This window comes from Peribacillus simplex (genome assembly GCF_900156045.1).
GTDB lineage: Bacteria > Bacillota > Bacilli > Bacillales > DSM-1321 > Peribacillus > Peribacillus simplex_D.
In genome coordinates, this window is sequence record NZ_FTMX01000005.1 from 461372 (window position 1) to 519042 (window position 57671).

Sequence of the window (57671 nt, forward strand, 5' to 3'; positions counted from 1 at the left end):
AACCTCCACTTTACCACCGCCTAAAGAGCTGGCCAAAACCTTTACAGTACGTGTGACCCCTGACAATTCCACGAGGACGGTATTCGGATGATAGCTTCCAAGCACCCTTTTCGTGAATTCATATTGTAGGCCATTTTCTTCAGCAATATTTTTGGCATTTGGAATGCCATCATCCATGGTAGATAACCCCAGAACACCGGCTAATAGAGCCAGATCTGTTCCATGGCCTTGATAGGTTTCGGCGAAAGAGCCCATCAGCGAGAACGTTACATACAATGGATTTTCGTTTAATAGCTGGCGGGCAATATTCCCGATTCGGACAGCTCCGGCTGTATGAGAACTCGAAGGACCAACCATTACGGGACCGATGATTTCATACGCACTTTGGTATTTAGCCGGCCCACTGCCACTCGTTTTTCCGCTTAGAATCTGCTTCTTTAATTTTTGCCCGGTCGGAGTTCCGGCGAGACCGCCTATCCCGGTTTCTCTCAACGATTCGGGCATTTGCTGTCCGACTTCATGCATCACATGAATCACTTCATCAGGCGGGATGACGCTAGATATCCCAGCTAAAGCCATATCTGCAGCAGCTTGGGCGGTAATTGCATGTAAACCGTTGCGGATGATGCACGGGATTTCCACCAGTCCAGCAACCGGGTCACATACCAACCCCAGTGAATTTTTCAAAGCAATTCCGACGGCATTTCCAACCTGCTTTGGTGTTCCACCGGCAAGCTCTACTAGGGTGCCTGCTGCCATTGCGGTTGCAGAACCGATTTCAGCTTGGCACCCCCCGGCAGCCCCTGATATCGAAGCTTTATTTGCAACAACCAAGCCAAGTGCAGAGGCAGTGAATATTGACTGTACAATCTGCTTTCGGGTAAATTTCCCGCTGTCAAGGGCGTGAACAAGGACAGCTGGCAAGATTCCCGCTGACCCAGCTGTTGGCGTCGCCACAATCCGCCCCATTGCAGCATTTACTTCCGATACCGCGAGCGCATTTGCTGCAGCATTCAATGTTCTCGGATTGACAAAGGAATTCCCGTTTTGGGCATACTGATAAAGACGGTTTCCATCCCCTCCCGTCAAACCAGTACGCGACATGACTGGACTCTTTGTACCTCTGCGGACTGCCTCCTCCATTACAGTAAATTGTTCCGACATTTTTTCGATAATCGTCTCCCTGGAACAACCTTTCTGATGCACCTCTGTTATGATCATCAATTCCGAAATGGTTGTTTTCTCCTGCTCTGCTAGTTCAATTAACTCTTTCAAATTGGTAAAAGACATGTTATCACTCCTTAAAGAAGAAGGTTCCCACGCCGTAAGCATAAGAACCGTCCCTTTTTTCCCTTTGTTTACTTCTGCTCAAAATATTCTGCAACTACAGCTGCCATTGCTTTTGCTGCGATGATCAAGCTATCCTCATTAATAACAAACTTAGGATGATGGTGAGGATAAACTGGACCATCCTCCGGCTTTGCTCCAACATAAAACATACTGCCAGGAATCTTTTGCAAATAGTAAGCAAAATCTTCTGACCCAGACATTGGAGGTGTTTCCACTAACGCTTTGACTTCAGGAATTTCGGCCTTTTCAATCCCATTTACAACCAGTTCTGTCATGGCATTATCATTCACTAAAACTGGGTAATCATGTGAGTATATTAAATCATAGGTAATGTCAAACTCTTGAGCAAGCCCTGCTAAAATTCGCTTGAATTCAATTTCCACTTTAGCACGAACTTCACTGGACATGGTTCTGACATCTCCCTCAAGTTCCACGCTGTCCTTTATAACATTAAATGATCCCTTTCCATCAAACGAGCCAATCGTTACTGTCGCCATATCAAAAGGATTGATTCGGCGACTTACGATCGTCTGTGCTGCTACAACAAAATGGCTTGCTGCGACAATACTGTCATTGCTTGTATGCGGCATCGAACCATGTCCGCCTTTTCCTTGGATTTTCACTTTGAAATACGAGCGTCCAGCCTGCATTTCACCAGCACGATAAGAGACTTCCCCGGTCACCGATAGGGACATGAGGTGAATGCCGAAAATACTATCCACACCTTCTAAACATCCATCTTCAATCATTGCAATTGCTCCACCTGGAGGCGTTTCTTCCGCAGGCTGATGCAAGATAACAACATTTCCCCTTAATTGGTCTTTTATTTCGATCAATGCTTCGGCTAAGATCATTAAATAGGCAGTATGTCCATCATGGCCGCATGCATGCATAACACCTGGATTACTCGATTTAAATGGGACATCTGCCTCTTCCATAATTGGCAGTCCATCAAAATCAGCACGCAGGGCAACCGTTTTACCTGCGAGTCCGCCTTCGATTGTCACAACCACTCCGTATCCGCCAACATTTGTCCGTATCATTACATTTTTATCTTTATAAAAATCAGCAATGTATTGAGCCGTTTTTTCTTCTTTAAAAGATAATTCAGGATGTTGATGGAGATATCTGCGAATTTCTATCATTTTTTCTTTTTTCTCTTCAAGTTTTTGCATGAGTTGATCTAACATCATATTCCCTCCGATTATTTTTCTGCTTTAACGGTAAGTATGACTAGACCGCAAATTACAACGGCTATTGCCAAGGTGATGAATACGATAGAAAACGATCCACCGGCCATAGAAATTAAAGCACCGAATGCCATTGGAGCAATAAAGCCCCCAAGCGTTCCACCCGTATTGACGATCCCAATGGATGACCCAATTACTTTCTCAGGTAAAATCTTGTGCGGCCAAGAAAAAATTCCCACAAAGATCGTAGTTAATAAAAATGTAAGCACATATAAGAAAGCAATGGAAAGGGCCAATGAATTTGAAAATACTAAACCAAGAAACAACAGGGATGAAACTACTGAACAGCACATTAGCAGTAACTTTTCCTTACCAGCAAAATATTTTGTCAATAATACACCAGCAAATATGGAGGCCAGTGTTCCCCCAATAGCGTTCACCGCCAGGATTATCCCAACCGTACTAATGGAAAGTGTAAATTTTGTCTTTAAGAAGGTTGGCAGCCATGACATATTTCCATAAAAAGCTACATTCGCAAGCAGCATAGCAACGAATAAAATAATTACATTTCGATTGGAAATCACTGATTTAAAACTAACTTGTTTCTTTTCCGTTTTCGTTTTGGCAGTTGGGAGGCTATTAGGTACCAAAAAGGCAACCAAAAGTAACGAGATCGCGAACATTGTCCCCAGTGCATAGTAGGCATAATGCCAATTCAAGTCAATCAGCCGTGCCCCAATCACAAATGCTAAAATTCCGCCAATTCCACTCGTTGACAAAATGAGCGATTGAACAAAGGTTCGTCTTTTTTTCGGGAAATTTTCGGCGATTCCTTTTGAACAGCTTGGAGGATAGCCTGCATGGCCAATACCAGACAAAAAACGAATCAAAATAAACATCAATAAGCTTCCAGCAAGGCCAAATGCGAATGAAAATATTGTAATAAGCGAAAGCGAAAGCATTAGTACCTTTTTATATCCAATCTTATCTGCGAGCCATCCCCCAGGTATCTGCATTAAAGAATAACCCAGGAAAAATAAACTCATGATCAAACCGGTTTGACTTGTTGTTAGATGGAATTGTTCTGCAATTGGGATAATTGCAGTCGAAATCATGTTTTTGTCCATGTAAATCATGGAATAACCAGCCATTAAAGCTGTAGTCAACAAAACTCCACGGGTATTTCTTTCCTTTGATACCGAAAGTGGTGCTTCGCTTTGCTTCTTAATCGTTCCTTGAGAAACAGACATAAAAGGCTACCTCCGAAATAATATTTATGTAATCGCTTTCTTGTCTTCATTATAAATATTTTAAGTATTGAAAACATTCCAATCATTGTCGAAAACATCCCCCTTCATTTGCCCTTTTTCATTACTTGGCTTAACCGGACAACAAAAAAAGACCATTAAGTTTTAACCTAATGGCCTAATTTCAAAGAGATGAATGGCATTTAACGTCAAAGTGGATTGTAAAAAGAGCTCCGAGTCAATGTTTTCCTCATAGATTTGCAAATCTGGATAAGCTCGCTGCTTGAGATACGTAATGACCTCTTGGTCATAGATATACTGCTGATTGAGATTGAGCCAATTAAAGTAAAAAGCACCGTTATTTCTATCGAGAATGTGTTTGCGAATTTGATAAGTGCCAGAAGGCAGTCCTGAAATCATGATTTTCTTTTCCTTGGTTAAGGAGCGCAAAAAGAAACCTTCGACAGAATAGGTGGGATTGACATAGGAATTGTTATAAATGGCCAATTGATACCCTTGTTTCCCCTTCGTCAGTACAAAGTCCTCACCTTCGGCTAAAATCTCAAGTCCTATTTTCGCGATTAATTGCATGTTAAAAAACGCCGGCCGTTTTATTTGATAATAATAAAGCAGGGCAATTCCATTCATTGCAATATTTTCATTATTCATATTACTTTTTTCCCATGAATGGGTGTCAATCCAAAATCCCAAACCGGAAATCTCTTTTATAACATCAAGCATGTCTTTAAAAATGAGAGCTGATCGAAAAAAAGTTCCGCTTAAATTTACTGTATTACCGTATAGTGTATTCCAGTTTGTCAGGTAAATTGGTGTGCCAGCCAAGCCAGCTGACAAAAGCTTTGCTTTTAATTCGATACATGATTTCTTTATATAATCTTTTACTCCCCTAAAAGAACTGTTATCCATATCGGTAAAGTCAACTTTTTCATTTGGATTGCAGCTAAAGCAAACCAGGTCAATTTGATCCATTTGCTTTAAAAATTCAGTAACGGGGACTGATAATCCTTTTTCTAAGGAAAAAGGCACTTGTACTCCGACTTTTGCGGTGGAAGCCCTCTTTTTCACAGTTTGAAAGTATTGTTGATAAAAAGTCCGGGCTGTTTGATCCCACTCCGAGAAAACCAATTCAAATTGCCATTTCCCGACAAAGGTATCGCCAAAATAACTGACAGCGTGCTGTAAAAATTCATCTAACATCTTTATATAATCCGGGGGGCTTTCTACTTCCTTTTCAAACTCCACACTAATGAATGGAACTAAACCAAGCCTTTGAAACTCGTTAAATAAAGCATCAATCTTATAATACGGCCCACCTATTTGCAAAAGCGGGTCGATTGTCGTAAATGTTTTGGAAAATAGGTTCGTGAAATAAGCATATTCAAAATGGAGCTGCTCCTGAATAAGCTTTAATTCTGCTTGGACCTCTTCATTCAAGGCATATTCCAGCTGTCCAATCACCAGTAATCGCTGGGCTTTTTCCCTCACAAGAACAGGCTCTTGCGGCAGGTTGATATGTACCGCCGAAACTCCCGATTCTTTCACCTTCACACTTTGGTCCTTTTGCGAAATATACTTGCTCAATTCAATTAAAAAATGCGGCGAATTCACCAAGGTATATTGTTCACTAATATTATTTACTTCCTGGAAAGGTTCTTTTTTGTGAAGACCTCGATATTCAGCAGGTGTTTGATTGTACATTTCCTTAAAAGCCTTGTTAAAAGCTTTCACATTTGGAAAACCATTATTTAGCGAGACTTTCATAATGTTATGATCGGTATATAACAGCTCATGAACAGCCGATTTCAAACGGATTTGTTTTACATATTGCGAAAAACTCACACCAACAGCCTGTTTGAAATAACGGGACAAATAGTATAGGGATAAATATTGCCGTTTGGCAATCTCCTCAAATGACATCTGTTTGCGATAATTTTTTTCAATAAAAGTAAGGATATCCCTAATTCTTTCATCCTTGATGTCATTAAATCGATTCTGCCCGAGATGTGTAGTTTTGAAATTCCGGATAAGGAGTGTAACTAACTTGTAAATCTGGCTGTTGATTTCGAGTTCACTTCCATCCTGCTCTTGGTAATGTGCGATCAAAATTTCAGCCAAGAGTTGACGGATTTGGTCAAAAAGAAGATATAACCCGCTATCCCCTTTGGATGAATGGCAGTCGAAATCACACACATGAATATCCGGATAATGCTGCTCGATGGAGTGAAGAGGAATTTGCAGCAATAGAACTACATTGTCTTCATGCCCCTTTACGGTATGGACATCATTAGCATTAATAAGCAGAAGATCATTTTCCGCCAAGTGATAGGAATCTTGATTGACCATAACCTCAATTTCTCCCCGGATAACGAAAAGAATTTCAATTCCTAAATGGATATGCTTTGAGTGATGGCGAATATTTTGCAAACTGATTTGGTAAGAATCTTCCATTACTGGTTCAGACATGAACATTCACCTTTTTTTACTGGGATTTTACCACTGCCCATCAAGCTTTAGCAAATCATGATCAAACGCAATTTTTCATGAAATATGATGGTAAGCAAGGTTTTTCATTCTATTGGTAAGAAAAGCCACAACTACCCGCTTATTGAAGTGAAGCAGTCAGTACAATAAGCGGGTAGCTATAAAACAGTCACATATAAAAGTATATGAAATAGGTTTTTCATAACCAGTGTTTTGGATATTGTCTTGTTTGAAATAAATTATTATAAATCATCGATACAAAAACTAATAATAAGGTACCTATTACAATCGGAATCAGGAATCCCCAACCAGCTTGAGAATTGATCGAAACAAGGGCACTTGCTGCTGCGGGAGGGTGAACGGTTTTTGTAAAAGTCATGATAATTAATACAATAGCCAGTACCAGCCCGATAATGAATAGGCTTTTACCAAAAATGCTCCAAATGATAAGGGCTGATGTTGTAGAGATTATATGTCCTCCAATAACATTACGGGGTTGTGACAAGAGACTTTTATGCGCACCAAAAACAATAACACAGCTCGCCCCAAGAGGCGCTAATGCCATAGGATACCCTAAATAGACAGCTATAAAACTAATAATGATAATGGCAATGAGTCCACCCATAGCTGAAACAAAGGAATCCATATAATCAATTCTGTCTTTTTCTCGAGCTTCGCCCTTCATTTTCTTTAAATATGCTGTTAAACCAGCGTTTTGTTGATTACTCCAACTTTTTTCAAGACTTTTCTCAAGACTTTTTTCTAATTCCATCATTTATGTATTCCTCACGTTTTCTAAGTAAGCCGACAAGTCGACAGGGTTTTTATATATTGTTATCTTACAGGAAAACAATGAATTTTTAAATATATATCTGAATTTTCATTATTGTGTTTTCCAGAAAACTGTTAACAATCTCCCCTAGTCTGTGAAGTTATCATTATAGTTTGTTATTTTATAGCGGGTTGGCCGTTATTAAAGAGTATAGATTAGCATCAAATGAAACATCATTCTGGTACATATAATTTTCTCAAGATCCCTTCCTTTTTGAAGCCTAAATTTGTCTACAACTTATTTGCTTTATTTTCAATAGGTTCTTTTCGTAAAGATTGTTGTTTTTAAAACGAAACGATTTAAGGTTGATTGGAGCGCAAGTGCGAGACTCCTGCGGGAGCAGCGGGACAGGTGAGACCCCACAGGCGTTTACGCCGAGGAGGCTCACCGCCCGCCCCGCGGAAAGCGAGCATCTGGAGGGGAAATCAAACACACCGCTTTACTTGGTAAATAGCAACAATGTATGCGAAAACAGCCTTTCAATAAAAACAATTGCTCCAATACGAGTTAGGTCTAGTTCTTTAAAACCATAAGAAATCACCTTACGGGCAGCTTCTGTTTATCTTGTTTAATTTATTAGGATTTGCTGTTATGTTCCATAATTATTACGACACTACCCTTCTTGTGTCCATTCTCTCCATATGTATGGGCCTAAACTATTTCTTACAACGCATACTATCTGTCAATGACCACTTTTAACTTCCCCACTTCAACAAGTTCATTGAGGATGTTTAGAGCTTCGGGAGTTTCAGGTGAATTTTGACTCAATATCAGCTTCTTGCTGGTTGTCAATTTAGTCCATAGCATTCGAACACAGGTACAGGTACGGTGACATTTAGATAGGTTCCGTCCTTCTTCAGCGAAATCATACAAGCTGAAAACGGACTCTTTTTTACCGCTTCCAAATAACATCATAAGACTCAACTTCCCCAGATAACTTCATGCCCAATATGGATTCTTCGGCATCATGCCATAATAATCGCATCACCCGCATGATTTCGGCCGACAAGAATTTTTAATGAAGTTTTCCCCCACTTTATATTCCCCCTTCAATTCCTATTATTAGAAGAAAAAAACCCATTCGTATCGAATGGATTTTAATCAATGTTTTGCTTCCCTGATGCTTAACAATAGAATTTAATGCCACCTTCGTACTTGCTATCATCAATATACAACACCGTCCAAGCTGTCTAAACTTTAACCTAAGAATATTAGCCTCTCTGTCTATAAAGCACTTTTATGATGATCCGCATATAATTAGTCTGAATAACTATTCGCTAATCAAATTACATAAAGTTCATTATGCTTTTCTTTGTCTGCGCCTACACGATTAGGGAAAATGCACGTTCATACTTTAGATTCGATAAAAGCAGCAGCCCCCGCAACAGCTAAGACCAATAAGATTGGAAAAGCAGCAGGAAAATGATAATAAGTAAGTACAGTAATGAGGGAACACCAAAACCCTACACACCAATAACAACTTAAAAGCGAACCTATGAAATAACGAAGTCCAGATCCTTTTATTTCAATGATTTCCTCCAGTTGTCCAGAGGCATTTTCTTGGATGGTGGCAGTCAAGAAAGGTTTTCTGATGAATGAAGTGATTTCGTCAAATACAATTAAATGAGTTAAACGGAAGGTCGCCAATATTAATATAATAAAATCAAGCCACTCAATAGCAAACACCTATTCACCTCCTAATCTTTCTATTAATATTTTATGATTTGAATTTAGATTATATAAATATACATTTATAAATCCCGAAATTTTATTAGCCCATTTTCTAAGAAAAATGTACCCATAAAAAGATATCCCCATAGTATGTTAATGTGTTCAAAACCTGATACTGAAGGGAAAGATGTTTGATGAAAAAAAGGAACGTCAAATCTATTCAGGGCCGACAAGTGGTACCGAACCCCATCGGACCTGAATGTATTCGTGTTACAAAAGTATATGACTGGGTTGTTCTAACAAATCGTGATCGCAATAAAGTTCAAATACCTGAGGAATGCTTTGCAGCAATTGAAGATGCACGCCATGAAGGTAACACAATAACAGCTACTTGTTCGGAAGTAGTTGGTTCACGAAGCTGTGATTTTATCGGATCCACTCCAGCAAATATTCCTAGTGTTCCAGGGGCCCAAATTGTTTCCCTTGCCTTCCATGTCCATATCCGGGTTCAATTCTTTTGCAATGGAGAACCACTCCCAGGGTGTAATTTCGTAGTACCTGTTAGTTTCATGGATGAAGTAATCCTATGTTTCCCAGAGGGAACAGAAATCAACTGTAATATTTTCGATGTTCAATGTACAGTTGTTTTAAATCAAATGCTTGGAGATATGGTTGTACTTGATGTGACCATGTGTAAAGATGTTCAAGTCGAGGCTGAGGTTAAGCTAGAGGTCGAGGCTAAGTTCTGTGGACCGCGTCCTGTCATTCCAATTGAAGAAGATGGGTTCGTGTGCCCAACACCACGATTCCCTCAACAATGCCCAACCTTCTTCCCGACATTGAACTGTGACTGCCAAGGTGCAGCAGAATTCAATGGCGAAGCATCCATCCTTGTATTTGAGGACGGTCTAGGTGGTCCTACAACAGGAAACTTAGATTTGACTGCCCTAGTTTGTGACCAATGTACCCTTTCTGGTAGCAGGATTCAAGTTACCTTCATCGATACATTAGGACCTACTCCTACTCCTACTCCAACTGGCACCCCGGATGCTGATATTGACCAAAGCTTCACGTTCACAGCCAATGACTTTAACCAGCCAACATGTGCTACAAACGCTGCTGGAGTAGTAACTGGGCTTACTGTAACTGGAACGGGTATTATAACACCAGCAGGAGGTGTACCAGAAAACGCGACATTCACACTTATTCTAAATGATTCTGATCCTCTTGGAGATACTGCTTCACTGTCTATATTGAGTCCATCTTTATCCGTCACTATTTCTCTGACAGAAGTAGCTAATCCTGGATTAGAGGTTGAAGTAGGAGATTGCGATCGTTTTCCTGTATAAAAAAAAAACCCGAGGGATGTTACTCTCTCGGTTTTTTTTTTGGAAAATCTGATGCCATTATTTACTTCATCAATTAATAAATGTATCCAGGATTTTAGGCGACCCATTTCTTAATTATTAGGTTACATAAGGATTCATGTTTTCATATTTATAGAGCATACCTATAAAAGGAGAGAATAAAATGGCATCTGATAAGCTAAGACGCAAAGTAAGAAGAAAATTAGGAATTTCCAACCTGCAACCCGCTCACATACAACAACCAAGCACTCCCTCTACCCTTCAGGTTCGGCCAGTACGAGCAAAAGGTTGCTGTGGAAAAAACAAATGATCTAAGTATAACAACCGGTACTTTTTCCATCACTAATCAAGTTAGGCAAAAATTGATTTCTCATTGCAATCGAGAACTTCCTTATGAAGCCTGTGGACTGCTTTCAGGGGAAAATGGAGTAGCAGAAACAATTTGGCCAATGGAAAATGTCAATAGGAGCTCCTATTCCTACTCGATGGATTTAGATCAAATTCGTCATGTATTTGAACTTATCGATAGGAGGAATGAAGATTTGATTGGCATCTACCATTCCCACCCAACGGATAGTGCTTATCCGTCAGAAGGAGATATTTCCTTAAATAACTACCCAGAGGTAGCCCACCTTATAATTTCGTTTGCAAATTCGACCCCTGATATAAAATGTTTCCAACTAACAGGAAAAAACGTCTTTCCGATACAATTAAAATTCGTTAACTGAAATTAGTGTAAATAGATACTCGCACCTCATCCTTATGAATTAAAGGTTGAATCTGCGAGTATTATTTTATATTTATTTCCCTACAACGATTACATTTATTTCTTGTTTTCCTATTTAGGAAAACTGATCATTCCACTTTTTTACTAGGTCAGAGTGTTTGTATTCTTTTCCGTCAAGAATCATATCAAGGGCATGCCCGAAATCAATGGCAACCTTCTGGGTCAATTTTGCAATTCTTGGAGCTAAAATGGTTGCCGGAATCCCGGCAGAAATTAACGCCATTTCCCATTCCTGATTAGACTGTAGTTCATTTTGTACTCCACTTAATTCTGCATATCCATTTAACTCTATACTGCCAGTAATTTGTACGCCTTTTTCTTTAAAAACGATTTCTGCTTCTTTTGAACGGCGTCCAACAAGAAATACCTTCTTATTACTCAGCCATGGCCATAATGTACCCTCGTCCAAGAGTATCTGCATGATCCAAGCACAACAAGCTTTCGAAGGCATGAACTTCAGTTGTTTAAGTACATTTCGAGTTTGTTTTGCCCAAGGATCCAATCTCCAAGGAGCTATCAAACCAGCTATGTCTGTATCCCGTAATGACCTGACCAATTCCCTCCTAATTATTTCTGGGGAATCGGATGCGCCCGCATAAGATTCATACCGTTTAAACTCCTGAACTAATAATCCATTGGCTGGCCAGCTTAAATAGCTTATTTCACCTATTCCAAAACGGGCAAGAGAAAAGCCATTATTCTGTTTTATCGCTTGGTCCAATAATTTTATCACTTTCATATTATCTAAAAAGTATTTCTCAAAGTGATAATCCCCTTCAACCAACCCACTTCCACCCCCCATATGTTGCCATTTACCCTTCTACTTTATTGTTTCTTCGTTAATAATAAGGAAATTTGATTACTTGAACTGATTTCCAGATCTTGTTCTTTAAAAAACACAAAAGCTTCTACACGAATATTGCTGTTTTCTACAGGTTGAAGGACGCTTATTTGTAAGTTAGTTAAAGATTCTATTTGTCTAGGGTTAATATTTTTTGATTCAATTGGACATATCCAGGTTTCTCCCTTCTCCATTTCCTCAAACCATTCATCATTCATATATTTCCACCCTTTTGTTTCTTCATTTTTCATTACCCCCATCGTTTCGGCAACATTCGGCGGCAATATTTGCCCGGATATTTTTATACTTTCTGAAGGGGTGGAACGCAGACAGATAACTGGATTCCGCAAAACTTCCGTACCTATATTTTTAATATGAAGATTTCCAATAAGCTTGATTTTGTTACGCTCTTCAAGTTCTTCAATAAAAATATGATAATCTAAAAACACTTCTGCTTCTTTTCTTTTATTAATAGTTGGTTTCTTTAATAAAAACTTTTTCTTTTCTGGTAACCTTTTTTCTTTTTGTATGGCAGGCTCTAAATTTAGCCCAGTATTTCCAGAATGAACAAACATGTTTGAGAAAATTTCCATTGGAACTAATGACAAAACAGATAAAGGCGAACTTTCTTGAAATCTAGATAATATTCCTATTGTTATGGACATCGCATATTTTTCACCAAGTTTTTCCCAAAAATCTTCATCAGCAATAACTGGATACATAATCTGTATGTTAATAAAAGGGTTATTTGCGCCTCTAACTATCTCATTAGATTTAAATTTTGTTCCAGTTCTTCTACATTCATAATGAAAAATATCCAATAACTTTTTATTAGTTGATTTTGAATTATGAATCAATTCAAGAATGGGCTCTTTTATTACTGGAATTTCAAAGAGTGAAAAATACACATGAAAATCTGCCTTTTCTGTTTCCTTCTTTTCATCTATAAGAATCACCTTTGCCCCACATGCAGAAAGGAATGTTTGAATATACTCCAGCACCTTCCTTTCTTGAAGGTGCTTTCTAAAGGTGTTATGTGTAACATCATAATCGGAAGAAAGTACAATTCTTTTACCATGCAAAGCAGAACATAATTGTACTTTCTGATTTTCAGTATCTGGATGCACATCAAATCCCATTTCCCTAAAAAGAAAAGTAAATGCCGGGAGAGACTCATAAGGTATGGTTCCTGCCTCCTTATCGCCAACTTCTACTCTAAAATCCATTAATGGATCCCCCTTTATGTTAATCCAGGTACAGATTTGATTTTCAAAAGGATAAAATAATACCGTGCGGCTTGTTTCATCATAACCCTTATATCACTCAATATTAATGATATGTAAGAGTAATGAAGAAATGATAAAGAATAAACTTAGCGGTCTTCAATTTTTTGTGAAATTGTGAGAGCACTAAAGATAATAAATATAATCACCAATTTGAAATACGGTACATATAACTATTATGGAATCATTTAGGGAATCGGTTTTTGATTAAAACCCGTCAAATGAAGATTTATTAATTGAAATTCAAGATTTTCGGTCAAGGTGATAAATTTATGAGGAGGAATTTACTTTTGTCTACATGCCCATGCATGATTTGGATATCGCTGCATTCCTTATCACGAAGAAACACCAACAATCTCACGAACGAGTACTCCATCTTAAGTTTCCACACCCATAAAAATCTTGATAAACATCTCCGCATAGGAACTTCTTGGTCATTTACAGTAGCTGAATCTCATCTTCCTGTCTAATTGAGATTGCAGCCTGTTCACACGTGATCAAAAATAAGGAGTGGTTATTTTTGTATACAGATGATGAAAGAGCCAATGAAATACAAAAAAGTAAATTGAATAAAATAACTCCAGTACAACTTCAGCAAATGATCATTCACCTTAGATCTGAACTTTCCCTATACAAATCAAAAGTTAATGAATACGAAGTGGATTATAGTAAAAAGAAAATAAGAAAGTTAATAAAACACAATGAAGAAATGATAAATGAACAAAGAACATTTAAAGAACTAATCAATCGGAAGGAAAATGAACGAAAGAATGCAGAAACCAAGGTTCAGAAATTAGAAGACGAAATAAAGAAATGTAAGACCGAACTACAGTACATTAAAGGAACCAAAACAAACGACGAAAAGAACAAAAATGATATAAAAACTCTTGGAGATAAAAATAAAATATTACAAAGGGAAATTGCTTCTCTGCAAAAGAAACTTCAAGATTATGAGTCTGCCCAAAAACAAAATGTAAAAGATGAGGATTTCAAAAAGTTCGGCGATGAAGGTTTTAAAAAAATGGCGGATGGGCTTTCAGAGGTGAAATCACTTCTTGCTCCAGTAAATAAAAAAATAACTAATTTGGATGTACAAAGCATTAATTTAGAGATTGAGAAATTAGTTGAAACAGTTTTGTTTTATTTTCAAGAGCAAAATACATTCAAAAAAGAAATTCAAGATTTAAAAGAAACCATTAATTCTCTCAACGAAAAAGAAATGAAATATAAAAATGAAATGAATCATCTTACTAAAACCATAGATCTTTTATACGATCAAGAAAAGCAATATAAAGTGAAGATTAATAATTTAGAAAAAGCACTTTCAGATAAAGAAGAGCATCATAAACAAGATATTAAAAAATTCAAACATGAAATTGAAAATTACATTTCAAGGATCGGCCACCAATCGGAACAGGAAAGCCAAGATAAGGCGGACATTGAAAATTTAAAACAGATGATTATGGATCTAAAGGAAAAAGAAAACTTCCATCAACAAGAAATCAATCAGTTAAATCAAACGATTAGCGATGTATCTGAACATGAGAGTAAATATAAAGTAGAGGTTGAAAATTTAGAGAAAGCCATGATCGAACTTACTGAAAAGGAAGAGCATCATAAACAAGTTATCGAAAACTTTAAACTTGAAATTGAAAACTATACTCAAATGATCGACCACCTATCCGAACAGGATAGTCAATATTTGGTGGACATTGCAAATTTAGAACAGATGATTACCGATCTAAGGGAAAAAGAAAAATACCAGCAACAAGAAATCGATCAGTTAAATCAAACGATTACCGTTGTATCTGATGAACAAGAAAATAAATATAAAGTAGAAATTGAAAATTTTGAAAAAGCTGTGATTGAACTTTCCGAAAAGGAAGAGCATCATAAACAAGTTATCGAAAACTTTAAACTTGAAATTGAAAATTATGTTATGACAATCGACCACCTATCCGAACAGGAAAGTCAATATAAGGCGGAAAATGAAAATTTAAAACAGATGATTATGGATCTAAAGGAAAAAGAAAACTTCCATCAACAAGAAATCGATCAGTTAAATCAAACGATTAGCCTTGTATCTGAACAAGAAAATAAATATATACTGGAGATTGAAAATTTAGAAAAATCCATGATCGAACTTTCCGAAAAGGAAAATCATCATAAACAAAAAATTGAAAATTATACTCAAATAATCGGCCACCTATCCGAACAGGAAAGTCAATATAAGGTGGGCATTAGTAACTTAGAAAAAGCCATTAACCAACTTACCGAAAAAGAAGATCACTACAAGCTAGAAATTGATCAGTTAAATCAAACGATTACCGTTGTATCTGAAGAAAAAGAAAATAAATATATGTTGGAGATTGAAAGTTTAAAAAAAGCCATGATCGAACTTTCCGAAAAGGAAGAGCAGCAGAAACAAGTTATCGAAAACCTTAAACATGAAATTGAACATTATGTTCAAACGATCGACCACCTTTCGGAACAGAAAAGTCAATATAAGGCGGACATTGCAAATTTAGAACAGACGATTAACAATTTAAAGGAAAATGAAAATCAACATCAACAAGAAATCGATCAGTTAAATCAAAAGATTAGCATTGTATCTGAACAAGAAAATAAATATAAAGTGGAGATTGAAAGTTTAGAAAAAACCATAATCGAGCTTTCCGAAAAGGAAGAGCAGCAGAAACAAGTCATCGAAAACTTTAGAAATGAAATTGAAAATTACACTCAAATGATCGACCACCTATCCGAACAGGAAAGTCAATATAAGGTGGACATTGCAAATTTAGAACAGATGAATATAAATCTAAAGGAAAAAGAGAACTACCATCATCAAGAAATCGATCAGTTAAATCAATCGATTAGCGTTGTATCTGAACAAGAAAATAAATATAAACTGGAGATTGTAAGTTTAGAAAAAGCCATGATTGAACTTTCCGAAAAGGAAAACCATCATAAACAAGTTATCAAAAACTTTAAACAGGAAATTGAACATTATACTCAAACGATCGAACACCTATCGAAACAGGAAAGTCAATATAAAGTGAACATTGAGAATTTGGAACAGATGATTACCGATCTAAATGAAAAAGAGAACTACCATCAGCAGGAAATCAATCAGTTAAATCAAACAATTAGCGTTGTATCCGAACAAGAAAATAAATATAAAGCAGAGATTAAAAATTTAGAAAAAGCTATGATCGAACTTTCCGAAAAGGAAGAGCAGCATAAACAAGTTATCGAAAACTTTGAACATGAAATTAAAAATTATACTCAAACGATCGAACACTTATCGGAACAGGAAAGTCAATATAAGGTTGACATTGCAAGTTTAGAACAGATGATTACAGATTTAAAGGAAAAAGAAAAATACCATCAGCAAGAAATCGATCAGTTAAATCAATCGATTAGCGTTGTATCTGAACAAGAAAATAAATATAAAGTGGAGATTGTAAGTTTAGAAAAAGCTATGATTGAACTTTCCGAAAAGGAAAATCATCATAAACAAATTATCGAAAGCTTTAAACAGGAAATTGAACATTATACTCAAACGTTCGACCACCTATCGAAACAGGAAAGTCAATATAAAGTGAACATTGAGAATTTGGAACAAATGATTTCCGATTTAAAGGAAAAAGAGAACTACCATCAACAAGAAATCAATCAGTTAAATCACACGATTAGCGTTGTATCTGAACAAGAAAATAAATATAAAGTGGAGATTGTAAGTTTAGAAAAAGCCATGATCGAACTTTCCGAAAAGGAAGAACAGCAGAAACAAGTTATCGAAAACTTTAAACATGAAATTGAAAATTTTAATGAAATGATCGGCACCCTATCGGAACGGGAAAGTCAATATAAGGTGGACATTGCAAATTTAGAACAGATGATTATAGATTTAAAAGAAAAAGAGAACTACCATCAGCAAGAAATCGATAAGTTAAATCAAACGATTACCGTTGTATCTGAACAAGAAAATAAATATAAACTGGAGGTCGAACGTTTAGAAAAAACAATGATCGAACTTTCCGAAAAGGAAAATCATCATATACAAGTTATCGAAAACTTTAAACATGAAATTGAAAATTATGTTCAGACAATCGACCACTTATCGGAACAGGAAAGTCAATATAAGGTGGACATTGGTAACTTAGAAAAAGCTAATAACCAACTTACGGAAAAAGAAGAACACTACAAGCAAGAAATTGATAATTTACATCAATCCATCGGTATTGTTTCGGAGCTTGAAAATAAATATAAAGCCAAGATTGAAAACCTTGAGCAAATGATTATTAATTTTAAGGAATATGAAAATCAACATCAACAAGAAATCGATCAGTTAAATGACACGATTGCTCTTGTTTCGGAGCAAGAAAATAAATATAAAGCCGAGATTAAAAACCTAGAGCAAATGATTATTAATTTTAATGAAAATGAAAATCAACAACAACAAGAAATTGATCAGTTAAATCACACGATTGCTCTTGTTTCAGAGCAAGAAAATCACTATAAAGTGGAGATTGATAATTTAGAAAAAACGATTATCAATTTAAAGGAATATGAAAATCAACGTCAACAAGAAATCGATCAGTTAAATCACACGATTTCGCTTGTTTCGGAGCAAGAAAATAAATATAAAGTGGAGATTGAAAGTTTAGAACAGACGATTAACAATCTAAAGGAAAATGAAAATCAGCATCAACAGGAAATCGATCAGTTAAATCATTCGATTGAGCTTGTTTCAGAGCAAGAAAATCACTATAAAGCGGAGATTGATAATTTAGAACAGACGATTATCAATTTAAAAGAAAATGAAAATCAACATCAACAGGAAGTGGACCATTTAAAGCAAACGATTGCTCTTGTTTCGGAGCAAGAAAATAAATATAAAGTGGAGATTGAAAGTTTAGAACAGACGATTAACAATCTAAAGGAAAATGAAAATCAGCATCAACAGGAAATTAAGAACTTAACCGAATCCATGACAGATTTTAAAGAAAAAGAAATACGTTATAAAGATGAACTGGCAAAATATATTCAAGAACAAGGAAAAAATCATTTGCAACCAAGAAGTAAAATGGAAAAACCTTTTAATAATAATGGAATACAACAGCAAGTTGGAAATACTCGTGTAAATATGGGGAATTTCAATTCGCAAAATAACAAAGAAGTAATTAATCAACCAAATGCGTTTCGATTCTCGAATGATACAATCCAACAAAAAACTACAACCCAAAATTTTAATATGCAAACATCGCATTATCAAACACTCTATCCCCCAAATAAACCGAGGTACACAGAAAATGTTAGAACACAACAAAATTATAATTCTGGGATAATGTCATCATATCAGAAAAAAGATTACCCAGATACTAAATTTAAAAACACTAAAACAGATTCATTTTCATTAGATATGTTTTATAAAAATCATCCTTTATATAATTTACATTCGGGAGCGCCAAAAACAGCGATAGATCCCTTTAAGAATTTTAGGAAGCCTAAATAATAATCTTTATTTATAGTGAATGACTACCACTTTAACTCAACAACAAGCAAAAACTTAGCTACTACTTGCAACCGAAGATCAAGGATTGTGATACTCATCTTTTTCACAGTCCTTGATATTTTTTAATATTTAAAAATCGTTTCAAAAGGAGAGATAGATGAAATGAAAACTCATCCTTTAATTTCAATAATTTTTCCAGCTAAAAATGAAGGGGAAAATGTGAAAAACACTCTTGATTCATTATTTTCAGTTGAAACACATTATTCCTACGAAGTGATTATTATAAACGATGGATCATCAGATGATTGCTGCGATTTCCTTAATACCTATAAACACGCAAACCAGGTTAAACTTTTTGAAACAGAAGGAATTGGGGCTGCAAGCGCACGAAATTTAGGAGCAACAAAAGCTTCTGGAGAATTCCTGATTTTTTGCGACGCTCATTTACAGTTTGAAGATTTGTGGATTGATCATATCATAGAACCTCTCTTAACAGGAAAATCAGATGCAGTTACCCCAGCAATCACTTCGTTTGGCAATTCCGATTTCATTGGCTATGGTCAGACCTTAAAGTCAAACCTTAGAATTAAATGGAACCCTAAACAAAATGGCCTCTTTGAAACTGCCGTATTACCCGGAGGATGTTTTATTATCTCCAAAAAAGCGTTTGAAGATGTGGGCGGATTTGAAACGGGATTTAAAACTTGGGGACATGAAGATGTAGAGCTTTCTATTAAGCTATGGCTGTTTGGATTTCGCTGCCACGCTCTGCCGGATGTAAAAATAATCCATTTATTTAGAAAAACTCACCCCTATGAAGTTAGCTATGATGAAGTTTATTATAATTTATTAAGGATGGCCTACTCTCATTTTAATACTCATCGCATACAAAAGTGCAAACAACTCATGATCCATGTAAAAGCAAACCCTATTGAATCCCAAGTGCTCCTTGATGGAGTTAAAAGGCAGCGACGGACCTACTTTCAAAAACGAAAATATGATGATGATTGGTACTTTGCCAAATTCAATATAAATTTCTAGATTTTAAGAAGCGCCCTATCTCCCAAAGAGAGTCATGTCCTTTTTATAATCCCTTTCTAAATAAATCAAAATGATGAAAGGTGAGAATGTAAACGAAAGAACCATTTACAAATATTTATTATAAAAATATATAGGGAAACTCTGAGTCTCTATCAGGTCCTGGTTCATCACTTACTCAGGGCCAAAACACTCATTCAGGAATTATCAAGCATTATAAAACAACTACAGATAAAAAAATGATAGATGCACCATGTGGTGATTTTAATTGGATGAATGGAAATATACAAAAAACAGAATTATATATTGCGATTGATATAGTCGATAAGATAATAAAAAGAAATATAAAACAATATCCATTAAAATAATGTACGGTTTTTTCATAAGGACATAACAAAAGAGCGTCTACCTACAGGTGATTTGATCCTCTGTCTAGATTGTCTTGTATATTTTAGTTTTTCTGATATTCATTTAGTTTTCAAACAATTTTAAAGCAAGCCAGTCGAGGTATTTTCTAACGACTACCTTTACTAGCTGGCACCCTCTTAATCTAGAGATTGAGCCATTCAACTTTCCAAAACCTATCTTGGTTATTAATGAGATTTGTACGGAAGGAGAAGTGAACTATACTGATAAATCACTAGCTTTATGGGATTTGAATATCATCAATTTTTAAAATATAGTTCACTACTTCCACTTCCGCATGATAATATATCCCTTTTGTTTGACAGTGTAAAAATCGTTTTAATAACATGTTGTTAAATTACGAATTGGATAGATCTTATTATTCCTGAAAAAAGGATACATTCCAAACTTAGTCAAAGAAATTAAAGATACAGGTTGTACTAAGTTATTTGTATAATGAGCGTAGCCAATAAGCCACCTCGCTAATATATGAACTTATAAGTATAGGATTTGGTGCGAAATATTAAAATGCAGACGGCTTTTCAGATTGAAGGAGGATAAAGCAATATAACAAGGGCTTAATAAACCCCTTGCATGGACTTCCTCGTATGATACAGGATGGTAGTTATGCCTTCTGGTTAATCCTTGCCCTGTTTGGTTCATGCCCCCTTATCATCTGCAGGTATATCATCCTTTTTCGTTTCACCCACAAGAGGATTCAACAAAAGCCCATCAACCGTTTCTAATGCCGTTTTTTGCAAGTATTCATGGGCTCGATGCACTGGATTTCTAGTTTGAAACCCGAACACAGTACGCCAACCCCAGTCGGTGAACATTTTTCTAGTTTCTTTTGGTCTCATATAAAATTCTTCAAACGGTTTATGTGTAGGCCTATTTACCAGGAAAATACAGCAATATACACATCCCCTTGCTCAAATAGCTTGTTGACCCCAGGGTGGTTAGAATCTTTTGTTTTATAAACGAGTGTAGCTTCTTCCTGTTTATCGGATTCAAACATTTCTTCCACCTTAATGGCTCCGGACAGTTCTCCCTCAACACATTATAGAGCCACTTCATCCCCCACATTCATACTCTTCGCATATTCCTTTGCTAAAGGAAGCGTAACCAGAAGCGTCCATGGTAATCCGTTTGCCAGATGCATATATTTTAAGACGCTTTGGTAAGCTTTTTCCCCCATAAATCCAATAAGTGACTAAACCCATCATTTGAAATCATTTTCCTTATCCGAAATAATCCATTTGAGATATTCAAGGACGAAAGGGATTTACTTTTCCAAATATTCTTTTCAATCAATTCCGGTTAATTCACGATTAATCAACTTGCCTCCATGTGGTTCAATGATGGTTCTTTAAACATCCATTTATAACACCTTAATCATTTGTACGTTCCATTGTCACTTTACATCCCCTAAATGCCCATTATCTTTTAAGAAGTTCATGATCTGCCCCGCACATTCTTCAATAGAATATTGACTGGTTTCAATAATGTTTCAGTGTTTACCGTTTCTTCATAAGGTGCTGAAATCCCTGTGAATTGAGTGATCTCTCCTATTCTCGCTTTCTTATACAACCCTTTGGGATCTCGTTTCTCACAGGCTTCTAAAGGACATTTAACATAAATCTCAAGAAGTTAACCCTGCTGTACCTTTTTTCGTCATCTTCTCGGTCACTAATATAAGGCGAAATAAACGTGGCTAATACCACTATCCCGCTAAAATTTTGGCAACTCCCCCTTCGATTAAAATAGGAAAAAGCCCTTGTTTAAACACAAGGACTTCCAACTTGGAGAAACAAGGCTAGTTGCATATTCAGTCTGAATAATCATTGTTTTCTAAGTTCTTTTAACATTAATTGTCTCATTTTAGCTTTGTGTCGATTAACAACGAGACTAGTTTCTTTTTTGATACTAACTGCATGCTTAGTCGAACCCATTTGTGAATGAATTCTATAAAGTAATAAAGGTTGAGACAAAAACTGTATGTCAAATTTTTGTACTATCCTTAACCATAAATCATAATCGTGTGTATATGGAAGTGTTTCATCAAAAACTCCAATTTGATCAAATATCTTCCTATTAATCATTACGGTGCAGCCATTAATAATATTTCCCCTGCTCATTGTTTTAATTAATTCAAATTTATTAGGCAGATGTATACCCAAACTAGGAGTGATAATTTCCCCTTTTTCATTTATACAATAATAAGAAGTATAACTAAATAACGCTCGATTTTTATTCATAAAGTCTAATTGAACTTCTGTTTTCTTAGGGTAAAAGATGTCATCTGAACTGAGCCAGCAAAAATAGTCACCTGTCGCATTTTTGATGCCCATATTTAATGCGCTCGCTGTTCCACCGTTTCCCTTTACGATGTATCTAATTTTATTTAGATACGGGGTGATTTTATCTGAATGTGTTGTAGAGCCGTCATTCACAACGATAATTTCAATATTTTTATATGTTTGATTCATCAAACTTTCCAATGCTTCTTCAATGTAGGGACAGTTATAAAACGGAACAACAATAGATACTTTCTTCACATTTACCCTCCTTTAAAGACCAATGAACACTTCAATTCCTTAAAAGATGCAGATCTTTACTCGTAATATATAAGAATGGCTTAATAATGGTATAGGCTTAAGGGTTTTCTAAAGATTTACCTCTTTTACTTTCAATCTACTGCTTAATTATTTTCAGTCTCCTTTCTGTTATATATGCTAAAAATGGGTAAAGTACACATGTTGATATGGGCTTTCCACCATTTATTGCGAGCTCAGCACTGAATTATATGTATATCATCTAGTTCCATTACATATACATACATTTGATTCTTTTTTATAAAATGCTGGAGGTTTTTTAATTATGCTTTACAACTCTTTTCTTACATTCCATTGGAATAGCACCATAATGACTCAAATTCAACTTTACACTGAAATTTAACATACATTTACCATAGAATTTTGGCAGTAGCTAATATAGGAATTGTTTTCTTTCATAAAGGTTTATTTGGAAACTTTCTCTTCTTTAAAAAGGTCATCTGAGCATAGCCAGGCAAAGTATTCACCTGTAGCATTCTTGATCGGTAAATTAAGAGTGCTGGCTTTACCGCCGTTTTCCTTTTCAAAATAGCCATTGCGGCTCAACAGTGAATTAGTTGAACCATCATTTAACGACAATCACTATATCAGGATAGAACTGATTTAATGCGCTTTTTAAAGAAAGGAATAACAATCACTTCTTTCTTAATTAATTCAAAGTGTTTTAAATAGGGCTAAGATAAGTTATATCAGGACCACAAATGGAATATACATAAACATCAATCATGTTTTCAAATTATGTTATGTATATTTTATGATATGTGAGGAAATTCCTTTGAAATGTGAAGGTAACTAAAGGGAGGTAAGATAGCAAATGAACATCCTATTTGCCTACTATTATCCAAGCGGGGGTGTAGAAACATTAGCACGTCAGAGAAGTTATGCATTAAAAAAACATGGAGTGAATTTTCATTTTTTATATTATAAGAGTGGTCCTGGACTTCAGAATATCGAAGAGACACCAACTTTTATAACGGATACCAATAAAGGAATTAAGGCGGTTATAACGAATGGGAATTATGATGTAATTATTGTTTGCTCTGACCATTCACTTCTACCCCGAATTAGAAACATGAACTTTAAGGGCAAACTTATTTATGAGGTACAAGGTTTAGGTTCATTTGACGATGCACAACAATGGCTAAAAGTAGCGCATCCATATGTCAATAATAATGCAGACGTTATTCTTTTTCCTAGAACCCGCCATTTAATCAATTTAATTTACACATATTATCCCTCAATCAGGAAATATTCATTTCATAATTGTATTGATACTAATATATTTACGTATAAAACAAGAGGTCCTTCGGAACCTAATCCGATTATTGGTTGGGTAGGTAGAATAGAAGAAAATAAAAACTGGAAAGGATTTTTAGAAATTGGTCATGAAATGGTTAAAATTAATCCTTCAATAAAATTATGGATGTTTATAGATGCCACGTTGACCTATCCGGATCAAGAACAACAATTCAATGATATGCTCACAAAATATCAATTAAATGATAATCTTAAGATCTTTAATAATATCCCCCATCAAAAAATGGCGGAATATTACTCCATAATAGGGGATTCAGGAGGATTTTTATGTTCTACTTCAAAAGTTGAAGGATTTGGTTTTGCGATTGTCGAAGCCATGGGTTGTCGATGTCCTGTACTTACAACGGATTCAGATGGTATCAAAAGTTTTATTTTTCACAATAAAACAGGGAAAATATATCCACATGATAATATACAACTAGCTACAACAGAAGCTAAAAGTTTATTATTTGATAATTTAGTTAGGGAAAAAATATGCTTAAACGCACAGAAACATATTCATACTCATTTTAACCCTGATACTTATGCAAATAATTTTTTAAATATGCTAAAGGACTTGGGAGTGTATAAAGCTTAAAGACTATTTCAAAATACCCCTTTATAAACGGTATAAAATGTCCAATCATCTTCGAACAATGGTCACCTCCCTCCATTATTCGAAGATGATTGGACACTATTATGTTTTCTAGACAACATTGATAAATATGGTCCTAATATTAAAAATCCACTATTATCCTCCATAACTTGTCTATACCCTTACTATAAAAATTCTACTATAAAAAAGGGATTGTCAAAAAAAGGAGGTGCGATCTTACATTTTACCCATAGGTGAAGGCAAATAGTTTTGCGGATTATTAAACCGACCGATTTCACCAATCTCAGCGATAATCATGGCTGTGAGTTTTCTCCCATACCTGTAATTTATTGGATTTTCTTATACTCTTCCAATTCATTCAGGGCCACTATCCGATCTTCAAAATCAGAATGGTGTCCCTGGTTGAAAAACAACTCAATTTACATACGAAGATTGATTACGTGAACTTCATACACTTTTTTTGAATGGATTTCGGGATATGGGTCCATTATTTTTTTACTTTTTCCTATGCCCATTTGACCCGATCAGCTAAAACTGAACTCTATAACACACTCTGCTAGTCTACTTTCTCCCGCTGTCAATACCGGATATGCCTTTAACAACTTTAAAGAAACCTTTGAATATAAAGCTCCAAAAACCTTCGCGTATTCTCAGGAAACACTTGATCTATAATAGAGTGAAACTGAAGTTTAGCTTCCACATACATATTCGTTACGCTTTCCTGTTGTATTGGTGCAAATTCAGAAGGTCTAAAAGTTTAATTCCTCTAATTTTACGAGGTCAAAATCCTCTTTATAATACAATTACTACTGGTACGCATCGATCACGCCTGCTTTTACGTTTCGTAAACTGGACTTCTTTGCCTGATTAGAAATTGTAAGATATATAGAATCCCTTGTTCCTCCAGGCATTGAATAAAGGGAGAATGGTAATGCCCTGTAGATTCTAAAATGACCATAGGCATCTGCGCTGTCACCTCTTCGATCTCTTTTAGAATGTCTAAAAAATGATCTAGTTCCTTTTTGATATGCTTCATTGAAAGGCGCTTCACATACGTTTTTGATTGAATATTTTATCTGCCTTTGAATTCAGAGTTTATTTTTACGATAAAAATAAAGAATATCCTCTAAGGATGACTTCAATGAAAGAACTGGTTTCCAACCTAATTTCACGATTTCCACTGGTAAGATTTCAACCCTGCCTTCTTCCTGATCCTTTATTTTAGACTTCACTTCAAATTCAATGGTTGTTAAGGCTCTAAAACCGGTGATTACTTCTCCTAAAGAGTGGCTATTCCCAGAAGCAATATCATAGATTACACCTGGTTTCCCCTGGGTTAAAATAATTTCATATGCATTTACCGCATCTCTTACATCTACAAAATCCCGTTTTGCTTGAAGGTTACTCACTTCAAGTACTTTTTCAGCTTTATTTTCTTCCATATCGACTATCTTTTTTGCAAATATGGAACAAACACCATTTGATATTCCGGGACCAATCAAGTTTGAGGGCTTAGCAATTACGATATTCATGTTGTAAAGTACTCCCCATGATTGGGCAATAAGTACCTGAAGAGTTTTACTTAAACTATAAGGGTGTGTTAGGGTTGAAATATTCTGGGGGTCAAATTCCAGCGCTGAACCGACTATAACTACTTTACAGGCTGGATTTTCTTGCCTAAGTGCTTCAATTAAATATAGGGTTGACATTGCATTTGCTTCCAGAGATGAAACAGGATCAATCCATGATTTTCCTACATGGTTTTGCCCTGCTAAATGAAGAAGATAATCGGGTTTCACTTTCTTTATTAATTCACCTACATTTTCCTTGTTTGTTAGATCACACAACTCTGTATGAACTTGACCATTTCCAAAACCCTTTCTAGATACAGCAGTAACAGCAAAACCTGCGTTTACAAAGTGATTACACGCATGCTGGCCAGTGAACCCGCTTGCCCCAGTAATTAATAATTTAGGCATCTGGCTCATTACTTTTCCATCCAACTCTTTAATTCTTTCAGCATATGTTCATAAGTGGGAATCTGATAATAAAAATCGTTCCTTGTATTTTTTATTGTTCGATCCTGTATGATATGTGAGTCTGGTAAAATCTCAACATCTGTTTTATTAAAGGTCCTCTTGATTAATTTCAATAGATTATATTTTGACACTTTATTCTCAGAACCTAAATGATATAAGCCCGTTACGTTATTCTCAATAAATGATTCAATGGCTTTAGCTAACTCAAGTGTCGTTACTCCATTCCACATAACTTTCTCATAACCATTAATTTGATTCCTTTGCTTCATAAACCATTGAAACAACCCTATGCCATTTTCTTTTAACTCTGGACCGATAATTGAGGTACGAATAGTTAAATGTTTATCGCTAATGATTTCTCCCAGTTGTTTTGATTGGGCATATAAAGATGTACCGTCAGGAATATCATCCTCCGTATAATTTCCTTTCGTTCCCGAAAACACGCAATCTGTACTAATATGAATTAATTTACCCTTGTTCCGGTCAGTTAATTTGACCAGCTCATGTGGCAATAAGCTATTTACCTGAAAAGCCAGCTTTGGATTATTGCTTGCATGATCATTTAATATACCAATACAGTTAACAATAATATCCGGCTTTATAGATTCAATGATTTCCTCCAACATTGTTGGGATAGTAATATCTAGGTAGATACTCTCCTTATCTTCAGGGTCCCTTGATGTATAGAACACTTTATACTGTGGATTTTGTAGAAAATAAGCTGTTATTACGTGTCCTGCCATCCCTTTTCCGCCAAGGATTAGTACTTTCATTTAAATAAACCTGCCTTTTTGTAATATCTCTTTGATTTCGACTTTACTCATCAATTCTTTGCTCGAATTGTAGTTCAATAAGTTTACAGGTTTATATTTTGAATAATGTTCCTTCAATTCTTCTGATTGGATTGTAGGAAGAATAACAAAGTACTCATCATCAAAAGTAATCGTTGTTTTACTTTCGTATTCGGAGAGGAGGAGTTCATGCAATTTTTCTCCAGGCCTTATACCTAGGATATCCACTTCAACATTTTCCACATCAGAAGAATCAATCAATACTTGAGCAAGATCAATAATTTTACAGGACGGCATTTTCATTACGAAAATTTCTCCGCCAATGCTTTCAAAGGTTGCCTTAAAAACCAATTTAATCGCTTCTTCAACGGTTAAAAAGAATCTCGTCATGTTCAAGTCGGTTATTCCAATTTTCCCCTTTTCTTTAATCTGCTTTTTAAAAACGTGAATGACACTTCCATTTGTGCCAAGCACGTTTCCGCCCCTGATACAAACAAATCTTGTTTTGGTGTTTAATGTATTAGCGTGTATGATCAGTCTTTCTGCCATCGCCTTTGAAAGGCCATAAAAGTTGGACGGATTTGAAGCCTTATCCGTAGAAATATTAACAACCGAATGTACATTACAGCTTATAGCGGCTTCTATAACATTCTGTGTTCCAATTACGTTCGTCTTTAAAGCTTCAATGGGTTGATCCTCACATACAGGAACATGCTTTAACGCTGCCAAGTGGAAAATATAATCAACACCTTGGCAAGCTTCCAATAAAGCCTCCTTCTCTTTTACATCCCCGATTATGAAATGTAATTTCGGATTATTATCAAACTCTTGCTTCATTGTAAATTGATTGGTTTCATTTCTAGAAAAAATCCGTATTTCACTCGGTTCAAAATCCAATAACTGCTTAACCAATTCATATCCCCATGAGCCTGTACCGCCTGTTACCAATATTGTTCGATCTTTAATCAATTTCATGGCCTCCCAGTATTATTTTAAGCACTTTATCTGAAACGTTTTTATGGTCGTAGCCTTCTGGAAAAGTCCAGTCTTTTTGCTGGTTAACCATAACCTTCACACAATTTACGATTTGTTTAGCGTTAATTCCTGATAACATATTGCTGCCCGACTCAATGGTTTCTGGCCTTTCCGTTGTTTTTCGTATCGTAACGGTCGGTACATGGAACAAACAACATTCCTCTTGAACGGTTCCACTATCGGTAAGCACACAAAATGCATTTTTTTCAAGCTTTACGAAATCAAAGAAACCAAATGGCTCATTAAATTCAATTAATGGATGCATTTCTAATTTGGGACTGAGCTCAATGCGGGATTTTGTCCGGGGATGTAAACTGCATATGATTCTTTTTTGATAGGATTCGGCAACTAAATTAATGCCCTTCATAATCTCCACCAAACGGTCTTCATAGTCAACATTTTCAGCACGATGGGCTGTAACGAGGAAATAATCATCCTTATTTAGATTCAATTTGTCCAATATTAAACTTTGCTCGATTTCATTGTCGTAATGGTTCAAGACCTCGTAAATGGGGTTACCCGATAAATATATTTTGTTACTCGGGATACCTTCTTTCAAGAGATTCTCTTTACTTTGAGGAGTATAAGGTAAATTAAAGCTTGAAACCGCATCAATAATACGACGATTTTTTTCTTCAGGCACCTCCAAGTCAAAACAACGGTTCCCTGCTTCCATATGAATAACTGGTATGCCCATTCTTTCTGCTAAGATAGAGCTGAGTCCGGAGTTTGTATCCCCCAATACTAATATTTTGTCGGGCTTTTCAGTTAATAGGATGACCTCTAATTTTTTAAATATGGCCGCTAACTGTTCACCAAGAGTTTGCTGTTGATTCAACAAGACATAATCAGGGGTTCGAACCTTTAGCTGTTGGAAGAATATTTCACTTAAGGATTCGGTGAAATTTTGTCCTGTGTGTACTAGAATATGTGAATCGGCATATTGATCCAGCTTCTTTATAATTAGACTTAATCTGATGATTTCAGGTCGAGTCCCTAAAATGGTCATTACTTTCACGATTTACACTCCTTACTCTTATCTGGTTTATGGCCTCTCCGTCTACCCTTTATTGTATGCACAGGTAATCCTATTGTTATAGGCTATCCTATTAGATTTCGCCTCAATTTGAACGAATAGCCTGCTAATAAGCCATCATTCCCGCGCAACCTAGATCTGTTAAAGGATTGTATTCCTTAAGTTGGTGTAGGAATATGTTTGATTCCTTTTTGGAATTTTAAGTAGAGATCATTATTGATTGAACTCCATCCCATTCTATTAAAAAAGCTATATGTCCTTAAGGACATATAGCTTTTTATCATTTTTGAAATTGTAATTGATGCAGATTGGCAAAAATGCCCCCCTGCTTGAGTAGGTCATCGTGACCGCCCTCTTCAGCAATTCCTTCTTCCGTAACAACGACGATCTTGTCAGCGTTTCGAATGGTTGCCAAACGGTGTGCGATGACTAACGTAGTTCTGTTCTCAGCTAGTTCAGTAAGAGCCTGCTGAATGATTCTTTCCGTCTCGGTATCGAGTGCAGAGGTTGCCTCATCGAGAATTAATATTGGCGGATTTTTCAAAAACATCCTTGCTATTGCAATTCGTTGTTTTTGTCCTCCTGATAATTTCAAGCCGCGTTCACCTATTTGAGTTTCATAGCCTTCTGGAAGTCCTTCAATGAAAGTCTCCAAATGGGCTTTCCTTGCGGCTTCTTGAATTTGTTCATCCGATGCGTCAAGCATTCCGTACGCAATGTTCTCTTTTACAGTTCCCGTGAAAAGAAACACGTCTTGCTGGACAATGCCAATTTGTGAGCGCAATGACTTTTTCGTCATCTCACGAATATCAATTCCATCAATGGAAATCGAGCCGGCATTAACATCATAAAATCGTGGGATCAATGAACATATGGTCGTTTTCCCGGCTCCTGAAGGTCCGACAAAAGCGATGGTTTCACCCGCTTTAACTGTTAGGTCAATACCTTTTAAAACCTGCTTTTTATCTTCATAGTTAAAGGAAACGTCTTTAAAGGAAATATCACCCAAAAGGGCTGTTACCTCTATTGCATCCTTTTTATCCACGACATCAGGCGCGATATCCAGAAGTTCCGTAAAACGTTTAAAGCCGGCCATCCCTTTTGGATAGAGTTCCATCAACGCACTGATTTTGTCGATCGGCTTAAATAATACGTTAACGTATAAGACGAATGCAACCAGTTCACCATAAGAGAGCTGCCCATGAAAAGTTAGCCAAGCTCCTATCACCAACACGGCAAGGGTCATAAACCTCGTCATCATGTAAATGCCTGATAGGCTAAAGGACATTACCTTATATCCAAGAAGTTTCGCTTTACGGAATTTGCGATTATTAGTAGAAAATCTTTTCATTTCATATATTTCATTAGTAAAGGATTGGACAACCCTCACCCCTGAGACGCTATCTTCCACACGGGCATTTACATCGGCAACTTCTGTATACATTTTCTTCCACGCTTTATTCATCTTTAAATTACTTATGACAATTAATAAAACGAGGAACGGTAATATACAAACCGATATGAGTGCCAATTTCACATTGATTGTCAACATAATCCAAAATGCACCTAAAAAAGTCATGAAGGCAATGAATAAATCTTCAGGACCATGGTGAGCAAGTTCACCAATATCGAACAGATCATTGGTTATGCGGCTCATGATATGGCCGGTTTTCGTGTTATCAAAAAAACGAAAGGATTGTTTTTGCACATGCTCAAATAACTCCTCACGCATATCAGTCTCAATATTGATACCCAATTTGTGACCCCAATACCCTACGATGAACTGTAAGAAGGTACTAATGATATAAAGGAGGAACAAACCGGCACTTACCGAAACAATTGCAGACCAATCGTCGCCAGGCAGCAGTGTATCTATAAACCACTGAACAGCTAGCGGAAATGCAAGTTCAAGTACAGCCACGACCACTGCACTGAAGAAATCAATAATGAATAACCGCTTATGCGGCAGGTAATATGAAGCAAAACGTCGAATCATCAAATTTTTCTCCTTTTTTACATATATTAAGGAGTATAATTCCAATTTCAATATTCAGCAAGCATTTCAGAACCCTCGATTTCATAATATGGTAAAATCATCTATAAAACAGCCCAACCCGGCTCATGCAATCTATTAAATGAAGGAGTGAATCCAGTGTAAAAAAAATAACCATTCTAAATATCCATGAACTTTATTATCGTAAAAGGATGGTATTCATGAAAAAAACATCGTTTCGATGCCTTTGGATTGGTCAGGCGTTTGCAAATCTAGGGGATATATTTTATGTAGTCGGGTTGATTTCACTATTATATACCTTGACGGGATCTGCCTTTTATTTGAGTTTGCTTCCGTTCACTACAACGATTTTTCGGTTTATCAGCAGTTTCCTTGCCCCCCTCGTCATTGACAGGTTTCCTTTAAAAAGAATCCTTGTACAATCTCAAGGGTGGAAAACCATCTTACTCGTTTTCCTAGGAATCTATATAACAAGTTTCAATCATGGTTTTTCTGTTGCCGTCATTCTCTTCATTGCCTTGATTTCATTATTGGATGGAGTCGCTGCCCCGGTCAGCGCAGCTTTGGTTCCTCAATTGGTTCCAAAAGATGAACGGATGAAAGCGAATGGTTTCTTGAATGTGATTACCCAGACCATCTTTGTAGCAGGATGGCCACTAGGTTCCGTCTTATTGATAAGCACTAACAGCAGCTTCATCATTTGGCTTACGGTCATGTTTTTTGCCGTTTCAACGATCTATACAGTGAGAATCGAAATCCCTGAACAACCGACGGACTCTGTTGCTCCGACAAACTGGGGTTCCATTAAATCCGGATGGGTTGCGATTCGCCAAATCCCAACTATCCGTACACTCATTTCCATTGATTTTATAACTACTTTAGCTTCAAGCGTGTGGGTGGCTGCCGTTATCTATTTATATGTAGAACAGAACCTGCAACTTGGTGAGGAGTGGTGGGGATACATTAACACAAGCTACTTTGTCGGCATGATTGTCAGTGGATTGATCGTCATCCGTTTTGCCAAGTTACTAGAAAAATATATTGGCTTCTTCATCACTTTAGGGCTATTTCTCAGTTCACTGCTGATCCTGCTTTTTGGAACTACCAGTATTCCAGCTTTGGCTTTGCTGCTGGCATGCCTGTACGGTCTGCCAGAACAAATCCGGGAAGTGATCTACACCAAGCTATTCCAAGACCATGCAACGGAAAAGACTCTTGCAAAAATTCATGCCGTTTGGGGAGCTGTCATCAATCTTACATTTGCCGGCTCTGTCTTACTATTAGGCTATATATCGGAAACATACAGTGTCAAAACAACGTTCCAATTTTCTTCCAGCCTGATATTCCTTGCCTTCCTTTATGCAATGTTTAAAAGGAAGGACCTACAAGGGAAAAAATGTGATCAATCACTGTCAAGTCAGTCATCTAATATTCCTAGATGATGCATTCCATTCGATTCACCAATAAAAAAGGAGCCTTGGTTTTCCATGGCTCCTTTTTTATGTTTCAAGGGCTCTTCGAAGAATATTGTCTCTCTTTAAAATCTTGCTTAGCGTGATTGACTTACCCCTGATTAAAGCTGCTGCACAACCAAACAAGGAAAAAAAATATATAACGCTTCTTTTCACCACCTGGCACCCATTCATCCTATTTGATAATCCAGATATTCTTATCTATAAACGCCCAATTCTGCGGGAATTCCAAACCAATCTGCCAATAAGTTGCACCTACCAGTTCAAATGCATCAATCATTTCATATTTTGCGCTTATCGATCGAATATCTTCAAACCAAACGACATGGTTCGAATTCTCACTTCGATATGAATAGGTAGGTGAAGCCGCTGAAGTGTCAAAGGTTATTTCAGTGCCAGTTGCAATGGCAAGATTTTGGGCATTTTGAGCTGATAATGCTTTCGTCTCGTTGCTTGGTATTATCCAATCGTATCCATACATCGGAAATGCCGACTGCAGTTTATAATCAGGTATGGTCGACAAAGCATAACGAAGAACCTCTCCCATCCACCAAAGTGGGGAAATGGGTTCAGGCGGGCCAGTTGGATACCCATAGTCAATGGTCATCACGGCAACAAGGTCGGCTGCCTCTCCGATCCCCCGATAATCATGCCCACCTACAATTCGATTATCAGGATTATCCGCTGTTTTTGCATGTACGTTTACATGCAGGATCAGTTCGTTTAACCCCTCCTTCAATTCTTTTAAAAAAAGCACATAATCTGAACGCCTGGCAGGTGGGATGAATTCGATGTCCATACTGACACCGCCATAGCCTTTCTCCCTAACGAAATTCAGCATACTATTGATTAAATTCGCTCTGTATACTGAACTGGCAAGGACATCACCAGCCAAATCAGCATCAAAATCACCACCTTGAAAGTTCCGGATCATCAGTAGCGGCTTCACACCTGTCTGCTCGCATTTCGCAATAAGAGGGAGATCATCACCATCAACGTAAGCATTTCCTTCCCTTGTAAACGAATAAGCTACAATCGCTAAATATGATAATTTATCACCATTCTGCTCAAGTGTTTCAAACACTACTCCACCTGAAGTCGGGAAGGCAAAACCCAGCGTAATCAATTGATTTTTGTAAGGGGAAGGAATCAAAATTTCCGTACCGACTTTTAGCGAGTTTGCAACGATTCCTGGATTGGCCTCCAAGATTGCCGCTGCACTTGTACCAAAACGACTGCCGATTCTAGTAAGGGTATCCTGACTTTTAATTAGATACCTTCGATTCACCGCTTTTTCATTAGGAATATACAATGCCAGGCCAGGAACCAAATTTGTTGATTCCAATCCGTTGACTTCAATTATCTTCGATGGGTCAACTTTATTTTTCGTGGCAATTCCCCAAAGACTGTCACCTTTTTTCACAATAACGATCGTCATTCAAAACCCTCCAAACTCCCTCCAAAAAAGTTTATGTCAATCAGGTAATTGGATAGAACGCATTATCACATTTCCTAAAGATGATAACCTCTTTTTTAAACGTTATTTTAACTGGAATGAAGGATCACGAAAAAAAGAGGCTGTCCTAAGGGACAACCCCAAGCTATAAGCCATCAGTTGATTTTTCGTTTCACATACTCCCATACATCAAAGTAAATTCTTAATATCGTAGAACTTCCCATTCTCCAAATCTTCCGCTTCAAGAAGCTGCAAAAGTTTACCTGCCACAAATTCGGGGCTTCTTAACATGCCCTTTTCTTTATATTCATGAAATTTGTCTCGATCGGAAAAGTCCCGTTCGTCTGCTGAGCGGATTGTCCCTTGCATCTCCGTATCCATTACACCTGGAGAAAAAGAAATGAGAGACGTAGGGAAAGATGTTTTATCCTGTTCCAACCCTGCAACCCGTGTGAACATTTCTAGCCCAGCCTTAGTGCTGCAATAGGCTGCCCAGCCATGGTAAGGGTTTTTTGCTGCTCCTGAAGATATGTTGACCATTACCTTCTTTCTGTTCCAGTCCTTTGTCTGTTTAACGAATTCATCAGCCAATACGACGGGTGCCATGAAATTCACCCGCATGCTTGTTTCCAAATTTACTATGCCAAGGTTTCCTACCGGCTTTATCGGTTCAATGACACCTGCATTATTAATGAAAAAAATGTCACTTGTTTCATCTACAGCAGCAAGAATCTCGTTGACTAAGGTAGGTAACTTTTCAGTTTCATTCAAGTCCATCGAAATAAATGTAAGTTTCGTCCCGGATCTGTCAGCCAACCGCTGCATTTCAGGATGGGCTGTACGGGAAACTAAAATGCAATGATCACTCGTCTGCAAACATCCTTTGGCGATGGCAGCACCTAAACCTTTTGAAGCTCCTGTGATTATAAACGTTTTCACGGCATTTCCCCCTTTTATGGATATAAACTATTGTACCAAAATGGAGTATGAAATGGTCTCCTGCCGAATCCCTTTCACTATTCATACCGAAGATGATTACTATAATTTTAAAACACTCTTGGCTATACTCCATGATTTTTTTCATTTATATGTAATAAATCCTCATTAGATTGAAGAATTTTGCGACACTCTTACCGAAAAGGTGGTTTCTGAAAGAGGGGTTGTGAAATGATTTCCACTCCAGGCACTCGCTTTCCGCAGGCGGTCCGGGAGCCTCCTCGGCGCTCTTTGCGCCTGTGGGGTCTCCCTTGGAAACGCTTTTCCCGCAGGAGTCTCGTACCTTCCGTTCCAATCAACTGAATACTATAGGGAAACTCACTTTTCTTCATACAAAATGGGGTTCGGAATGGACTGCCCTGAACAATGATAATAAAAAGAAGAATTGGTTATCCTTCATGAATTTATACCTTTTAATATGGAATGAAACCCTCATTAAATTGAAGAAATTTACGACACCCTGCCGAAAAACTGGCTAGCCAAGACCCCGCAAGATGCTAGCTTTGATGAGGCTTAGCAGACAGTCCGTCGAATGGGAGCGGATTTATGAAATCAGGCTAGAACTTTTTTTGAGGGTTTGTAAAATTTGAACGCTGATTGGAACGTTTTTCAAATAAAAAAAACTGCAGGCAAACTCGTCTTCTGCGAATTTGTCTACAGTCTGAGCGGCCTATATAATAATGGTCCGCAACTTTAAAAATTATAATATGGGTGATACCAGCCTTGCAATGGACTCTTTAAAACGAATCCATTTTGAACGCTTTTCAAACTCTTCAATTGTAAGCTGCCTGCAGACTTCGACATCCTTATAAAAGATCCTTGTCAGTGTCTCGGCCATTCCTTCATCATAAATGAAGGCATTGACTTCAAAGTTCAATTTAAAACTTCGGACATCAATGTTAGCTGTCCCCACCGAGGAGACCTCTTCGTCGACCACGATCATCTTCGCATGAATAAAGCCGTTATCATAGATGTATATTTTAGCTCCCGCTCTTAATAACTGCCCTGCATTGAAAGTTGTTGCCCAATAAACGAAAAGGTGATCAGGTTTATTCGGAATCATGATTTTTACATCTAACCCTGATAAGCTGGCAATCCTGAGTGCATCCAATAAACTTGCATCCGGTATGAAGTAAGGTGTTTGAATGAGAATCGATTTCTTTGCTGAAGATATTAATTTAATATAGCCATTTTTAATTTGTTCCCATTCAGAATCAGGCCCACTTGTCACTATTTGCAAATCTATATTGCCTTGAGGCTTTAAAACAGGGAAATAATGAGGTTGATAAGTTATATCATGGTGCTTTGATGCCTGATTCCAATCCAGGATAAAACGGGTTTGAATGGCTTTGACAGCCGAACCCTTTATTCGAAGGTGTGTATCACGCCAAAAACCGAATTTTGGATTAAGCCCTAAATATTCATCCCCAACATTAAAGCCTCCAACATATCCTACTTTTCCATCAATGATGACGAGCTTTCGATGGTTACGGAAATTCAGCCGTAAATTTATAAATTTTAACTTGGATGGAAAGAATGCCTCCACTCTTCCTCCAGCCTGCCTAAATTCCCTGAAGAAACTTTTAGTCATCCCTCTCGAACCCAGCTCGTCATAAAGCAGCCGAACTTTGACGCCTTCATTCGCTTTTTTAGTCAAAGCCTCAATGAATCGTTTACCCAGGCCGTCCTTTTGAATGATGTAGTATTGTATGTGTATATGGTTTTCGGCCGCTTCAATATCTTTAAAAAGCTGTTCAAACTTATTTTTTCCTTCCGTAAAAATATCGACTTGATTATCTTCAGTAAGCACGGCATCATTGTTCCGGAGATGCATATAAATCAAATCACGATAATTACTTGAAGAAGCATTTCGAAATGGAAAATGATCCATTGAAAGCTCTTCCATTTGTTTATCAAGGATTTCTTCAATCCCGATTTTCTTCTTGTCCTCCCATTGGAATAGGTGGGCGTGCCTTAAACTCGTTCCAAAAAGGAGATATAAGATAAAACCGACTACAGGCAGAAAATATAACACCAATAACCAAGCCCAGGTCGTGCTCGCTTCCCTTCTTTCAAAAAATATGACAATCGTGGCAAATAAAATATTTAGAATGATGACGAGGCCGAGCAAAACCGATGTAACATGCGTAAATTCCATAGTATACCCTCACTCAATTTTTATCCCTTTAAGGATATCATGCAAATTCTTTATATCAAAGGATTTGCTTATCAGTAATGAAAACAGAGAATTCACAAAAATGGACCTCTTCTTGTAGAGGCCCATTTAAAAAAAATCCATCCACCCTGGACACTGGAATTTCTCAGATTGGTCAGATTGTTTTTAATCCTTGTCTTAAAAATTCCAATTCAACAATAACAATAAAATATAATTGCTTATCGGCTTTTCACTAATAAATTCACAGCTTCTTTCACTAGCTCTTCGGGATTCTTTTCTCCGGATTCATTTGCCTCCCGGACGCATTCTACAAGATTTGAACTTACAATTACCCCAATTGTCCTATCAATTGCAGATCTAGTGGCAGATAACTGCGTTACTACATCTCTGCAATCTTTGTTTTCCTCCATCATTTTCAATATCCCACGAAGCTGTCCTTCAATTCGCTTCACTCTATTTTTTACTTGCTTATCATATTCCATGTGAGGCCTCCTACCCTGCCTATTACTTATTTATCTTATCCTATCCAAACATCCATCATTAAACCTATTCAGTTGAAATGAAGGTTTGATAAAAATCATACAATTTATAATACATACCACTTAGGTATAATTGTCAAGTGTCAATATTATTCAATAATCATAGCCCCAATATGTAATTCTATTTTTGTACTAGGAGACTTTGTGCAACTGCCTCAGAAAACTCGATCGTCATTTGGGGAACGTAGGTTTTTAACAAAGCATTGACGATAGGGGCTTTGGCTCCTTTTGCCGTAATCGCCAGGCAGCCAGTCATTTTAGTCTGTCCACTTCCGCACTGTTCTGCTAAAAAATAGCCATGCCCATCAAATTTTTCATTTAATCCCTTAAGTTTAAATGTTACCTTATCGAGTTCAATCCATTCCAATATATTCACTTCAAGTTTAATTTTCTTCTTCATTAATCCCAAATCGCTTTTAAACTCCCATATGAGTGTCCACTCATTTACCATCTCATGATTGATATATCCTGGGACAAGAGGTGCCCAACGATCTATACTACTTACAAATCCCCATACAGTTTTAATTGAAACAGGTAAAATGATACTATGCACACCTTCTGACAAAGCAGTTCCCCCTTAATTATTCTATTTACATCTTTTTAATGTATGGCTGAACAATATTGAATAGAACGGTAAGATCAGATTCTTAAACAAAATTCTCCCGGTGGTAAGAAACCATTTAAAGATATACAGCAAAGAATCGCCCCCTGCAATAAAGGGACGATCCTTTTTTATTGCTGGGTCTCAGACTTTAGACAAACTTGATACAAATTTAGAATGCCTACATTTTTTTGAGGGAGTGTAAAATATGAGCGTTGGTTTCCACTCCAGGCACTCGCTTTCCGCGGGCGGTCCGGGAGCCTCCTCGGAGCTCTTGGCTCCTGTGGGGTCTCCCTTGGACGCACTTTTCTAAGCAGGAGTCTCGTACCCTCCTTTCCAATCAACTTTGCTTAAAAATGCAGATGGAACCCCTTTGGTCTATAAACTCAGACCCAGCTTAATTGCTGGGTCTGAGTTTATGAAAAGATTATTCTTACGTATCTTTTTAGGTTTCCTCATTTTCTTTAAATAAAGTAGGATCAGGATCAGAATCAATTATTATCTGACGCAAATTCAACCGTATACATATTCAATCTTGGATCAGGGTTAATCCAGGCACTTTCAAACACGAAGACGACTTTATAATTTGCGTAATCGATATAAGTGACATAGTACATCCCTTCTTGCTCCACTTCACTTACAGGTTCACCAACCAATCCCTTCAACATGGATAAATGGATGGTTTGCAATTGCGGATCAAAATCATCAATGGCGGTAATCGTTTTTCTACCTGTTGAACCGTCATAGAGGAATCGGATATTATGGGACCAATAATTGGCCGCAACGGTACTTAAATCTTCCGGTGCACCCCAGGCTTTTTCCACTTTCTTCAACGAATCACCTACAGAAAATGGGCCACTGTTAATGGTTTGCTGGGATTCATAGGCTAAACCCATGATCTGCCGAATCAGAAGGTCTGGCGTGGATTGTGATGTTAATGAAGATGACGCAAAAGCAGCCTGCCCACTAAAAATGAGAAATGCGAGCATTAGAAATGTAACACTCCGGATAAAACGATTCACTTGTTTCAAAGTTATCCTCCCTTTCCACATGGAAATGACTAATTACATTATTTTTAAATATCTTAAAAAAGATGAAAAATGGCGTATATCATTCCAATTGGTTTTACCTTTACCATTACTATTCATTGGAACTTTGGACACATACCATTCGTTTTAGAAAAAACTTAAAATCAAATAGTAAGCTATTTAGCTTGACGCCAATGGCGCCTTCTTTATCCGAGTGGGCACAAAAAAACGTTCACATCGTTTTCTTATGAAGATAGTTTATTTTTAAAAGATAACCATGGTGGAGATTTGGAGAACTCATTCTTAAATAGAGACTGTAAAACAAGGTTTTTTTCGCATACTTTGTTGTTATTTACCAAGTAATGCGGTGTGGTTGATTTCCCCTCCAGATGCTCGCTTTCCGCGGGGCGGGCGGTGAGCCTCCTCGGCGTAAACGCCTGTGGGGTCTCACCTGTCCCGCTGCTCCCGCAGGAGTCTCGCACTTGCGCTCCAATCAACCTTAAATCGTTTAGTTTTTAAAAACAACAATCTTTACGAAAAGAGCCTAAAACAAAATAGCTGCAGTGCAGGCACTGCAGCTGGACTGACTGGCTTATTTGGATATTTAAGAGGATTTGTAGCTGCTAATGCTATTAGATATTTTTTTAGGGGGATGGGTTTTTTATAATCGATGATTTGAATGACGATCAAAAAACTGAATATTCAGTCTTCAATACCCGCTATCAGTTGACGGACGGTTGGGAACATTTCATGTTGGTATGTATATAATTAATGACTATGCCTTTTTACCAACGGTCCTAAAGGCATAGTCATTACATCAAAAATCATATAGATTTATGTTTTGTACTAATTTACTGGTTATTGCCGATCAAAAAGAGAAGCTCCCGCTATACCGGGTTTTGTCATCTCATAAGGATTTAGAATCAGATCCAATTCTTCTTCTGTCAACACATCATATTGTAAACAAAGTTCGCGAACTGATTTGCCTTTTAATATCGCTTCACGCGCAATACGTGAAACCACTTCGTACCCAAGGTGCGGATTGACTGCTGTAATCACTCCAACACTTTGTTCGACATAATCTTTTAAATGTTGCTCATTAGCTTCAATGCCTTCTAAACAATAATCTGTAAAGACATTGAAAGCATTGTTCATTATGCTAATTGATTGCAATAAATTGAATACAAGGACTGGCTCCATTACGTTCAACTCAAGTTGTCCTGCTTCAGAAGCTAAGCAAATCGTATTATCGTTCCCGATGACTTGGAAAGCGACTTGATTAATTAATTCTGGCATTACTGGATTTACTTTTCCTGGCATGATGGATGAACCTGGTTGACGTGCTGGAAGTGTGATTTCTCCTAATCCCGCTCTCGGTCCTGAAGCCATCAAACGTAAATCATTAGCAATTTTAGACATATTCATCATACATACTTTCAATGAAGCTGACACTTCAGTATATGCATCCGTATTCTGGGTTGCATCTACTAAATGTTCTGCTCCTACAAGCGGCAAGTTACTGATTTCAGCTAAATATTTAACAACATTTTCAATGTAACGAGGATCTGCGTTCAATCCCGTTCCCACGGCTGTTGCTCCCATATTCACTTCATATAAATGTTGACGTGATTGACTGATTCGTTTTATGTCCCGATCCAACACGCGGCTGTATGCCTCAAATTCTTGACCGAGTCGAATTGGAACTGCGTCCTGAAGATGTGTGCGTCCCATTTTGATAACATGATCAAATTGTTTTGCTTTTTTCTTTAAAACCGTACTCATCTTGGTCATTGTTTGTAACAATTGCTCTAAAAGCCTCAGTGTTGATAAATGAATGGCAGTAGGGAATACGTCATTGGTTGATTGCGACATGTTAACATGGCTATTTGGACTAACTTGTACATAATCCCCTTTATTGTGTCCCATGAGTTCTAACGCACGGTTGGCAACGATTTCATTAATGTTCATATTCATTGATGTACCTGCGCCGCCTTGAATTGGGTCAACGATGAAATATTCATGCCACTTTCCATCGATCACTTCATCAGAAGCTTTGACGATAGCGCTTCCAATACCATCATATAATCGTTTGGTATCCATATTTGCTAAAGCGGCTGCTTTTTTAATCATGGCTAGTGCACGAATCATTTCTTCATTGACCTTATAACCGGTAATCGGAAAATTCTCTACAGCGCGTAAAGTTTGTATTCCATAATAAACATCTGCCGGAATTTCCTTTTCCCCAAGAAAGTCTTTCTCGATGCGGTATGTTCTCTCTTCTATCAACATTTCATCTTGCCCCTTTGTTTGTTCTATAATGTAATATCCTCTGCAATCGGTGTTTCCATCATTTCCTTCACTTTTTTGGGATCTTGTGTCTTGGCTAAAATCCACATCAACTTAGGAACGATGGCTTCTGTATTCATATTTCTGGAACGAATGATGACATTCTTATTCACTTTTCGTCCCACTTCGTAAATATCCATATCTTCCCCTTCTTCCAAACATTGGGTAGTAATGACTACGGATATTCCACACTGTACTAACTCATTCAATTTTTCTAGAATATTTCTTCCTTGAAACGGAATACCTCCGCTTCCATAACTTTCAATTACGATTCCCCGACATTGATTTTTCAGAGAATCAAAGAATTCAGGTTTAATACCGGGATGCAGCTTAACCAAAGCAACATCAGTACATAGGGAAGCATCTAACTTTACTTCCTTTTTCTTTGGTGAATGAACTGGCTTTAGATACTCAATTTTATCTTTGAATATGGTAGCGATATATGGATAGTTTATACTTTCAAACGAATCATAGCTTTTAGTTCTCAATTTAATGGCCCTAGTACCCTGGATGACTCTACGATCAAAAACAACAAATACTCCTCCAATATCTTCACAAGCAAACCGAATCGCATCAGAGATATTTCTTTTGGCATCTGTCTTTTTAAAGGCAATTGGGATTTGAGAGCCTGTAATGACAATTGGTTTCCCTAAATCTTGTAACATATACGAGAGCGCAGCTGAAGTGTAAGCCATTGTATCTGTTCCATGGGTAATCACAAAGCCATCGTAATCATGGTAGTGCTCATGGATGGATTGTGCCATTTCTGTCCAATCTTCGGGCTGCATATTTGTACTATCAATATTCATCAAAGGCTTACTATCAATCTGATAAAGTAAATCCAATCCCGGCAGGTGTCCTAAAAATTCGTCAGCTTTCATTTCTGGAACCAGTCCATCTTTTCCTTCTAACGATGCAATTGTACCACCTGTAGTAATTAACATCAACTTCTTCATTTTTGACTTCAACTTCTCCAATATACCCCCCCCTATAAAACCTCCCTGTCTTACAATCATTCAATCTTCTTAGAAAAATGTTTTCGCTATAAATGTACATGTTACGCGTACACCACATGTTATTATAGTCATGTTCCAGAGTGAAATCAAGCTCAAATCATTCATTACGCGTACTCTCATTCCAATTTGATGTTATAATGGATTTATATAAAAGGAGAGTTATAAGAATGATTGTAAATAGATTAACTACATTAAGGAAGGCCAAAAGGTGGTCTTTGCAATATACCGCTGACAGACTCGGAATCGCCAAGAGTACCTATGCAGGTTACGAATCGGGCCATCGCCGCCCTTCGTTAGAAACGATTAATTTATTAGCAGGCTTATATGATACATCCACTGATTACATTCTAGGTCGAGTGGATTATCCATCTAAAGATATTACCACAGAGTCACCACGAGTCATGGAATTAACGGATTCGCCAAATATGAAGCTGGCTGTCGATGGAATCTCTCTTTCTGAAGAGGAAACGATTCAATTCATCGCTTTTATTAGAGCTAAACGAGAAGTGGAAATATATCGCGATAAACAAAATGAAACATAGCAGACATTGGGCATAAGACTTGGTATATTGGAATGACCGCACTTCATCATCAGGTTCTTATAATATTCACGATGTAACTGGCATTTATTTAAAACTGTAAAATTCCATGGCTTTAACCAGTTAGGATAAGTCGGTTATGCTTAATCATCAAGTTCGCCCTTTGAAGCTACCCATAATTATTTCTGGATGACAAGAGAATAGGCAGATAAAACTTACTTACTGGTCTTATTAGCTTTTGGAATTCTAATAGTGCCCCGAGTTTAGAAAATTAAGTTTTATTAATTATAATAGAAGAAAGTAGACTAATTAAATGTCATCCATCATCATTATTCTGTTATCTTCTTTAACACTTCCTTTTCCATCAAGGGAAAAGGAGTAAATTCCGCTGTTTTTTCTATCCACCAACTATGCTTATTTAAGTTTAATACCCGACTTTCCCTCTTGATTTATTTGTAATGAAAGAAAAACCATAGCAAAGCTCATGGTTTTCCCCCGTTTATAAATGGACACTGCTGTCATATATTTAAAGCTAAAAACGAACTGAATATTGGAAGCTTCATGAAAATGTAAGATATATCGTTTAATTCAAGTGCTTCTCTTTTCGGAAAGCGAAATTATAAAATCCTTAAAAGCATCGAAAATTGCTCAATATCTTGGTTAATCTGTCTCATTCGAAATACTGTTTCCAATAAATCAAGGCATCTCGTCTTCTTTTTCCCGATTTTTGAAAGCTTCATGGGTGACAATATCCTCGATTTGTTCATATTGCCGGCTGTGTTCCTTCTCTTCGCTAATTCTATTATTGGGTAGATTTCCTGGATGCCCTTTTTCTTTGTGATTAAAGCTTTTACCACGACTCATACTCATTCTCTCCTTTTTAATCATTATTTGTTTAGTTTCCCCAAGCACACAAAAAATATGATTTAATTTCTCTTTTTCCTGTTTTTGCAGCAGGTTTGGATTCACCTGTAATTTTCAGCCGAAATTCATTGTAAAAATAAGAGATATGTGTCAATCCGGGATGTTCCTTCACACCCGATCTAGTGCAAAAAAAGAACAGGAATCGTCAAATTAAGACACTTCCTGTTCTTTTTATTAGGGTTTATTCACTACTTACATACCTTATAACAGTTTATTAACAGTAAAAGGGTTAGGAGGATACCACCACGGAAGGTCGCCACTTTCTTGAAATGTTTGCAATATGATGCGGTTCCGTTCTGCAACATCCTCCAATTAAACGTGCCCCTGCATGGTGCCATTCTTCAGATTTCAGGTCGAACCTGGTACATGATTCTTCACCATGCCAGGTTTTAGTTTCCGGATTATATGTTTCACCAGAATTCGGATAAACTATAATTGGTTTATGCGTGTTTGAACGCAACACCTGTATGGCTTCCGTGATACCTGATATGGGCGCACAGTTGATGCCGATTGCAGCAATTTGCTCACTGTCCCCAAACAATCTGGTACACTCCTCAAGCAATGTACCGTCACTAATCGCTTTTTCATTTTTCAATGAAAAGGATAGCCAAGCATAGACTTCTGGATAATCTTTCAATATTGTATGTAATACTTTTGCTTCTTGCAGAGAAGGAATCGTTTCAAATGCTAAAATGTCAGCACCGGCTTCAATCAAAGCTGATATTCGCGAGCGATGAAATGCAGTTAAAGTTTCATCGGAAACACCATAGTTTCCTACATACTCTGAACCATCTGCAAGGTAAGCCCCATAAGGTCCAACTGATGCAGCAACCAATGGCTTAGGTCTAATCGCTTGATATTCTTCTTCCTTCCAAAATTCATCTCTTGCTTTCCTTGCGAGTAAAACCGTTTTCCGGATTAGTTCCAAAGCCTCTTTCTCTTGTATTCCGCGGAGGGCGAAACCTTCAACTGTTGCTTGGTAGCTTGCCGTTATCGCACAATCAGCACCAGCCCGAAAGTAGTCAGAGTGAACTTGATAAATCACTTCTGGATTTTCAAGTAATACACGTGCAGACCACAGGGGATCGTCCAAATCGCACCCATGCCTTTCAAGCTCTGTAGCTAGAGCCCCGTCCAAAATCATGACTGAATGATCTCGTAATATTGCGTCAATTGGGCTAATTTTTTTATTCATGTTCTACTCCTCTTTTTCTTTATAGTTTGTGTCAGATAATAACTTCCATAGCAAAATAAAATAAAAGGAATGCCACAATATAGTGCAATTCGTTGTGTAGGATCAAATGCAATTCCTATGCAAGAAGCAAGACATAGCATAAAAGAAACGATTGGTATGAGTGGATATAATGGTGTATGAAAAGCCAAATCATTTACTGAATTTCCTTCTTTTATAAATCGTCTGCGAAATAGAAACTGTGACGCGCTAATACTCATCCAAACTACTACCACGGCTAATCCAGAAATGGATACAAGCACTATATATACAGTATCCGGTGCAATAATACTCGAGAAAAGGGCTAAACCACCTCCCAACATACTGCAAAGGACTGCATTTATCGGAACACCCCGTTTTGACAATTTTGCAAAAATGGGTGATATAGTTTTCTTATCTGCAAGTGACCAAAGCATTCTGGATGATGCATATAATCCAGAATTTGCAGCAGACAAAATGGCAGTTAATATAACAAAGTTCATAATATCCGCTGCATACGGCACTCCAATTCGTTCGAGAACTGCAACAAAGGGGCTCTCTAGTACGCTTGCATCCGAAATAGGCAATAATGCGGATAATACAACAATGGTCCCTACAAAAAAGATGATCAATCTCCATAATGTCATACGGATTGCCTTTGGTATCGTTTTTTCTGGATTCACTGTTTCTCCAGCTGCAATTCCGATTAATTCAGTTCCAGAAAACGCGAAATTCACCGCGAGCATTGTCATTAGAATAGCAAAAGCACCATTCGGAAATAAACCTGCACTTGTAAAATTGGAAAATAACGGGGCTGATTGTGAATGAATTATTGGAATAAAACCTATCATTGCCGCAGCTCCCAGAATAATAAATATAACAATAGCAAATACCTTTATAGACGCAAACCAGAATTCGGATTCAGAGAAAAACTTAACGGTCCACGCATTTAAAGCCAAGACCAATATGGCAAATAGTGCACTCCATATCCAGACATTAATGGATGGAAACCATCGCTGCATTAACAATCCTGCAGCCGTAAATTCCGAACCTAGTGCAACAGTCCAGGTTAGCCAATACAACCAGGCTACTGTATATCCTGTCCCTGGTCCGATGTATTTAGCTGCGTAGCTATGAAACGCACCTGTCTCGGGCATTTGCACTGCCAGTTCACCTAGACATAGCATGACTAGATAAACCACTAAGGCTCCAATCAGATACGAAAGGATGGTGCCGAATGGGCCAGCCTGTTGAATCGTATAACCCGAACTTAAGAATAAACCAGTTCCAATCACCCCGCCAAGCGATAGCATTATTATATGCCGTGCTTGCATTTGCCTTTGAAAATCATGCTTCTTTTTGTTCTCCATTCTTACTCTCCTTAATCTTGGATCCAGAAAAAACGAAAACGCACTCTAAAAAAGAGTGCGTTACTGACAAATAAACACGTACGGTCTTATCTATCAAGGTTTCACCCCCTGGAATTAGCACAGTGCCATTGTAGACCTGTTGCTGAGGTTTCATAGGGCCAGTCCCTCCACCTCTCTGGATAAGAAATTATTTTTTTATAACTTTATCAATCTATGAAAAAATTGTCAAGTTTTGTTTCGGATTGTAAAGACTTCCTTTTAAATTCTAACGATCATGGCGCCTATGGCATTCATATCAAATGGTTGCTCGTTTTTAAACAGTCGCTTACAGCATTAAAATTGCAGATGAAGCTAACCGGGATAATTTTGATCAAAAAAATGGCGCCATCTTAAAAAGATGACGCCATTTTTACTTTCTTTTCACTTAAGGACGTTCTATTTCAAATAATTCCCCTAGTTTTGTATAAGTATGACCCGCTAATCTTGCTACAGGTTTTAGCCCATTCTGGTCAATTCGGCCATTATGGTAAATATCTTGCTCTATATGATAGCAGACTATTTTCCCTATCAATAAATCACATCCAGGTTTATTCTGGGAACCTGCCAATGGTATCGCATGCTCTAATGTACATTCAAAGCGTACCTTCGCTTCTTGCAATCCTGGTACTGATACCTTATCACTAGCAGCCAGCGTGAAATGGGTAAGACCCAATTCACTTTCGTCAGATGGGAGTTCCTTGGCCGTTCGATTTGCATCAGCTACATTATTTTCATCAGTGATATGAACAACGAATTCACCTTTTTGAATTGCATTTCGGGCTGTGTCCTTTGAAACTCCTTCTTTCCGTTGAACAGAAATGGAAATCATCGGAGGGTTTGAACTGACTATGTTAAAAAAGCTGAATGGCGCTATATTGATTGTACCGGTGTCGGATTGTGTCGTAACCAGGGCTATAGGTCTCGGTATAATGCTTCCAGTCAAAAACTTGTAATTTTCCCGTTCAGTCAGACTTTCGGGATTAACAGAAATCATCTTCATTCCCTCTCATTCTTATAAAAAGTTCTTCTGAAACCATGAACCTGCTGCCTCAACCTCTGCACGTGTTAACTGATGACCGTAATTTTCCCAGTGAACATCCACTTTAGCACCAGCTTGCAGTAAAAGATGATTAAGTTCATCAGTTTCTTCTGCCGGGCAAATCGGATCGTTTTTACCTGCAGCAATAAATACAGGTATATCCGAAAGGGATGGCAAAGTAATCCCTCGTCTAGGCACCATTGGATGATGTAGGATCGCTCCTTGTAATGCCCCTTCGAAATGGAACAGCAAACTTGCCGCTATATTTGCACCATTGGAATAACCTAATGATACCACTCTGTCACGGTCGAAGTCATATTTTTGGGACGCTGATTCCAAGAAGTCATAAAGCTCTTTCGTACGGAAAATCAAGTCTTCTTCATCAAAAACCCCTTCGGATAACCGGCGGAAAAAACGAGGCATTCCGTTTTCAAGTACATTTCCCCGTACGCTTAATACGGATGAACCCGGGGAAACCATTTCCGCTAATGGCAAGAGATCTGTTTCCGTTCCTCCAGTGCCATGTAAAAGCAAAAGTAACGGAGCTTCTGGATTACTTCCTTTTTGAAAAATATGCTTCATCATTTATCCTCCTCTAGTACTCTCGGCACTGCCGGCAGTAACGTTTTCTCCATGATTCCCCTTTTTTCTTCCAGCCATGGCGGCAGCATTAATTTACTGCCCATCGTTTCCTTCGTTTCATCATGAGCGAAGCCAGGTGGATCTGTGGCCACTTCAAAAAGTATGCCTCCATCTTCCCTGAAATAAATGGCATCGAAGTATTGACGGTCTGTAAAGGGTGTCACACCATAGTCATGGTTGGCGATATGCTCCCTCCATTCTTTATGATCTTCATTATCGATTGCTCGCCATGCAAGATGATGGACAGTTCCCACTCCGATTTTCCCATTTGGCAAAACCGTTTTTTTAACATCTATCAAATTTCCGATGTCCGATGTGGATTTGAAGCGGATGTAATCGCCCTCTTCCCCAATCTTTTGCAGGCCCATCACATTCTCTAATAGTTCCATCGTTTTGATCGGTTTTGACGTCAATAATACGGCACCGCCGAATCCCTTGATAGCCTTATCAGCTGGTACACCGCCGAATGACCACTCGCTATTTTTTCCTTCTTTACGCTCAACCAGTTCAAGTTGCAAACCATGTGGGTCTTGAAATTCCAGATATTCCTCGCCGAAACGTGAAACCTTTTCAAAATCTATGTTAAATTTATCTAAACGCATTTCCCAGAAACCCATTGATCCTTCCGGAACCGCATATGTTGTAACACCCACTTGTCCTGAGCCAATTCTCCCTTTGTATGCCCCTGGCCAAGGAAAGAAAGTGATGATAGTGCCCGGAGAACCTGATTCATCTCCGAAATACAAATGATAGGTGCCTGGATCATCAAAATTAACGGTTTTCTTCACCATACGCAGTCCCAATACTCCAGCATAAAAATCCACGTTCTCTTGAGGATTGCCTACAATTGCGGTTATATGATGTATTCCTGCATTTTGCTTTTGCATGCCGATTACTTCCTTTCCCGTTGATTAATTTGTTGGTTTTGTATTCAGTGGTTTTAAATTCGCTTCAATATCCTTTCTTTTCGATTCTAAAAATGGTGGCAGGGCAAGGTTCTCACCTAGGTGCTGCTCTGCTTCATCCACTGCAAAACCAGGTCCATCAGTAGCTAATTCAAATAAGATGCCATTCGGCTCCCTAAAATAGAGTGAATGAAAATAAAAGCGGTCCACATATCCCGAGTTCACGAATTTCGATTCACTAATTTTCTCTATCCATTTTCTCAGTTCCCCTTCATTATCCACCCGGAAGGCAACATGGTGTACTCCACCCCTCCCCAACCTTTCCCGAGGTATGTCATTCCTTTCTTCAATATGGAGTTCGGCTCCTGTTCCTCCCTCACCTGTCTCGTAAACGACTATCGGATTTTGCCCCCTAATTGAGGATGGGTATGTGCCTGATTTCCTGAACCCCAATACCTTGGTAAGAACGCTTTCAGTTTGTATAATATTGGGTACAGTAAGTTTTACTGGTCCTAATCCAAGGATTGAAAACTCTTGCGGTACCGGGCTTCCATCCCACGGTAATCCTCCTTGAACCCCGTTATTATCCTGATCGGAAACCAGAAGAAGCCTCTGCCCTTCAGGATCTTTAAAAGATAGCACATTCCTTTCAAAACGGCTCGATATTTCATCATGCTCAACATTGAATTCAACAAACCTTTTTTTCCAATATCCTAGTGCATCATCATCTCTCACCCTTAAGGAAATTTCTGAAATACTATTGTTCCCCTCATGTGTGCGGGCAGCATTGGGAATTTCAAAAAATGTCAATTCCGTACCCGGTGAACCAATTTGATCTCCATAAAATAAGTGATACACACGAACATCATCTTGATTCACCGTTTTTTTAATTAATCGCATCCCTAAGACTTTCGTGTAGAATTCAAAATTATTTCCCGCTTTAGCTGTAATCGCAGAAACATGATGCAATCCTTTTAATTCCATCCGTACCACTCCTATCTTTATAAATCTCCCCTTACGGAGAAGAATTAATCCGTAAATAATATCTCGAATTCAAAGTATTTAACCTTCACAATACTTTTAATGCAAATATCTTGATTTAAAGATAAACGACAGTGATAAAATTGTCAACCATTTTCAATCAAATAATTTCGCCAGTATTCACTTAACATAAAAAATTAAAATCAGGTCAAAATAAATCGGTATAAAGAATGGAGGTGTGATATATGGGTAAAGATTTTTTTAGCGCAATTGAAGATAGACGCTCTTATTATTCCCTTAGCAAGGAACGTGTTGTTCCTAATAAAAGGATTAAAGAAGTTATCGATCATGCCGTTCAATATTCCCCTTCCGCTTTCAACTCCCAAAGTGCAAGAGTGATTGTTTTAACTGGCCAAAGCCACGACCAATTATGGGCTATCACGAAAAAAACATTAAGAAAAGCAATCGGTGACAAAGATTTTGAAAAAACTGAAGAAAAAATGAATTCATTTATAAATGGTTATGGTACGGTTTTATTCTTTGAAGACCAGGCCATTATAGATAGGCTTCAAGAACAATTCAACACGTATGCCGAAAACTTTCCGATTTGGTCGAACCAATCGTCTGCCATTTTACAATTTGTCGTATGGACTTCCTTGGAAATTGAAGGGTTTGGGGCAAGTCTTCAGCATTATAATCCTTTAATCGATGACGAAGTGAGAAAGACATGGGATATATCACGCGATTGGAAACTCATCGCACAGATGCCCTTTGGAAAACCCACTGCAGAGCCTGGCGATAAAGACTTCTCACCACTTGAAGAACGTGTGAAATATTATCATTGAAACAATAGGGGCTGTCTCTACATAACGAGCCAGCCCTTTCAGTTATTTCATTTAATAATCCGGAAATACTGCAAAAAATTTTGAAAATATCAATGATGCAAAGCCTATATATTCTACAACCGGCATGATTTTGATATCCTCAATGGCGTTCAACATGTACATTTCAAATCCCCCTTGTAACCTATTGAATTGGTGAAGAGCGCCCTGGTAGCCATTCCTTCAAATAATATGGGAGTTCACCGGAATATTGTTTAGCAGCATGTCCACTTTTCAGTAGGCTATATGTCTTATCCTTACATCTTAAATGCTTCATTATCGGATAAATCATCTCCTGCGGGACCAATCGATCATACTCACTCGCGCATACCAAAACACTAGCATCAATTTTCGATAGCTTCGCTTTTTTCCCCCTTACCTTAAAACCCCCATTAACCAAGCTATTTTTTATCAAAAGGTCTTTGGTTATTTGTTTTGCGGCTGCTCCGGATAATGGTATATGCCCATTAGCCCAAGCATTGAAGCGGCGCCAATTTTGAACGTATTCATCATCATCCGCTTGATTCAATAAAGATAAATAGGGTGATATATAGATAGGAGATGTAATTAACCTGATTCCATATTTAACTGCACTGGCTGGGATCGTTTGATAAATATCAATCGTATCGTTAAAATCCGCGGTACCTTCCTTTAACGCTTCCTGCCATTGATCAAAAAATTCCGAGGCACTGAAATCAACCGGTGTAACGGAGAGGATCAAGTTCTTGATTGGCTCGTCTGCAATGGCAGCATATATTGCGGCTATTGTCCCGCCGAGGCAAAACCCCATAACTGTAATTTCTGATGCTCCAGAGTGGCGTAATGCACGCTGTACTCCTTTTTGAATATAATCGACGATATAATCTTCGATCGATATTTCACCATCTTCAAAGCCCGGACTTCCAAAATCAAGCAAATACACATCAAAACCTTCATTTACAAAAGATTCAATTAAACTATTCCCGGGGGACAAATCAAGAATCAAAGGAGTATTGATGAGTGAATATATAAGAAAAACCGGCACATCATATTTTTTTTGTGCTGATGGATAATGCCAAAGCGTTGATTTGTTTTTTTTCCACACCGCTATTTTCGGTGTCAGTCCCATTTCAGGCATTGGCTGATTGGGAATATCCATAAAATGTTTCCATTTAGATATGGATTCGGATTGGTTTTTCGGCACTTTCCGCTTAGACATTTGAATTTCCCTGTCCAAGTGAATCTACCTCAGGTAACTGCGAGCTTAACAATAAAGAGTTATTTATAAAATCCGATACTCTTTTTTTACGCGCTTCGATTTCATTGGATTCCCAACTTGACTTCTTTTTCTTACTGCGCGATGAAGCATTGCGTTTATTACTAGCTGAAGAATTACCTCTGACGAGCACGCCCCTATCCTCGACAAGTGTTGAAACCAACTCTTCTAAACTATCAATTTTTTCTTCGAGCTGGATGACCAGTTTCGCTACACTCGCTACATCTTTTTTTGTTGGGTAATTCATGATGATGGACATTCTTTCTGAGGCTTCCTGCATTCTATTTATTCTTGGAATCTGCAATCGGGCATTGTCGCTTACTGCTTCTATTAACTCACGATTATTTAGCAAATCCTGAATTTTACCATTAAGCTGTTGCTCTTTTTGTGCGCCTAGTAATTTAAGCCCTTTAAAAAAATTTGATTTTCCCGCCATATTTCTTCCTTCCTTCCTTTTTCCTCCGTTTACACTAATGCCGAAATTCCACCGTCAATGATCAAAACATGACCAACCATATAGTCAGAAGCCTGTGAGGCTAAAAATACGGCGGCACCCCTTAAATCATCTTCATCGCCAAACCTGCCAGCCGGAGTTTTGCCTAATATGTCATAGTTAGACTTTTCAAGAATTTTCTTTGTGATTTTAGTCGGGAAAAATCCAGGTGCAATTGCATTGACTTGGATCCCATATCTAGCAAGTTTAACTCCTAAATCCTTAGTCATTGTAATGATGGCACCCTTACTGGTGTTATAAGCTATCGTATCCAATAGCTCAGGAAACGTCCCGCCAAGACCTGTCACCGATGCAATATTTATGATTTTCCCGGAATTTTGCTGTTTCATGACCTTCGCTACAGCCTGTGAAAACAGGAATGTACCTGTAACGTTAACATTCAATACTTTTTCCCACTTATCCTTGGGAAGATCCAAAAGCGGACCTGACCAGGACGTACCGCTGTTATTGACAAGAATATCAATCGTGCCGAATTGAGCAAGCGTTTCCTTGACGACATGGTCAATGGCACTCTCATCCGTGATATCACATTCAAAGGCAATGGCATTAACACCCATCGATTGCAAGTCTTCACATGCCTCCTTACATAGAGGAAAATTTCGTGAAGCAATGACGATATTTGCACCAGCCTCCCCCAACGCCATGGCGATCTGTTTGCCCAGCCCTCTGCCGCCGCCGGTGATTATAGCCGTTTTATTAGTCAAATCGAACATTTTACTCAATGTAGTCAACTTTTCAGCCCTTCCTTAATGAAGAATTATTTATATAAAACCGTCTATATCATTATAGAAAAGCCTATCCAATATTGTGCTTAAAATAGCCTAATGCCTCTGCCTTTTGTTTAAATCAACATGTATCCTTTATATCAATGAGGAATGCTTCGGTCAGCTGGCGGAATTTCGGCCTATTGGAAACTTTATTCGTCCGATTACTGAATAATTAGACTGAGTGAGCAAAATCGGATACTTAACCTGTTAAATCGTTTACACTATAGAACAGTAAGGAGGTTAAAAAAATGACGATACATCACTTTCATTTAACCGCCGAATGGCCCGGCGGCAGAAATGATATCGGTACAATTCATTCAGGGAATCTTCAAACACAGATAAGTATTCCTACTGGAATGGAGGGACCAGGGATCGGCACTAATCCCGATGAAATGCTTCTTGGGGCGGCATCGACCTGCTATATCATTACCTTTGCTGCAATGTTAGAGCGAGCCCATATAGAAAAAGCAAGGTTGTCCATGCAATCGGAAGCGTTAGTGGATGTTACGAATGGTGTATTCACCTATAAGAAAATCATTCATTGCCCTGAACTTGTATTGGTACCGGGCACTTCTGAAAAAGTGGTTGAAAAAGCGAGGAAACTTGCTGAAAAAGCTGAAACTTCATGTATGATTTCTAAAGCGATCAAAGGTAATGTAGCAGTGGAATTGAATGCGACAATTTCCATAGCTCAGTAACCTTGAACTGAAAAAGTGCCTAACCCTATATCGGTTTAGGCACTTTTTGAACTATTGAATCATGTTCACTTTATTTTCAACCTCGCGGCACACTTCATCAGCCGTTAAACCATTTGCCTCAATGATGGACGCTTTCAATGAAGTATCGCTTATACCCATCATATTACTTTCCAAACCTGTTACCACACAACAATCCACGTTTTTTGCGTCAGCTTCATGTTTAATCTCCACAACATCAAAACCTTTTTCACGAAGTGCTTCCTGAATATTCGTTAATGATTCTTCAACACCGATTTTTGACATCAACACACACCTCCTCTACCCTCTAACCTGTCCTTTTCACCTTCAATATATGTATAGGATGTGAAGGAAATAGGGAAAGTAATATCGAGGTGATAAACATGAATGGGAAAAACAAGAAAGATGCTTCACAAACTCGTTTAGGTTCTTCTCAGATAGAGGGGCAAGGTACCACTACGAAAGAAACCGGGGCCTTCACTCAACCTTCTTCACTTAAAAAGCAAAAACGTTCCTGATAAAAGAGAATACTAAATCAACCATGGAACTCCGACTTCATGATACGCAAAAAAACGCTTGGTTTAACCGCCAAGCGTTTTCCTCTGCATGTACCTGTCTTCACTTTACAATCAGGTTCTTATATATTTTGTTTTCTGATTTCCCTTTGAATTTTTAGATCATTCAATCGATCTCCATCAATTGTTTTTGAATCCATTTTTGCTTTATCGGCTCCACCAGGGTTTAAATCACTTTCCCTTAAATTATTATTGGGCGCTGCTTGCTCGTTCCATTTGCTCATCATGATCTCCTCCTCAGTCTTTTATCCTTCCCAAACCTAAGAATTTTCATGAATACACCCCATCATTTATTGCAAAGATAGGAATGGAGGTGGTTTTATTGGAACCAAACAAACCCGGCAATAAGAATGTACCGGATTTTAAAGAGTTGAACGACCGTATCATCAGAGAGGCATCACAGAGTCCCCGTTTAGTGATAAAAACAAATTTGGATACAAAGAATGTAAAGGATGAGAACCCTTATGCCGATCGGATAAACAGTGAAGGATTTTCTGATTTTTTTGAGGAATAAAACAAACCACTTTGTAAAATTTGGACGTTGATTGGAACGAAGGGCACTCGCTTTTGGCGGGCTGTCCGAGTGCCTCGGCGCTTTTGCGCCTGCGGGGTTTCCCCTGGACGCGCTTTTCCCGCATCCCTTTTGTCTACAAAATGAAACCGGCTTTATAAGCCGGTTAATTTTAAAAATATTTTTTCTTCCAAAAAATGAATGCCGTCGTCCCAGCCAATATGATGGCAATTAATAATGTAAAAATGAAAGCAAACGGATTATGTTCAAATGGCAGTTCCACATTCATTCCGTAAAAACTTGCCACCATCGTCGGAAGAGTTAAAATAATGGTCACTGAGGTTAGAAACTTCATGGCATTGTTGACATTATTGGAAATGATCGAAGCGAATGCATCCATCATACCGCTAAGAATGGAAAGATACACTTCTGCCATTTCGATTGCCTGAGCATTTTCGATGATTACATCCTCAAGCAATTCTTTATCTTCTTCATACATTTTCAAATAATTAAAACGGAGGATCTTATCAAGTACTACGCGATTGGATTTCAATGATGTCGTAAAATAAACCAGGCTTTTTTCCAAAGCAAGGAAAGTGTATAATTCTTTATTTTTCATGGACTGATGCAATTCACGTTCGGCTTCATTAGTCATCTTGTTAATCTGTTTCAGGTAACGTAAGTAATAGGATGAAATCTCAAATAATAATTGTAAAGCAAACCTTGTTTTCTTATTGGTGAAAAACCCTTTGATTTTATTGTTTTTGAAATTCGCCAATATCGGCGTTTCTTTCAAAGACACTGTAATGAAACAGTCTTTGGTAAAGATCATACCTATGGGGATCGTTTCAAAGATCGGTAAGTCGGCCTCGTCCCTGGTCAAATATGGGAAATCGACAATAATTAAAACATTATCATCCTCTTTTTCGATTCGTGGCCTTTCCTCATCGTCCAGTGGATCTTTCATGAAATTGATCGGTAATTGCAAAGTCGTACATATATAATCTATTTCAGCTTCTGTGGGCGCGACAATGTTCACCCATGAACCTTTTGTCATTTCCTCGATATTGTTTAGGTGACGGTTTTCATCCGTCTTGTAGATTTCAATCATTTCTTGACCTCCTCTTCTATAGAGAAAGCCTTATTTACCTTCTTCGAGCAGATACTCAGGGAGAATAACAGTCTCGACTTCTAGCATCATAGTGGCTTCCTCTTTCTTTCTGGGTTCAGGATCATAAGAACTGCTGCTCACTCGTATCCACTTCCTTTCGATTCTTTTATCTTAATCCTTATTCATTTAAAGCACAATAAAGAATTTAATACCATGAATCCATGCACAGAATTCGCAATTATCTGATTTTTTTCATTTGAAAAATATAATAAAAAAACGCTTGGGTATCCCCAAGCGAGTCTGTTTGCATTATCCATGCTTCGCATTATTATAATAGTGAACACCATACATGGCGCCTTCATCTACCATTTTATTATCGTCATGATCATATGGATCAGGGTGACCTGCCTTTTCAATTACGGGATCCAGCTCGGAAGCCTTCCTGTTCCAAAAGCCTACTGTTTTTGCTTTTGCATTGGACCATATGTCCTTCACTTTTCCTCTATTCGTTTTATTCGATAAAAATGAGACTCCGGCAACTCCGACTCCTATTAATACTACGTTTTTTCCTAATGCCATCATTACCTTC

The 57671-nt window shown here is 37.7% G+C and carries 51 protein-coding genes, 3 pseudogenes and 1 riboswitch (1 of these 55 cut by a window edge); of the genes and pseudogenes, 11 read left to right on the top strand and 43 right to left on the bottom strand.

All coding sequences use genetic code 11. The annotated features are described in order from the left end of the window. The 8 genes and pseudogenes from sdaAA to BW986_RS19185 all read right to left on the bottom strand — a co-directional run. A protein-coding gene (gene sdaAA / locus BW986_RS31265; protein ID WP_076369712.1) for an L-serine ammonia-lyase, iron-sulfur-dependent, subunit alpha crosses the window boundary here: on the bottom strand, positions 1-1290 show its 5' portion. Its footprint begins 273 nt before the window's first position; the window shows 1290 of its 1563 coding nt (coding positions 1-1290); it begins with the start codon at positions 1288-1290; its stop codon lies beyond the left edge, outside the window. A 68-nt stretch (positions 1291-1358) separates the two neighbouring features. Next, on the bottom strand, positions 1359-2540 hold the full coding sequence (locus BW986_RS19155) for an amidohydrolase (RefSeq protein ID WP_076369714.1): 1182 nt from the start codon (positions 2538-2540) through the stop codon (positions 1359-1361). A 14-nt stretch (positions 2541-2554) separates the two neighbouring features. Further along, on the bottom strand, positions 2555-3790 hold the full coding sequence (locus BW986_RS19160) for an MFS transporter (protein WP_081395694.1): 1236 nt from the start codon (positions 3788-3790) through the stop codon (positions 2555-2557). A gap of 162 nt (positions 3791-3952) precedes the next feature. Next, positions 3953-6271, bottom strand: coding sequence for a helix-turn-helix domain-containing protein (locus BW986_RS19165; protein ID WP_076369716.1), 2319 nt, complete (start codon positions 6269-6271; stop codon positions 3953-3955). A gap of 217 nt (positions 6272-6488) precedes the next feature. After that, positions 6489-7064, bottom strand: a complete 576-nt coding sequence (locus BW986_RS19170) for an HPP family protein (protein ID WP_260320899.1) — start codon at positions 7062-7064, stop codon at positions 6489-6491. Positions 7065-7575: 511 nt separating this feature from the next. Beyond that, positions 7576-7680: pseudogene (locus BW986_RS30820) on the bottom strand (GNAT family N-acetyltransferase); the annotation flags it as partial. 17 nt (positions 7681-7697) lie between these two features. Beyond that, positions 7698-8043 (bottom strand): annotated as a pseudogene (locus tag BW986_RS19180) (zinc-binding dehydrogenase); the annotation flags it as partial. A 425-nt stretch (positions 8044-8468) separates the two neighbouring features. After that, complete coding sequence (locus tag BW986_RS19185) at positions 8469-8807, bottom strand: DUF1360 domain-containing protein (protein ID WP_076369722.1); 339 nt, start codon at positions 8805-8807, stop codon at positions 8469-8471. A gap of 179 nt (positions 8808-8986) precedes the next feature. On the opposite strand from BW986_RS19185, the gene BW986_RS19190 reads away from it, so the two are divergent. Further along, complete coding sequence (locus BW986_RS19190; RefSeq protein WP_076369724.1) at positions 8987-10141, top strand: BMQ_0737 family morphogenetic spore coat protein; 1155 nt, start codon at positions 8987-8989, stop codon at positions 10139-10141. Positions 10142-10452: 311 nt separating this feature from the next. Further along, positions 10453-10887, top strand: coding sequence for a M67 family metallopeptidase (locus BW986_RS19195; protein WP_260320900.1), 435 nt, complete (start codon positions 10453-10455; stop codon positions 10885-10887). A gap of 114 nt (positions 10888-11001) precedes the next feature. Here the strand turns inward: BW986_RS19195 and BW986_RS19200 are convergent, their stop codons facing one another. Continuing rightward, the gene (locus tag BW986_RS19200) at positions 11002-11730 is read right to left on the bottom strand and encodes a GT-D fold domain-containing protein (protein WP_142244684.1); all 729 of its coding nucleotides are present in this window, start codon (positions 11728-11730) and stop codon (positions 11002-11004) included. 41 nt (positions 11731-11771) lie between these two features. Further along, positions 11772-13013: a hypothetical protein gene (locus BW986_RS19205; protein ID WP_076369728.1), complete on the bottom strand. Its 1242-nt coding sequence runs from the start codon at positions 13011-13013 to the stop codon at positions 11772-11774. A gap of 577 nt (positions 13014-13590) precedes the next feature. Here BW986_RS19205 and BW986_RS19210 point away from each other — a divergent pair. Beyond that, positions 13591-18588 carry a hypothetical protein gene (locus tag BW986_RS19210; RefSeq protein WP_076369730.1) on the top strand — a complete coding sequence of 1666 codons (4998 nt, stop codon included), beginning with the start codon at positions 13591-13593 and terminating at the stop codon, positions 18586-18588. Positions 18589-18750: 162 nt separating this feature from the next. Beyond that, positions 18751-19629, top strand: coding sequence for a glycosyltransferase family 2 protein (locus BW986_RS19215; protein WP_076369732.1), 879 nt, complete (start codon positions 18751-18753; stop codon positions 19627-19629). Between the two features lie 1061 nt (positions 19630-20690). Here the strand turns inward: BW986_RS19215 and BW986_RS19220 are convergent. The 5 genes and pseudogenes from BW986_RS19220 to BW986_RS31275 form a co-directional block, all read right to left on the bottom strand. Beyond that, entirely contained in the window at positions 20691-20891 is a 201-nt protein-coding gene (locus BW986_RS19220; RefSeq protein WP_076369734.1) for a hypothetical protein, read from the bottom strand. 35 nt (positions 20892-20926) lie between these two features. Then, positions 20927-21229: pseudogene (locus BW986_RS30825) on the bottom strand (hypothetical protein). Between the two features lie 257 nt (positions 21230-21486). Beyond that, positions 21487-21672: an adenylyl-sulfate kinase gene (locus BW986_RS31270; RefSeq protein ID WP_081395698.1), complete on the bottom strand. Its 186-nt coding sequence runs from the start codon at positions 21670-21672 to the stop codon at positions 21487-21489. Between the two features lie 200 nt (positions 21673-21872). Further along, positions 21873-22589: a glycosyltransferase family 2 protein gene (locus tag BW986_RS19240; RefSeq protein WP_076369736.1), complete on the bottom strand. Its 717-nt coding sequence runs from the start codon at positions 22587-22589 to the stop codon at positions 21873-21875. A 462-nt stretch (positions 22590-23051) separates the two neighbouring features. Continuing rightward, entirely contained in the window at positions 23052-23225 is a 174-nt protein-coding gene (locus BW986_RS31275) for a glycosyltransferase family A protein (protein WP_397222643.1), read from the bottom strand. A 235-nt stretch (positions 23226-23460) separates the two neighbouring features. Between BW986_RS31275 and BW986_RS19245 the strand changes: the two genes are divergently transcribed. Next, the gene (locus BW986_RS19245) at positions 23461-24540 is read left to right on the top strand and encodes a glycosyltransferase family 4 protein (RefSeq protein ID WP_076369738.1); all 1080 of its coding nucleotides are present in this window, start codon (positions 23461-23463) and stop codon (positions 24538-24540) included. 853 nt (positions 24541-25393) lie between these two features. Here the strand turns inward: BW986_RS19245 and BW986_RS19250 are convergent. The 6 genes from BW986_RS19250 to BW986_RS19275 all read right to left on the bottom strand — a co-directional run bounded on the left by BW986_RS19250 (position 25394) and on the right by BW986_RS19275 (position 31455). After that, positions 25394-25594, bottom strand: coding sequence for a hypothetical protein (locus BW986_RS19250; protein WP_076369740.1), 201 nt, complete (start codon positions 25592-25594; stop codon positions 25394-25396). 52 nt (positions 25595-25646) lie between these two features. Next, on the bottom strand, positions 25647-26546 hold the full coding sequence (locus BW986_RS19255) for an NAD-dependent epimerase/dehydratase family protein (protein ID WP_076369742.1): 900 nt from the start codon (positions 26544-26546) through the stop codon (positions 25647-25649). Then, positions 26546-27370 carry a dTDP-4-dehydrorhamnose reductase family protein gene (locus BW986_RS19260; protein WP_076369744.1) on the bottom strand — a complete coding sequence of 275 codons (825 nt, stop codon included), beginning with the start codon at positions 27368-27370 and terminating at the stop codon, positions 26546-26548. The genes BW986_RS19255 and BW986_RS19260 overlap by 1 nt, the downstream gene beginning before the upstream one ends. Further along, on the bottom strand, positions 27371-28363 hold the full coding sequence (locus BW986_RS19265; RefSeq protein WP_397222647.1) for a polysaccharide biosynthesis protein: 993 nt from the start codon (positions 28361-28363) through the stop codon (positions 27371-27373). Beyond that, on the bottom strand, positions 28350-29441 hold the full coding sequence (gene wecB / locus BW986_RS19270; RefSeq protein WP_076369748.1) for a non-hydrolyzing UDP-N-acetylglucosamine 2-epimerase: 1092 nt from the start codon (positions 29439-29441) through the stop codon (positions 28350-28352). Before wecB ends, BW986_RS19265 begins: the two co-directional genes overlap by 14 nt. Positions 29442-29739: 298 nt before the next feature. After that, positions 29740-31455 carry an ABC transporter ATP-binding protein gene (locus BW986_RS19275; protein WP_076369750.1) on the bottom strand — a complete coding sequence of 572 codons (1716 nt, stop codon included), beginning with the start codon at positions 31453-31455 and terminating at the stop codon, positions 29740-29742. A gap of 218 nt (positions 31456-31673) precedes the next feature. Here BW986_RS19275 and BW986_RS19280 point away from each other — a divergent pair, with 218 nt between their 5' ends. After that, entirely contained in the window at positions 31674-32915 is a 1242-nt protein-coding gene (locus BW986_RS19280) for an MFS transporter (protein WP_076369752.1), read from the top strand. 205 nt (positions 32916-33120) lie between these two features. Here BW986_RS19280 and BW986_RS19285 read toward each other — a convergent pair whose 3' ends face one another. The 8 genes from BW986_RS19285 to BW986_RS19330 form a co-directional block, all read right to left on the bottom strand. Beyond that, on the bottom strand, positions 33121-34383 hold the full coding sequence (locus tag BW986_RS19285) for a LysM peptidoglycan-binding domain-containing protein (protein WP_076369754.1): 1263 nt from the start codon (positions 34381-34383) through the stop codon (positions 33121-33123). Positions 34384-34590: 207 nt separating this feature from the next. Further along, on the bottom strand, positions 34591-35340 hold the full coding sequence (locus BW986_RS19290; protein WP_076369756.1) for a (S)-benzoin forming benzil reductase: 750 nt from the start codon (positions 35338-35340) through the stop codon (positions 34591-34593). Between the two features lie 757 nt (positions 35341-36097). Further along, the gene (gene cls / locus BW986_RS19300; protein WP_076369760.1) at positions 36098-37555 is read right to left on the bottom strand and encodes a cardiolipin synthase; all 1458 of its coding nucleotides are present in this window, start codon (positions 37553-37555) and stop codon (positions 36098-36100) included. A gap of 236 nt (positions 37556-37791) precedes the next feature. Further along, the gene (locus BW986_RS19305) at positions 37792-38055 is read right to left on the bottom strand and encodes a metal-sensitive transcriptional regulator (protein ID WP_054395644.1); all 264 of its coding nucleotides are present in this window, start codon (positions 38053-38055) and stop codon (positions 37792-37794) included. A 178-nt stretch (positions 38056-38233) separates the two neighbouring features. Beyond that, the gene (locus BW986_RS19310) at positions 38234-38677 is read right to left on the bottom strand and encodes an SRPBCC family protein (protein ID WP_076369762.1); all 444 of its coding nucleotides are present in this window, start codon (positions 38675-38677) and stop codon (positions 38234-38236) included. A gap of 527 nt (positions 38678-39204) precedes the next feature. After that, a complete protein-coding gene (locus BW986_RS19315) occupies positions 39205-39735 on the bottom strand; it encodes a YjgB family protein (RefSeq protein WP_260320908.1) in 531 nt (176 codons plus the stop codon). Between the two features lie 864 nt (positions 39736-40599). Continuing rightward, on the bottom strand, positions 40600-42030 hold the full coding sequence (gene aspA / locus BW986_RS19325; protein WP_076369768.1) for an aspartate ammonia-lyase: 1431 nt from the start codon (positions 42028-42030) through the stop codon (positions 40600-40602). Between the two features lie 23 nt (positions 42031-42053). Then, on the bottom strand, positions 42054-43043 hold the full coding sequence (locus BW986_RS19330; RefSeq protein WP_076369958.1) for an asparaginase: 990 nt from the start codon (positions 43041-43043) through the stop codon (positions 42054-42056). A 227-nt stretch (positions 43044-43270) separates the two neighbouring features. Between BW986_RS19330 and BW986_RS19335 the strand changes: the two genes are divergently transcribed. Then, the gene (locus BW986_RS19335; RefSeq protein ID WP_076369770.1) at positions 43271-43645 is read left to right on the top strand and encodes a helix-turn-helix domain-containing protein; all 375 of its coding nucleotides are present in this window, start codon (positions 43271-43273) and stop codon (positions 43643-43645) included. Between the two features lie 693 nt (positions 43646-44338). On the opposite strand, the gene BW986_RS30305 is transcribed toward BW986_RS19335, so the two are convergent. The 7 genes from BW986_RS30305 to BW986_RS19365 all read right to left on the bottom strand — a co-directional run bounded on the left by BW986_RS30305 (position 44339) and on the right by BW986_RS19365 (position 50755). Then, complete coding sequence (locus BW986_RS30305) at positions 44339-44506, bottom strand: hypothetical protein (RefSeq protein WP_179086113.1); 168 nt, start codon at positions 44504-44506, stop codon at positions 44339-44341. Positions 44507-44795: 289 nt separating this feature from the next. Then, positions 44796-45761 carry a homocysteine S-methyltransferase gene (gene mmuM / locus BW986_RS19340; protein WP_076369772.1) on the bottom strand — a complete coding sequence of 322 codons (966 nt, stop codon included), beginning with the start codon at positions 45759-45761 and terminating at the stop codon, positions 44796-44798. Then, the gene (mmuP, locus tag BW986_RS19345; RefSeq protein ID WP_142244686.1) at positions 45758-47146 is read right to left on the bottom strand and encodes an S-methylmethionine permease; all 1389 of its coding nucleotides are present in this window, start codon (positions 47144-47146) and stop codon (positions 45758-45760) included. Before mmuP ends, mmuM begins: the two co-directional genes overlap by 4 nt. A gap of 83 nt (positions 47147-47229) precedes the next feature. After that, positions 47230-47332: riboswitch (SAM riboswitch) on the bottom strand. Between the two features lie 238 nt (positions 47333-47570). Further along, a complete protein-coding gene (locus BW986_RS19350) occupies positions 47571-48179 on the bottom strand; it encodes a flavin reductase family protein (RefSeq protein WP_076369774.1) in 609 nt (202 codons plus the stop codon). A gap of 18 nt (positions 48180-48197) precedes the next feature. Next, positions 48198-48806: an alpha/beta hydrolase gene (locus tag BW986_RS19355; protein ID WP_076369776.1), complete on the bottom strand. Its 609-nt coding sequence runs from the start codon at positions 48804-48806 to the stop codon at positions 48198-48200. Beyond that, positions 48806-49753, bottom strand: coding sequence for a ring-cleaving dioxygenase (locus BW986_RS19360; RefSeq protein WP_076369778.1), 948 nt, complete (start codon positions 49751-49753; stop codon positions 48806-48808). Before BW986_RS19360 ends, BW986_RS19355 begins: the two co-directional genes overlap by 1 nt. Positions 49754-49777: 24 nt before the next feature. Beyond that, positions 49778-50755, bottom strand: a complete 978-nt coding sequence (locus BW986_RS19365) for a ring-cleaving dioxygenase (RefSeq protein ID WP_076369780.1) — start codon at positions 50753-50755, stop codon at positions 49778-49780. Between the two features lie 242 nt (positions 50756-50997). On the opposite strand from BW986_RS19365, the gene BW986_RS19370 reads away from it, so the two are divergent. Next, complete coding sequence (locus BW986_RS19370) at positions 50998-51597, top strand: nitroreductase family protein (protein WP_076369782.1); 600 nt, start codon at positions 50998-51000, stop codon at positions 51595-51597. Positions 51598-51778: 181 nt separating this feature from the next. On the opposite strand, the gene BW986_RS19375 is transcribed toward BW986_RS19370, so the two are convergent. From BW986_RS19375 to BW986_RS19385, 3 genes are read right to left on the bottom strand one after another with little or no spacing between them, the layout of a single operon-like run. After that, positions 51779-52831 carry an alpha/beta fold hydrolase gene (locus BW986_RS19375; RefSeq protein WP_260320901.1) on the bottom strand — a complete coding sequence of 351 codons (1053 nt, stop codon included), beginning with the start codon at positions 52829-52831 and terminating at the stop codon, positions 51779-51781. Continuing rightward, positions 52824-53324: a hypothetical protein gene (locus BW986_RS19380; protein ID WP_076369785.1), complete on the bottom strand. Its 501-nt coding sequence runs from the start codon at positions 53322-53324 to the stop codon at positions 52824-52826. Before BW986_RS19380 ends, BW986_RS19375 begins: the two co-directional genes overlap by 8 nt. A 29-nt stretch (positions 53325-53353) precedes the next feature. After that, positions 53354-54115, bottom strand: coding sequence for an SDR family oxidoreductase (locus BW986_RS19385; RefSeq protein ID WP_076369962.1), 762 nt, complete (start codon positions 54113-54115; stop codon positions 53354-53356). A 302-nt stretch (positions 54116-54417) separates the two neighbouring features. Here BW986_RS19385 and BW986_RS19390 point away from each other — a divergent pair, with 302 nt between their 5' ends. Then, entirely contained in the window at positions 54418-54867 is a 450-nt protein-coding gene (locus tag BW986_RS19390; RefSeq protein WP_076369787.1) for an OsmC family protein, read from the top strand. 51 nt (positions 54868-54918) lie between these two features. Here BW986_RS19390 and BW986_RS19395 read toward each other — a convergent pair whose 3' ends face one another. Continuing rightward, positions 54919-55170, bottom strand: coding sequence for a YkuS family protein (locus tag BW986_RS19395; RefSeq protein WP_076369789.1), 252 nt, complete (start codon positions 55168-55170; stop codon positions 54919-54921). Between the two features lie 98 nt (positions 55171-55268). On the opposite strand from BW986_RS19395, the gene BW986_RS29730 reads away from it, so the two are divergent. Continuing rightward, entirely contained in the window at positions 55269-55403 is a 135-nt protein-coding gene (locus tag BW986_RS29730) for a YuzL family protein (RefSeq protein WP_098369432.1), read from the top strand. A gap of 119 nt (positions 55404-55522) precedes the next feature. Here the strand turns inward: BW986_RS29730 and BW986_RS30310 are convergent, their stop codons facing one another. Then, complete coding sequence (locus BW986_RS30310) at positions 55523-55687, bottom strand: hypothetical protein (protein WP_179086114.1); 165 nt, start codon at positions 55685-55687, stop codon at positions 55523-55525. Positions 55688-55782: 95 nt separating this feature from the next. Here BW986_RS30310 and BW986_RS19400 point away from each other — a divergent pair, with 95 nt between their 5' ends. Continuing rightward, complete coding sequence (locus tag BW986_RS19400) at positions 55783-55974, top strand: hypothetical protein (protein ID WP_076369791.1); 192 nt, start codon at positions 55783-55785, stop codon at positions 55972-55974. A 169-nt stretch (positions 55975-56143) separates the two neighbouring features. Here the strand turns inward: BW986_RS19400 and BW986_RS19405 are convergent, their stop codons facing one another. Then, positions 56144-57082, bottom strand: a complete 939-nt coding sequence (locus tag BW986_RS19405) for a magnesium transporter CorA family protein (RefSeq protein ID WP_076369793.1) — start codon at positions 57080-57082, stop codon at positions 56144-56146. A gap of 309 nt (positions 57083-57391) precedes the next feature. Further along, on the bottom strand, positions 57392-57664 hold the full coding sequence (locus BW986_RS19410; RefSeq protein ID WP_076369795.1) for a hypothetical protein: 273 nt from the start codon (positions 57662-57664) through the stop codon (positions 57392-57394). Positions 57665-57671 lie beyond the last annotated feature (7 nt).

What these genes read in the sequence shown, in the direction of transcription:
- mmuP (WP_142244686.1), bottom strand. Translation starts at nt 47,146, where the DNA reads ATGGAGAACAAAAAGAAGCATGATTTTCAAAGGCAAATGCAAGCACGG.
- BW986_RS30305 (WP_179086113.1), bottom strand. Translation starts at nt 44,506, where the DNA reads ATGAGTCGTGGTAAAAGCTTTAATCACAAAGAAAAAGGGCATCCAGGA.
- BW986_RS30310 (WP_179086114.1), bottom strand. Translation starts at nt 55,687, where the DNA reads ATGATGAGCAAATGGAACGAGCAAGCAGCGCCCAATAATAATTTAAGG.
- BW986_RS19350 (WP_076369774.1), bottom strand. Translation starts at nt 48,179, where the DNA reads ATGATTTCTGTTAATCCCGAAAGTCTGACTGAACGGGAAAATTACAAG.
- BW986_RS19365 (WP_076369780.1), bottom strand. Translation starts at nt 50,755, where the DNA reads ATGGAATTAAAAGGATTGCATCATGTTTCTGCGATTACAGCTAAAGCG.
- mmuM (WP_076369772.1), bottom strand. Translation starts at nt 45,761, where the DNA reads ATGAATAAAAAAATTAGCCCAATTGACGCAATATTACGAGATCATTCA.
- BW986_RS19155 (WP_076369714.1), bottom strand. Translation starts at nt 2,540, where the DNA reads ATGTTAGATCAACTCATGCAAAAACTTGAAGAGAAAAAAGAAAAAATG.
- BW986_RS29730 (WP_098369432.1), top strand. Translation starts at nt 55,269, where the DNA reads ATGAATGGGAAAAACAAGAAAGATGCTTCACAAACTCGTTTAGGTTCT.
- BW986_RS19285 (WP_076369754.1), bottom strand. Translation starts at nt 34,383, where the DNA reads ATGACGATCGTTATTGTGAAAAAAGGTGACAGTCTTTGGGGAATTGCC.
- BW986_RS19190 (WP_076369724.1), top strand. Translation starts at nt 8,987, where the DNA reads ATGAAAAAAAGGAACGTCAAATCTATTCAGGGCCGACAAGTGGTACCG.
- BW986_RS19380 (WP_076369785.1), bottom strand. Translation starts at nt 53,324, where the DNA reads ATGGCGGGAAAATCAAATTTTTTTAAAGGGCTTAAATTACTAGGCGCA.
- BW986_RS19370 (WP_076369782.1), top strand. Translation starts at nt 50,998, where the DNA reads ATGGGTAAAGATTTTTTTAGCGCAATTGAAGATAGACGCTCTTATTAT.
- BW986_RS19360 (WP_076369778.1), bottom strand. Translation starts at nt 49,753, where the DNA reads ATGCAAAAGCAAAATGCAGGAATACATCATATAACCGCAATTGTAGGC.
- BW986_RS19275 (WP_076369750.1), bottom strand. Translation starts at nt 31,455, where the DNA reads ATGATTCGACGTTTTGCTTCATATTACCTGCCGCATAAGCGGTTATTC.
- BW986_RS19355 (WP_076369776.1), bottom strand. Translation starts at nt 48,806, where the DNA reads ATGAAGCATATTTTTCAAAAAGGAAGTAATCCAGAAGCTCCGTTACTT.
- BW986_RS19255 (WP_076369742.1), bottom strand. Translation starts at nt 26,546, where the DNA reads ATGAGCCAGATGCCTAAATTATTAATTACTGGGGCAAGCGGGTTCACT.
- BW986_RS19280 (WP_076369752.1), top strand. Translation starts at nt 31,674, where the DNA reads ATGAAAAAAACATCGTTTCGATGCCTTTGGATTGGTCAGGCGTTTGCA.
- BW986_RS19250 (WP_076369740.1), bottom strand. Translation starts at nt 25,594, where the DNA reads ATGAAGCATATCAAAAAGGAACTAGATCATTTTTTAGACATTCTAAAA.
- BW986_RS19410 (WP_076369795.1), bottom strand. Translation starts at nt 57,664, where the DNA reads ATGATGGCATTAGGAAAAAACGTAGTATTAATAGGAGTCGGAGTTGCC.
- BW986_RS19170 (WP_260320899.1), bottom strand. Translation starts at nt 7,064, where the DNA reads ATGATGGAATTAGAAAAAAGTCTTGAGAAAAGTCTTGAAAAAAGTTGG.
- BW986_RS19220 (WP_076369734.1), bottom strand. Translation starts at nt 20,891, where the DNA reads ATGAGACCAAAAGAAACTAGAAAAATGTTCACCGACTGGGGTTGGCGT.
- BW986_RS19160 (WP_081395694.1), bottom strand. Translation starts at nt 3,790, where the DNA reads ATGTCTGTTTCTCAAGGAACGATTAAGAAGCAAAGCGAAGCACCACTT.
- BW986_RS19305 (WP_054395644.1), bottom strand. Translation starts at nt 38,055, where the DNA reads ATGGAATATGATAAGCAAGTAAAAAATAGAGTGAAGCGAATTGAAGGA.
- BW986_RS19330 (WP_076369958.1), bottom strand. Translation starts at nt 43,043, where the DNA reads ATGAAGAAGTTGATGTTAATTACTACAGGTGGTACAATTGCATCGTTA.
- aspA (WP_076369768.1), bottom strand. Translation starts at nt 42,030, where the DNA reads ATGTTGATAGAAGAGAGAACATACCGCATCGAGAAAGACTTTCTTGGG.
- BW986_RS19335 (WP_076369770.1), top strand. Translation starts at nt 43,271, where the DNA reads ATGATTGTAAATAGATTAACTACATTAAGGAAGGCCAAAAGGTGGTCT.
- BW986_RS19260 (WP_076369744.1), bottom strand. Translation starts at nt 27,370, where the DNA reads ATGAAAGTACTAATCCTTGGCGGAAAAGGGATGGCAGGACACGTAATA.
- cls (WP_076369760.1), bottom strand. Translation starts at nt 37,555, where the DNA reads ATGGAATTTACGCATGTTACATCGGTTTTGCTCGGCCTCGTCATCATT.
- BW986_RS19375 (WP_260320901.1), bottom strand. Translation starts at nt 52,831, where the DNA reads ATGTCTAAGCGGAAAGTGCCGAAAAACCAATCCGAATCCATATCTAAA.
- BW986_RS19390 (WP_076369787.1), top strand. Translation starts at nt 54,418, where the DNA reads ATGACGATACATCACTTTCATTTAACCGCCGAATGGCCCGGCGGCAGA.
- BW986_RS19395 (WP_076369789.1), bottom strand. Translation starts at nt 55,170, where the DNA reads ATGTCAAAAATCGGTGTTGAAGAATCATTAACGAATATTCAGGAAGCA.
- BW986_RS19405 (WP_076369793.1), bottom strand. Translation starts at nt 57,082, where the DNA reads ATGATTGAAATCTACAAGACGGATGAAAACCGTCACCTAAACAATATC.
- BW986_RS19265 (WP_397222647.1), bottom strand. Translation starts at nt 28,363, where the DNA reads ATGAAATTGATTAAAGATCGAACAATATTGGTAACAGGCGGTACAGGC.
- BW986_RS19215 (WP_076369732.1), top strand. Translation starts at nt 18,751, where the DNA reads ATGAAAACTCATCCTTTAATTTCAATAATTTTTCCAGCTAAAAATGAA.
- BW986_RS19245 (WP_076369738.1), top strand. Translation starts at nt 23,461, where the DNA reads ATGAACATCCTATTTGCCTACTATTATCCAAGCGGGGGTGTAGAAACA.
- BW986_RS19205 (WP_076369728.1), bottom strand. Translation starts at nt 13,013, where the DNA reads ATGGATTTTAGAGTAGAAGTTGGCGATAAGGAGGCAGGAACCATACCT.
- BW986_RS19165 (WP_076369716.1), bottom strand. Translation starts at nt 6,271, where the DNA reads ATGTCTGAACCAGTAATGGAAGATTCTTACCAAATCAGTTTGCAAAAT.
- BW986_RS19385 (WP_076369962.1), bottom strand. Translation starts at nt 54,115, where the DNA reads ATGTTCGATTTGACTAATAAAACGGCTATAATCACCGGCGGCGGCAGA.